Genomic DNA, 56814 nt, shown 5'->3' with positions numbered 1-56814 from the left:
CACCAGGACGTCAGTCCGGGGTTTATGCGATCGAATTCGCCATTGTTTTCCCGATCTTCTTTTTGCTGTTCTACGGCGTGTTGACGTTCGGCCTGATTTTTACCGCCCAACAATCGCTGACGCTCGCAGCCGAAGATGGCGCGCGTGCGACATTGCGCTATCGCCTGGTGACCGCGCCGAGCACGCCATCAGTCATGATGTCCCAACTGAATGAACGCTTGAAGCTAGCCTGCCAGGTTGCCGCCGATCGCGTCAGCTGGCTACAGAACGCCGGCGCCGCGCCCACATGCCAGGCCGTCGTCAACGGCCGCTGCGCCAACGCGGACGGAACCGCGGGCGCTTCGATGTGCGTTGCCCGCTTCACCGGCGGCGTGCCCAGCGCCCGTGTCTTCTGCGGCTACGAAGCAAGCGATCAATGCCAGGCCACCCTGACCGTGGCCTACAACTACCGCGCCAATCCGCTGGTCCCGACCGTACTCGGCCTGGGCCTCGTCGTGCCCAGCAACCTGCAGGGTGTGGCCACCGTCACGCTAGACCCGGCCTTGCTGCAACGCATGGGCACGGGAGCCTGATCATGCGCGCCCATTTCCTGATTGCCGCCCGACGTAACCGCGCCGCACGCCCGCGCCGCCAACGCGGGGTCGCCGCGCTCGAGTTCTCGCTCGTGTGCCTGCTGTTCCTGTTGATCTTCTTTGGCATCGCCAGCTACGGCGCCTTGCTGGTCGTGCAGCAGACCCTGTCGCGCGCCGCGCAGGAAGGCGCGCGCGCCATGCTGCAGGCGTCCATCGCGCCGTCGCAGACCACCACCGCCAGCGCGATGGGCTGTTCCGCGGCCAATGCGTCCATGGCCTGGCTGAACCAGTTCCGCGAAACGCTCGGCCAGGGGCCGGTGGTCTGTGCGCCATCGATCCAGCCGTGCACCTACAGCTCGGTGCTGACGTGCGGCACGGTCGAAGTCACCTACGCCAACTATCGCAACTACCCGCTGATTCCTGAACTGGTCCCGCTGGGCGCATGGCTCGAAACGATCTTCGGGCCGGGCAGCAACTGGATTCCCCTCAACCTGACGTCCCGCGGCACCGTGCAGATCGGCGCGACCGCGAGCTGAATCGTTTTCCTTAGCCATGCTGACCTATAAGGCCCTGAGTCGATGAACAATGTGACCAAGATCGTTGCGGCGCTGCTGGTCCTGGTGGCCCTGCTGCTGGGCGTCTATGCCCTGATGCTCGTCCAGACCCCGGACGCCCCGCCGCCGACGCAGGCCAGCAATCCCGTGTCGCCGACCCAGTTCCAGGTGGTCGTGGCCGACAAGCTGCTGCCCGCCGGCACGGTCATCGACCCGGCCTCGCTGAAGGTCGTGCCGCTGCCCATCAACCCCGCCGGCAGCTTCACGACAGTGGGTGCCCTGACCGGCAAGATTCCCAGGATCGACATCGGTCCGGGCACGCCCGTGGTCGACGCGACGCTGGCCAAAGGCCTGACGCTGCAACTCAAGGAAGGCGAGCGCGCGGTGGCGGTGTCGGTGGACGAAGTGGTCGGCAGCGGCAATCGTGTCACGCCGGGCGACATGGTCGATGTGTTCTTCACGCTCAAACAATCGCAGGACATCAGCAAGACCCAGTCGCGCCTGCTGCTGTCCAGGCTGCGCGTGCTGACCTATGGCCAGGACTCGGTCGATGGCCCGCCGGCTTCTGAAGAAACGCTGCGCAACAATGGTCCCGTCGTACCGCGCACGGCGGTGCTGGCCGTGCCCACGGCGGACGTGAACCGCCTGTTGCTGGCGACCCAGAACGGGCGTCTGCAACTGGCGCTGCGTCACCCCACCGATCCCACCGTGCCTGATGTGGCCTTGTTCCCCGATGTGCCGACGGTCCTGGCGGCCAAGGGGACCCTGACGCCGGAGCAGCGCGAGGCGCTCAAGAACGCCGACAACCTGGCCTATGCCGGCAACGAGCTGAGCGGCCTGGCCGGTGAGGGCCGCACCGCGCCACCGCCGCGCGCGGTGTCGCAGGTGGTGGCCCCGCGTCCGGCCGCGCCGCGGCCGGTGGCGACGCCGACGTTGCCGCGTGTCCAGCCGAACACGGTGGAAGTGGTGCGCGGCACGCAGCGCGAAACGGTCGGTTTTTAAGTGGGCAGAGCTTCAATGACGACAGGACCTTCCAGGATGGATCTCCGCAAATGGCCGCTCGCGGCAGCGCTTGCCCTGTGTTTCATCGTGCCCGCCGGTGCGGCCGATGACGGCCCGCGGCAGGTGTCGGTCGCGGTGCGCGATCAGTATCAGCTGTCGATTCCGGGCGCGCTCGAACGCGTGGCCGTGGTCGATCCGGAAGTGGCGGATGTCGTGCTGGAAAAGGCCACGGAAACGCGCCGCGGCAGTGTGGCGGTGGTGGGCAAGAAGCCTGGCACGACCATGGTGTCGGTGTGGCTGCGCGGCGTGGAAGCCCCGCAGATCTATCTGGTCCGCGTGACGGGCGATCTGGCCACCTTGCTGCCCGATGAAGGCGTCAAGACCCAGATCTACGGCGACACGGCCGTGATGAGTGGCCGTGCCGATTCCCTGCTGGCGCATCGCCGCGCGGCGGCGGCAGCCGACAACGCCGTGGGCGCGCAGCAGGTCTTCGACAACTCGTTGGTCGAAGCGGGCGGCGTGGTCCAGGTCGAGGTGAAAGTTGTCGAATTCAACAAACAGACCTTGAAGGAAGCCGGCTTCAACTTCTCGGCCAGCAACACGCGCGGTTCCTTCAACTTCGGGCTGGCCAGCCAGATCGCGCCCACCGGCGCCATGTTCGACCTGGCCTTGGGACTGACGCGCGGCAACTTCCTGCTCGATACCAATCTGCGTCTGCTCGAATCGAATGGGCTGGCGCGGGTGCTGGCCGAACCGACACTGGTCGCCTTGTCGGGGCAGAGCGCCAAGTTCCTGGCGGGCGGCGAACTGCCGGTGCCCCAGGCAGGTGGCCTGGGCACCACGACCGTGGTCTACAAGCCCTTCGGTATCGGCCTGACGGTCACGCCCACCGTGCTGTCCAAGGATCGCATCGCGCTGAAGGTGGCGCCCGAAGCCAGCGATCTGGACTACACGAACGGCGTCAACATCAACGGCACGCAGATCCCCGCGATCATCACGCGGCGCGCCGATACGACGGTGGAATTGGGCGACGGCGAAAGCTACGTGATCGGCGGGCTGGTCTCGCGGACGACGTCGTCGAACCTGTCGAAGATGCCCCTGCTTGGCGACCTGCCGATCATTGGCGCCTTCTTCAGAAGCATGAACTATCAGCAGCGCGAAAAAGAGCTGCTGATCGTGGTCACGCCGCGCCTGGTGCGGCCGATCATGAAAGGTGTGGCGCTACCCCTGCCGGGCGCGTCGCAGGACAAGCGCGATACCCCGGCCAATGCCTGGGGCAGTTATGTGTTGGGGATTGCCAGCGGCGACGAGCTGCCGGGCTTTTCCAAATAGGGCTACGAGGTCGCCCAGGAGCAAGAGTTATGAACGCGCGAACCAAGGAGTTAGCCAGTTTGCACGATGCCCGCCGTTTCCTGTTCTTCACGACAGACAACACCGCCGCCCAACACCTGGCCGCTGCATTGGCCGATGACGGGATGATGGTGCAGGAAGACGCGGCATCGGATCGCCTGTCGGTCAGGCTGGCTGAACTCATTCCGCAGATGGTGTTCCTGGATTTCGGGATCGATGAATCGCAACCCGGCAAGATGGCGCAGGCCACCGAGCTGGCTCGCCAGCTTGCACGCGTCGCGCCGACGCTGCCAGTGGTCGCGGTCGGATCGATCACCCGGCCCGAAGGCGCGATTGCCGCGCTGCGTGCCGGTGTCCGGGACTTCATCGACCTCGCCAACGAGAACGAAGTCCAGGACGTCGTGCGGCGGGTGCTGCAGTCCAATGGCGGCGGCCGTTCGCGCCGGCCCGGCCGCGGGCAACTGATCGTCATCCTGGGCGTGCGCGCCGGGGTGGGGGCAAGCACCTTGGGGGCGCATCTGTCCACCCTGGTTCACATGCAGATGAGCGCGCCGCCGGCCGCGCCGGAAGCGGGCCGCAAGGCGCCTGCCGCCACCGGCTCGCAAAAGGCCGCGCTGCTCGACCTGGGCTGGCCGATCGCCGATGGGCAGCTCTACCTGAACGTATCGGGCACCTTCCACTTTGCCGAGGCCGTGCGCAACCTGCGCCGCTTCGACGAGACGCTGGTCAACACGGCGCTGTCGCGCAGCGCAAGCGGCGTGACCGTGATCCCGCTGCCAAGGGACCTGAGCGAAATGCGCACGGTGTCCCATGCGGACTCGCTGGGCCTGCTCGAAAAGTTGCGCGAACACTTTGGCGTGTTGCTGGCCGATCTTGGCGGCTTCACCAATCCCGAATTTGTCGCGAGCCTGGTGCGCGCGGCCGACCAGACCTGGCTGGTGACCGATCAGGGCGTGGGATCGCTGGTGTCGCTGGCCGACATCCTGCGCGATCTGGATAGCCGCGATGTGGACCGATCGCGTCTGCGCCTGGTGGTCAATCGCTACGACGAACGGTACGGCATGACGTCCGATCAGATTTCCGAGCGTTTTGGTGTCGAGCTGCTGGCGGCCTTGCCGGATCGCACCCTGGCTTTGATGAGCAGCACCAACCAGGGCCGCCTGCTGCACGAGGTGTCCGATCGCGACCCCTATGTGCGCGCGGTGCAGAACCTGGCCGATGCCTTGTCGGAACGGACCGAAAAGGCAGGCACGAACAAGTGGTTGTCGCGCTGGTTGCCCGGCGTGCAGAAGCATCTGGCCTAGCCATGCATCTGCACATGCACCGGGCGTTTGAGTTCACTGGGATAGAACAGGAATCATGGACATGACGGCTTCTATCGAATTTGCCGATGATGGCGTGGCCTTCGTCAATACGCAGCGCTTCCACGACGTGAAGGCGGCTGCGCACGAGCACCTTCTGAGCCGCATCGAAGAACTGGGCGCGGAATTTGGCCGGTGGTCCCGCGCGGCCATCCAGCAGTTTGTCGACCTGGAAGTGGACAGCTTCGTGCGCCTGCGCCGGGTGCCGATCAACGAAAGCGAACTGCGTCAGGTGTCCGCCGCGTTGACCAAGGAACTGGCGGGCCTGGGCCCCCTGGAAGACCTGCTGGCCGATGCCGCGGTCGAAGACGTGCTGATCAACGGCTACGACAATGTGTTCGTGTCCCGCCGCGGCATCCTGGCCAAGGAAAGCCTGCGCTTCAGCGACAACAATCATCTGCTGCGTATCGTGCGCCGCATTCTTGCGCCGCTGGGCCGGCGGCTTGATGAATCAAGCCCGATGGTCGACGCGCGCCTGCCTGATGGCGGCCGCCTGAACGTGGTGATCGAGCCCCTGGCCGTCGATGGCCCGATGGTCTCGATCCGGAAATTTCGCAAGGATCCGCTCAAGCCGGCCGACCTGCTGACCCTTGGCACATTCAACGAAGAGATCCACCGCCTGTTGAGCGTCGCGGTGCGCGAGCGCTGCAACATCCTGGTGTCAGGCGGCACCAGCTCGGGTAAGACGTCGCTGCTGAATGCACTGGCGTTTTTCGTGCCCGAAACCGAACGGGTCGTGACGGTGGAAGACACCGCTGAACTGTCGTTGAACCATCCGCACGTGGTGCGGCTGGAATCGCGTCAGGGCGGCTTTGAAGGCGCCGGCGCGGTCACCATTCGCGACCTGATCCGCAACAGCTTGCGGATGCGGCCTGACCGCGTGGTGGTGGGCGAAGTTCGCGGCCCCGAAGTGATGGACATGCTGCAGGCGATGAACACGGGTCACGAAGGGTCGATGGCGACCATCCACGCCAACTCGCCCCGTGAATGCCTGTACCGGATCGAAATGCTGGCCGGCTTTGCCGGCTTCCAGGGGAGCGAAGACAGCCTGCGCCGGCAGATCGCCAGTGCGCTCGACTTCGTGGTGCAGATTGGCCGGCTGTCGAATGGCCGCCGGCGCATCACCTCGATTTCCGAGGTGACCGGGATGGGCGACAACGTCATCGCGACCCAGGAATTGTTCCGCTACGAAAGCTTCATCGCACCCGATGGGGAAGAGAAGGATCGCTGGATTTCGCTCGGCATCCATCCGCACACGCCGAAGCTGGCCAAGTATCGCGACCAGTTGCGGATGCCGACGCCCGATGCGCCGCCGCCTGCTGCCGGTGGCAACGGCGGCTTCTGGTCGCGGGGCCGCTGATGAGCGTCGCGGTCCTGGGCATTCTCTGCATGGCGCTGCTGCTGATCGCGGCGGCGCTGTGGCTGTGGCAGTCGTCGTCGGCGCGCACGCGTCGCAATGCCGCGAGTGCGTTCGTCGAACAGCAACTGGGCCGGTCGGTGGCGTCGGTGGCGGCCGTGGCCGCGCCTGCGCCCGAGGTCAGCCCAGGGCGCGCGCCCATGCGTGTGTCGGGCATAGGCGGACACTGGGACAACCTGCTGCTGCGCGCGGGCATGACCGGGGACACCCGGTTCTACGCCCCCATGATCGGATTGATGGTGATCCTGCCGCTGGTGGCGCTGCTGTTCAGCGGTGTGCTGGCCGCGGTCATCATGGCCGGATTGGTTGTCGTTGGCACCTATTTCCGCCTGTGGTACGCAGCCAGCAAACGCAACGCCGTCATGGTGCGGCAGCTGCCCGGGCTGATCGATGGCCTGGTGCGCCTGATCACGATCGGCAACAGCCTGGGCTCGGCGTTCCATACGGCGGTGCCTGGCGTGGATCGCCCCTTGTTCGATGTGCTGGAGCGCGCCAATCAGTTGAACCGCGCGGGCATGGAACTGGATGCATCCCTGTTCTATGTGGCCCGCCTGTATCGCTTTCGCGAGCTGGAACTGGTGGCGGCCGTGATCGGTGTCGCGCTGCGTTTTGGTGGACGCAGCGACATGGTGCTTGAACGGATGGCGGGCTTCATGCGCGACCTGCAACAGGCGCGTGAAGAACTGCATGCCTTGTCGGCCGAGGTGCGCCTGTCGGCCTGGATCCTGGCGCTGCTGCCGATCTTCGTGGCCGGGTTCATTGTCATTTTCAACAATGCCATGTTCATGGGCATGTGGGATGACGCGTCGGGCAAGAAGATGCTGCTTGGTGCGGTGTTCCTGCAGGTTGCCGGTTCCTTCTGGCTGTATCGCATGGCGAAGTCGGTATGACGATGACCCCCCAACTCCTGACCGCGGCCGCCTTGGTCGCCCTTGCCGCCGCCTTGCTGCTGGCCGGCCTGTCGCTGCTGTCGCGTTCGTCGCGCCAGACGCGCAGCCAGCGCACCGTCAATTCCGCGATCACCGCGCGGGAACAACCCGAACTGGCCGACGCCATGGCCCGTGCCGCGGCGCCAGGCTCGCGCGACCGGATGCGCGCCATGTTCGACAGCACGGCCGAGCTGGGCCGCAAGTGGGGCGAAGGCCGGATCGGCGCGCAACTGCTGGCGGCTGAAGACCGGCTGCTGGTCGACCGCTGCGGCTTCAAGGACCTGGTGCGCGCGCGGTCGCAATTCATCTTTGCACGCGCGGTGCTCGGCCTGGGTTTGCCGCTGGTCATCTGGCTGTACCTGAAGGGGTCGCACTCCTTCCAGGTGGTTGCCTTTGGCCTGTTCATCGGCTTCGGCATCGGCTACATGCTGCCCAAGTGGGTGCTGCAGAAAGTGGCGAGCGCCCGCGTGAAACGCGCCGCCGACGAACTGCCGCTGCTGATCGACCTGCTGCGCTTGCTGCAAGGGGTGGGCCTGTCGATCGACCAGAGCCTGCATGTGATCGTGACCGAGTTCGGCCGCGTGATCCCCGTGCTGGCGGGCGAACTTGAAATTGCCATCAACCAGCACGCCCGCGGGCTGGGGCGCGAACAGTCGCTGCAGCGTCTGGCGACCGGCTTCGACAACGACGACCTGGGCGCCGTGGCGCGGCTGATCGTGCAGGTGGACAAGCATGGCGGCGCGGTGCAGGAACCGCTCAAACAATTCAGCGAGCGGGTGCGCGAGCAGCGCCGCATGCTGCTCAAAGAACGGGTCGGCAAGCTGACGGTCAAGATGACCGGCGTGATGGTGCTGACCTTGTTGCCTGCGCTGATCATCGTGACGGCGGGCGCGGGCTTCCTGGCCGTGTTCCGCGGCCTGGCTCGATTGGGAACCTGATGACACACGACACCACCTCGCATTGCCGGAAGGGCGTCGCCACCTTGATCGCGATGGGCGGCCTGCTGCTTGCCGCCGGCTGCACGACGCCGAATGGCTATGGCATGAGCCAGCAGCAGATCAACGAAGAAGCGGTCATGCGCCAGCAGGTCGCCAACCAGGATCCGGTCGCGGACAACCGCGGCATGTATCTGTCGATGATCCGCGAGATGCAGGGCAAGGGACTGTACTTCGCGTCGCTCGCGCATGTGGATGCGTTCGAGCAGAAGTACGGCGTGGCGCCCGACGTCGAACTGCTGCGCGCGCACGGCTTGCGCGAATCCGGGCAGGCGGCGCAGGCCGAAGCCGTGTATCGCAAGCTGCAGGATTCGTCGGTGGCTGCGGCGGCGTCGCAAGGCCTGGGGCTGGTGGCGGGCGGACGCGGGGACTTTGCAGGCGCGGTGACGGCCCTGCGTGAGGCGGCCCGGCGCGATCCGACCAATGCCCTGATTGTCAGTGACCTGGGCTACGCCTTGCTGCGCCAGGGCGACATGGCGTCGGCACGATTGTCGATCGCGCAGGCTGCCGAGCTTGCGCCAACCAATCAGAAGATCGTCGGCAACCTGGCGCTCTATCTGCTGGTGGCCGGAGAAGAGGGCAGGGCGGATGCCGTGATGGACAAGGCAGAGATGCCCGTAAACACGCGCGCCGCGGTGCGCCGCCTGGCAACGAGCCTGCGCGCGCCCGAGCAGGCGCGGGCGATGCCGGCGGTGGCGATGACGGCGGCGGCGCCACCCGTGGCGCGAACGGTGAGTGTGCCGATGGCAACCGCGCCGGCGCCCGCCGCGGCGTCCGCGCCGGTGATGGCGCAAGCCGCCCCGGTCGCGCCCGCGCCCGATATGGCGGCGCCCGGCCCGTCAATGTCGCAGACGCCGGGTGTGGTCCGTGATCGTGGTGCGGCGGCTGCGTATGGGGCGAATGCGATGCCACGCGTGGCTGCGCCGGCGCCTGCCACGCCCGACCGGTCCTTGCCGCCCGAAGCGCCGATGCAATCCCTGCTTGACCGGTTTTCCACCCCTTAGCCGCCCGTGCCGACCCTGGACTGACGCACGCCTTACCTAGCCTTGATGACGAACGGAAATACGGCCATGACCTTGACCCGCAGCACACTGATGAATCGACTGGCGCATGCGCTGCCGCTGATGTTCGCGTTTGCCGCGCCGCTGGCGGCGCACGCCCAGAACGTACCCGTCACCGGGACCATGATGCAGGTCGATGGGCAGCCCGAAGCGGATGCCGCGGCGGCCCGCCAGCAGTCCGACGCCGTTGCCGGCCGCGAACGCGCGCTGCAGGAACAGGCCGTGCAACGGCAGGCCGCGGAACAGGCCGCGCGGCAACGCGCCCAGCAACCGGCGGCACCGTCCGCGGCACCGTCCGTCGTTCGCCAACTGCCCAACCCCGCCGCGCCGCAAGCCGCCGCGCCTGCGCCCGCCCAGCCCGCGCCCGCCGCGAACGCCATGGGCGTCACCACCGTGTCCACCCCGGCCCAGCGCGCCGCCGCCCCCGCGCCGCTCCCGCAGCCCGCCATCACCGGCAAACCCAACGTGGGCGACGTCAGCCGCAGCGCCTTGGCCCTTCAGGCCGAAGGCCGCTACGCCGGCCCGTCAGTCCCCACGCTTGGCGCGACCACCCGCGCCAGCTGGGACCGCTACGTCCAGAGCTTCCGGAATCCCATCCCCGAGTTCTACCCGACGAACTCGTCGCCCAAGAATTGAGATCGCCATGACCACGACGCGCGCCTTCCTCAAGCTACATGCACAGCCTCAGCAGGCCGGGGGCCGCCACCGCCAGCGCGGCTCGGTGCTGGTGGCAACCGCGGGCGCGCTGCTGGTGTCGGTGACGCTGCTGGCGTCGGCCGACCTGGGCTACCTGTTCTACATGAAACGCGAAATGCAGAAGGTCGCGGACCTGTCTGCCCTGGCCGGCGCGCAGCGCATCGACAAGCGCAACTGCAGCCCCGCGATCGCCGCCGCCACCGGCAATGCAAACGTGAATATGAGCCGGTATGCGATGACGCTGCCGGCGGCCCAGAATCCGGTCACGTGTGGCCGCTGGGATCCAGCCGCGCCTGCCGCCACGACAACCGTTGCGACCGAAGCCACGCCCACCGAAAAGTATGAAGGCAACCTGATCCGCAGCTATTTCGGCACGCCGGTCACGGGCGCCGACTTCAACGCCGTGAAGGTCGCCTTCACGCAGGAAGTGCCCATGTTCTTTTCCTTCATGGGCAAGCGGACCGTCAGTGTGCAGGCCATCGCCATCCGCGACGCGCCGCTCGCCACGTTCTCGGTTGGCTCCAAGATCTCGACCATCAACCCGGCGCAAACGCCGCTGGGCGCCGTGTTGCGTCTGGTCGGCGCGAACGTCAATGCCTCCGAGCTGCTCAGCTATAACGGCCTGGCCCAGGTCAAGGTCACGCCCAGCGGCCTGTTGCAGGCGCTGGGTATTCCGGTCAGCGCCGATCTGGGGGTAGCCGAACTGAACACCTTGCTGGCCGGCCGCCAGGTGCAGCTCGGCACCTTGCTCAATGCCATCACGACCGTGGGCGGGCAAAACGGCCTGGCAAGCGCCAACGTGGCGGTCACCAACGCCTTGCAGACGGCGTTGTCGGTGCCGTCGTTGATGGTTCAGCTGGGATCCACCGACGCAGTGGGCGGTCTGTTCGCCAAGATCGTTGCGCCGGGCGCCACCGTGGCGTCGGCGCTCAATGCGCAGGTCAGCGCGCTTGACCTGATCACGTCCGCCGTTGGCGTGGCGTCGTCGCAGCGCGGCGTGGATACGGCCATCAATGTCGGCAGCATTGCGGGCATCACGGCAACGGCCAAACTGGGCATCATCGAGCCGCCCTCGATCGGTATCGGCGGCCTGGGCACCAAGGCCTACACGTCGCAAGTGCGTCTCTACACCCACATCACGAGCAATGGCACGGGACTGGCCAGCAGCCTGCTCAGCCTGCTCGGCACGACCATTGACCTGCCCATCGTGATCGATGTGGTGAGCTCGCTGGGCACCCTGACCGACATGAACTGCGGCGCATCGCCACCGGCTGCGACCATCGCCGTCGATTCCACGTTGATGAAAGCCTGCGTCGGCAAGGTCAACGAGTCCACCTTGTTCTCGACCAGAGAAGTCTGTGACACCGGCCTGCAGGACCAGACGATTGCCAAGGTGTTGAACCTGAATCTGCTGTCGGGACAAGTGCATGTGAACGCACTGTCGACGCCGACGACACCGGTGACCTTGTCGGTGGGCCAGACCAAGTCGACGGGGCAGAACCCGCTGGCCATCGGCGATACCGTGTCGTCCCTGGTGAACCAGGTGCTGGGCCTGATCCTGGCGCAGCCGTCTCAGGCCGGCACGGGCGGGTCGATCGCGGGCATGACCCCGGCGACCGCGGCCGATGTCGCCGACAAATACCTGACCAAGTACGGCTACAACGCCACCACCATTGCATCGCGCATGATTGCCGATGGCGTGACGTGGGGCCGCCCGTGCCTGATCGGCGTGCTGACCTGCGCCATGCCGGACGTGTGGAAGGGGCAGGTCACGCCCCTGATCGGCACGTGCGACAACACCTGCAAACGTAATGCCCTGATTGCCAGCCTGCAGACCACTGCGAGCAATGGCGTCATCCCTGGCCTGCTGACCGGCGCGGGTGACCTGGTGTCCGGACTGCTGGGCGGCACGGGAAGCACGACGCAGCAGAACCTGCTGCAGTCGCTGCTCAAACCGGTGATCGAACTGCTCAAGCCGACGCTCAACGCGGTGGGCAGTGCACTGTCGAATGTATTGCTCAACGTGCTCGGCATCGACCTGGGCGTCACGGATGTCAAGCTGATGTCGTTGAGCTGCAGCAACGCCCGGCTGGTCTATTGATGACCACCGGTGCATGTACCAGGAGAACCAGCGCAGCATCATGAAAAACCAACGAGCGCAACAGGACGACCTGGACGTCTATGTATGGGAAGGCAGATCGGACATTGCCGAGCGTGTCGCGCGCGCGCTGGCCACGCTGAACGTCGATGTGATCCGCGCCGATGCGATTGCCGTGTCGAGCGACATGCTGCAGGCCCGCACGTCCATTGCCGTGATTTCAGTCACGGTGATCGAGCGGCCGAGTTTCAACGCGCGCGATTGGCAGGCGCGTCACGGCATGCCCGTGATCTGGGTCGCGGCCGAGGCGCGCGGCAATGATCCGAGCGTCTATCCTCCGGAGTACTCCAACATTCTGACGCCCGACTTCACGCCCGCGGAGCTGCGTGCCCTGGTTTTCAAGCTCGCCGGCGTCGTTCGGGAAAGCGCGCGTCCGGCGCCCGCCGCCGACCCGTTGATCGCATCGTCTGCCTGCATGCAATTGTTCCTGGCGGAAGTCGATGCCTTTGCCGACTGTGATTCGAACGTGCTGGTTCGCGGCGAGACCGGGACCGGCAAGGAACGCGTCGCCCGCCTCCTGCATGAACGCCACCGCCGCTATGGCCGCGGCCCGTTCGTCGCGGTCAATTGCGGAGCCATTCCGGATGGCCTGTTCGAGTCGCATTTCTTTGGGCATGCCAAAGGGGCCTTTACCGGCGCGGCGTTTGCGCACAAGGGCTACTTTGAACAGGCGCGTGAAGGCACCCTGTTCCTGGATGAAATCGGGGACCTGCCGCTGTATCAGCAGGTCAAGCTGCTGCGTGTGCTGGAACAGAACACGGTGACGCGGCTGGGGTCCACCAATGAGATCCCCGTCAACTTCCGGCTGGTGGCAGCCACCAACCGGCCCCTGCGCGACCTGGTTCGGCAGGATCTGTTCCGCGCCGATCTGTACTACCGGCTGGCCGTGATCGAGCTGATGGTGCCCAGCCTGGAAGAGCGGGGCGCCATCGACAAGATCGCGATCTTCAAGGCCTTCCTTGGCCAGATCCTGCCCGATCAGGATGTGGAGGTGCCGGACTGGCTGGCCACGATGATTGCGCAGACCCGGTTCACCGGAAATATCCGCGAACTGCGGAACATTGCCGAGCGCGTGGGTATTACGGTGCGGCAGTTCCGCGCCTGGGACCGCGCGCGCATTGGCCGCATCTTTTCGTCTCTGGAAGACCGCGCGGATCGGATGGCCCCGGCCAGCGAACGCAATCCGCAAGACATTGCCGAGCGCAACCGCATCGTGGTGGCCCTGGACGCCAACGGCTGGCGCCGGCAGGACACGGCGTCGTTCCTGGGCATCAGCCGCAAGGTGCTGTGGGAAAAAATGCGCAAGTATCAGATCGTCGGGCAGGAAGCCGAGGTCGCCGGAGAATTCGATTAAACGCAAACTATCGCGCCGCCACGAGGCGCCTTCCATTAAAATGTATCCAACGATGATCGCAAGCCTCAGACAATCACAAGCAAGGAAGGCTGGAATGAAATTGAAGAGCCGCAGCATGATCCAACGCGTGGGGATCGCCGTGCTGGTGTCGGGAATGTCGGCAGGGGTCGCGGCGCAGGGCATCATGTCCTCCGGATCCACCGTCCGGCCCGTGGTCACGCAAGGCGCTCCGGTGGCGCAAAGCGCGCCTACGCAACCCGACAACAGCCCGGCTGCCAACAGCACCATCGCCGAACTGCAGGGCCTGATCCAGGCGCGTGGCCTGAACGAACTGCGCACCACCTACAACGGCAACTATGGCGCGAGCCTGTTGTTCCGTGCCGAAGACCTGGTGTATTACGTGGCCATGTTCCAGCAGAAGAATTTCTGGCGCGTGGTCAAGACCACGTCCGAGCAGCAGGCCGAGCAGCTGTATCGCAACTTCGTGGACCAGACCGTGCAGCTGGCCGATGTCGACATCCGCCGCATCAAGCTCGATGCTGAACGTGCCAGCACCGAAAAGCTGATTTCCGTCAATGAAAGCCGCCTGACCGCGTTGCAGAATGATCTGAGCGTGCAGCGTCAGCAGGAACAGCAGGTGGCTGCCCGCCAGGATCAGGCCCGCGCCGAAGCGGCTGCGCTCGCCAACGATCGTCAGCAGGCGCGCGAACAGTTGACGACCCTGCAGCGGCAGATTCGTGCGCTGGAAGAGCAGCAGGCCAAGCTCGACGCGATCGGCACGCAGGCCCCCGGGGATACGGCACGCCGCGGCAGGTAAGCCACTGGCAGCAAGTGCTCGCATTCGGATCGTTCAAAAAACGCACCGATTTGCGCGACAGCAGATTTTGTTGCTATACTTTCGTTTCTTTGCAGCGCCCGTAGCTCAGTTGGATAGAGTACTTGGCTACGAACCAAGGGGTCGTGGGTTCGAATCCTGCCGGGCGCACCAGAATAAAGTCGATGTGCAAACATCGGCTTGAAACGGTCTGAAAGCCAACGCTTTCAGGCCGTTTTGATTTAACGCCCTGACCCAGTCGGGCGTAGCGGTTGAAATTGCAGTACCCGTAACACCGTATGCATGGCGCGGTTTACAGCAGGAAGCCCGGCTGGCTTGGTTGATTTGAAGCCGCCGCAATTTCCATGTTATAAACACGCCTCGCTACACAGCGCCCGTAGCTCAGTTGGATAGAGTACTTGGCTACGAACCAAGGGGTCGTGGGTTCGAATCCTGCCGGGCGCACCAGAATTTGTTGATTGCAGTACAAGCGTTGCGCCAGTCGCGGCAATGCTGACCGAGACGGGCGCCACTAAGGCGCCCGTTTTGTTTTGCCCGCAGCAGCCTGCATGACCCATCACCCGGGAACGCCATGAGCATCGATATCAAGACCAAAGCCCAGATCGAAAAGATGCGCCTGTCGGGCCGGCTGGCGGCCGAAGTGCTCGAGATGCTGCGTCCCTTGGTCGTGCCGGGCGTGACCACGGCCGAACTGGACGAGCGCGCCTACGATTACATCGTCACCCGGCTCAATGCCTTGCCCGGCAAGGCCGGCTATCGCGGCTTCGAACACACCCTGGGCACGTCCATCAATGGCGTGGTCTGGAACGGGGTGCCCAGCGACAAGGACGTGCTTCGGGACGGCGATATCGTCGGCATCGAAGTCGCCCTGATCAAGAACAGCTGGTTCGGCGCCACGACCCGCACCTTCCTTGTCGGTAAGCCCGACGCCGCCGCCAGACGCCTGGTCACCGCGACCGAAGCCGCGCTGGCGGCCGCCATTGCCATCGTGCGGGAAGGGTCGCGGCTGGGGGACATCGGCCACGCCATCGAACGGGTGGCCAAGGCCTCGGGCTTTTCGGTGGTGCGTGAATACTGCGGCCATGGCATTGGCCGCGGGTATCACGAAGAACCGGAAGTCGCGCATACCGGCCGGATGGGCTCGGGCCTGTGGCTCAAGAAAGGCATGGTCTTCACGATCGAACCCATGCTGAACGCCGGCGGCCCCGATGTGGAAAATCTGGGTGACACGGTCGAAGTGGTGACGTCCGACGGCGAGCTGTCGGCACAGGCCCAGCACACGGTCCTGGTGACCGAGACTGGCGCCGAGATTTTGACAGCATGGGCTGATCGCGAACGCGGCGCGCCACGCACCGCGCGCTAGGAAGGTGTTGAGGGCTCAGTCATCCCCGCCCTCATCCTTCACCGATGCGGTCTGTCGGATGAATGACACACGAAGTCAAGTCAGCGCGCGCGGGCATACGTAGAATATCTGTCGTACTGCCTTAGCCAGGAAGCGACGGTGCCCCCCGACAATCTCAAGACCCTGCTGGAACGCGCGGTGATCGACGCCGATCTGCGCGAACGTGTGACCGTGATTCTGTCCGCCTCGTCGGCCCATGTGGCCGACCGGATGGCCATGCTCGCGACGGATCACGGACTGCCTTTGACGGCGGACGAATATCGCGTCGCCATCTCGTCGGTGGCGCGGGTCGTCATCGTGCCCGACAACGGGCAGTGGGTGCATTGACGCTGGCGCCTGACACGCTGCGCCTGGCGCGCAGCCAGCCTGCACCCACCCTGGCGCGCCGGCGCTCCGCTTGCCTTCAGCGCCCAGGCACCAGTTCATAGCCACGATTGCGCATGCACGTCATGCTCTGGTCCGACCGGCGCATGGCCGCATCGACGCCAGGGCCCACCTGCCCGCGATTCGACGCTTCGAAAGATCCCCGCGACATGTTCGATGCCTGCTGGCAGGCCGCACGATCGGCGTCGACGCGGCTTTCGCTCGCACCTTCCTTGCGCCACACATAGTTGTCCGACGCGCATCCGGCCAGCACGAGCAGCACGCCCGCCAGCATCATTCCTGACTTCATCATTCCAGCCTTGATCGTTTGAACGATTGCGGCCGCATGCCGCAATCTTTTGCTGCCGCCATTATCGGCGGAACGGGCCGGCGCACGAAACGCGAGGCAGGCAACGGCCTGTCATGACGCCGGCCAACCGTATTCCCAACCCGCGGATCAACCGGCCGCCTTTCGATTCCTGGCGCGTGTTTCCGCCGCCTTCTTGGCCGCTGCCGACCGGCCTGCCGCACCTTTGGTCTCGGCCGCTTTTTTCGCCGCGGCCGACCGGTCGCCCGACGACCGCTTGCTGGCTGCCTTTTTCGCTTGCGTTGACAGTGCCTTGGTCGATGCGCCGTCCGTCGATTCCCGCTTCAGCGCGGTCTTGGCGGCTTTCGATCGTGTCTTGGAGGGCGCTTTGTTGGGCGCCTTGCCGGCTTGCAGGTCCTTCTCGGCATGCTTGCGCGTGGACGTCTTCGACGCCTTCTTGGCAGGAGGGTCGAGCTTGACCCCGGCGCGGCGCGCTTCCGACAGGCCGATCGCCACCGCCTGCTTGCTCGAGCGCACGCCGTGCTTGCCGGCGCGGACCTTGTCGATCTGTTCCTTCACGAATTCGCCGGCCTGGGTCGAGGCGGACTTGCCGGCGCGTTTGTCTTCCTTGGCTTTCTTGAGGGGGCGGGCTTCAGGCATGTGGGGGCTCCAGTCAGAACTTGCGATCACACCGTGATGCGCAGTGCCCTGGGTACAGCAACTTCTGTGCCCCTGTGCCCCGGTTCTATAATCGCGGCTTCCTTCTGCTGGAGCGCCCCATGGCCCTCTCTTTGCACACCGCATCCGTTCCGGTGTTTGTCCAGATGCTCGACAGCCTGGCCGCCATTCTTGGCAAGGCCGAGACCTACGCGACGAGCCGCAATATCGAACCGCCGGCGCTGCTGCAGGCGCGCCTGTTTCCCGACATGCTCCCGCTGGTCCGCCAGGTCCAGATCGCGTGTGACTTCGCGCGCGGCGTGTGTGCCCGGCTTGCTGGCGTTGAAGTGCCTGCCGTGCCCGATACCCATGCGTCGTTTGCCGAGTTGCGCGGCCTGCTGGCATCGACCCGCGATTTCATCCAGTCGCTTGACGTGGCGGCCATCGACGCGGGCGCGGATCGCGAGATCGTGCTGCGGCCCAATACCCCCAAGGCCAGGCAATTCCAGGGCACGGCCTATCTGCTCAGCTACGGACTGCCGCAGTTCTTTTTCCACGTGACCACCGCCTACGACATCCTGCGCCACAACGGGCTGGACGTCGGCAAGCGCGACTTCATGGGCACCTATTGAAATGACGTCGCCACCGATCGACGAGTCCGCCGTCAACATGATCGTCCAGCGCACCATGGCGCTGGCCACGCGCATCCAGACCGGCGCGATCCAGGGCACGGCGATCAAGCGCGACACCGACAAGGTGGTGCAGGATGCGTTGGCCCACTTCCGCAGCTGGAAGCATGCGGATCCGGAAGACACCCGCGCGCTGCTGGTCGACATCCTGCGCACCATGAGCCAACGGGTGCCCGTATCGCAGCCGCAGTTTGCCGAGGTGATGGTGACCGTGGCGGACCTGATTGCAGTCGGGAAGATCGCGCCTGACGATCACACGGACCCCGGCCAATAGGAAGGCCACGGGCTTTATCGACCCGGTTCACAGGGTATCGCACCCAGGGGACTTGCTAAAATCGGCAGGCACGTGTCCTTCAGTGACGCGTGCGATGCGTGCCACATGCCCATCCGTAGGCCTGTGTTTTTTATCATTGCGCGGGCCTTTGCGGAGACACCTGCCATGCCCAGTTTGCCCTTTCGTTTCCTGGCTGCCGCCATCTTGGGCGCGAGTCTGTTCGGCGTATCGACCCCGTCGATCGCTGCCGACCCGCAGCAGGTCTATCCCCCCGACAGCATGGGCGCCCGGCTTGCCGCCTGTACCGCGTGCCACGGCGCGCAGGGCAAGGCGGGTCCCGATGGATACTATCCGCGCATCGCCGGCAAGCCCGCCGACTACCTCTATAACCAGCTACGGCATTTTCGCGATGGACGGCGGCAGTACCCGCCCATGCAAGGCCTGCTGGAAAACCTGTCCGATGATTACTTGAAGACGATCGCCAGCTGGTTTGCCGACCAGCATCCGCCTTACGAAGCCTCGGCGCGCAGCCGGGCGTCGGCGGCGACGCTGGAACGCGGCAAGACGCTGGCGATGACGGGGGACCCTTCGCGCAAGGTGCCTGCCTGTGCCGCCTGCCATGGCAGCGCGCTGACCGGCGTGCTGCCCGCGATCCCCGGGTTGCTGGGTGTGCCGCACGACTACATCAGTTCGCAATTCGGCGCGTGGACCAATGGGCTGCGCAAGGCGTCGGCGCCGGACTGCATGGCCGACATTGCCCGGCGCATGACGCCCGATGACATCAGCGCCGTTGCCGCGTGGCTATCGCAGCAGCCACCGGGCGAGGGCCTGCCGGCCGCGTCCTTGCCAGCGCCGTTGCCGTTGGAATGCGGCAGCCAGGCGACCACCGGGGGGGCGTCATGATCGGCCGCAACCAAGACAAAGGCGTGTCCGCCGGACGCGTGGCGCCTGCCAGCAACCGGCTGCGGCTGGCCTGGATAGCGGTGGGGCTGGCGATCGCGGCGGGCGTCGCCGTCGCCGTGCTGATGTCGGTGGGACATCGCGAAGATGACCGCGACGCCACACGACCGGCCGCAAGCAATCTGTCCGATGCCGCCCGTATCGAGCAGGGCCGCTATCTGGCCCTGGTCGGCAACTGCATGGGCTGCCATACGGCCGTCGGGGGCACGCCCTACGCAGGCGGCCGCGCCTTGCCCACGCCGTTCGGCACCTTCTATGGTCCGAATCTGACGTCCGACGCCGAGACCGGGTTGGGCAAATGGTCGGCCGACGATTTCTGGCGTGCGTTGCACAACGGCAAGGGCCCCGACGGGCAATTGCTGTATCCGGCGTTTCCGTACGCCACGTACACCCAGGTCAGCCGCGACGATGCCGATGCGCTGTTCGCGTATCTGCGATCGCTGGAGCCGGTCAAGCAGGCCAATCGCGACCACGAACTGGCGTTTCCGTATGACCAGCGCGAACTGGTTGCAGTCTGGCGCGCCCTGTATTTCCGGCCGGGAGGCGATGCGGCCAAGGCAGAGCGGGGCGAGGGCGCTGCCGGAACGGCGGCGGGGGCGGCTGCCGGGGATGCCCAGTTGGTGCGCGGGCGCTATCTGGTTGACGGCATTGGCCACTGCGCCGAATGCCACACGCCGCGCAATCGTCTGGGAGCGTTGCAACGCAATGCCAGCCTGTCCGGCGCCGTCATTCCTGGCCAGAGCTGGTATGCGCCGCCCTTGTCAGGCGACCCGGTAACGGGGTTGGGCAAGTGGTCGGCTGAAGACATTGCCGAATTGCTGCAGACCGGCATCTCGCGCCGGGGGGCGGCTGCCGGTCCGATGGCAGAAGCCGTTCATGTCGGCCTGCAGTATGTGCGCGACGACGACGCCAAGGCCATGGCGGCCTACCTGAAATCCCTGCCCGCGCAGGGGTTGGATGCGCGCGCAGTCGGCACGGCGCCGTCTGCCACGGTAATGGAAACCGGCCGCGGGCTGTACGAAGCCCAATGCACGCAGTGTCACAAGTCGTCGGGTGAAGGCGTTTACCCGGCGTGGCCCCCGCTGGCAGGCAATCTGTCGGTGACGGCGCCGGACGCGGTCAACGCGATCAAGCTGGTGCTGCGCGGTGGGTTTTCGCCGTCTACCGCCGGGCATCCGCAGCCTCACGGCATGCCGCCTTTCGGCCAGGCGATGAAAGACCAGGACGTTGCCGCAGTGGTGTCCTACATCCGGAATAGCTGGGGGAATAGCGCGGGGGGCGTGTCGCTGAGCGACGTGCGCCGGGTGCGCGAAGCGCGTTGAGCGGCGGCGTGCCGGGTAAAGCGTAGCGATCGAGGCGCACCGGACAGCGCCGGCGCGCCTGCCGTCTTACATCTGCGGTGCCGGACCGTCCCAGTAGGGTTCGGCCTGCTCCAGCGCTTCGGTGGCGCTGAGGGGCTCATACACGAAGAATTCAAGCCGCTTGGCTTCGCCCGATTCCTCGGTCTTTTCAAGCTCGCGACGCACATACACCGTGCCGTCATTAATGGCGACGATACGGTCTTCGTCCGAATCAGGAACCGGTTCGCCGTGCCGGGTACCACCGATAAAAGTCTTGCGCACAGGAAGCTCCTTGAAAGTCATTGCTGCAGTGTAGCAATCCTGGATTTCAGGTTTGCGGCATTGCGCATCCCCTGGTCCTCGAAATTGGTATTGAGCACCACGTGGGTGTCGCGGATGGTTCGGGATAGCCTGGCAATACGGCGGGCCAGTTCGTCCAGTTCTTCAGGGCTGTATTCGTACATGAACCTGCCTGACGACGCCGAGGTCTGCGCGTTCCAGGCTTCGGCGTTGCGGCCATGCAGGCGCACCACGGCCAGGTCCGGATGCGTGGTTTCCCAGACGGCCGGCGCGGTGTTGGGCACGCCGACCGGGCTGTCCACCACGACGTGCACCGCGCCAAGCTTGCGTTCCCAGGCCAGCGTCTGCGCCGCCGCATCCCCCTCAAACCAGCTGGCGTCGCGAAACTCCACCGCCAGCGTGTGTTCCTGCGCCAGATAGGCGCAGCGTTCGACATGCCGGATGCTGCGGGGACTGCGGCGCACCCACGGTGGAAACTGGAAGTGCAGGGCGCCCAGCTTGCCCGCCATGCGCAAGGGTTCGACCGCGATGGTGAAGCGGCGCCACAGCTCGGCCCGGATGTCTTCGGGCACGTCGCGGTAGTACACGGCGGGCTTATCCGTGTCTGGCAGGGCCCGGCGCAGATCGCTGGGGAAGGCGTCTCGCGGCGTCGGGTGCCCGGTGAACAGCCGGAACGCCTTCACGTTGAACACGAAATCGTCGGGCGTGCGCTGCGTCCACCGGTGCGTCGTGGCCGGGTCGGGAAGACGGTAGTAGCTCGCGTCGACTTCCACGAACGAAAACCGCGACGCGTAATGGCGAAGCCGTCGTTCTGGCGTGGTGGCATCGGGCGGATAGAATCGACCGCACGCCAGCAGGGTCGGATCGGTCCACGATGCGGTTCCTACGTGGATGTCACAGGGCATGATGGGATGTTTTTGGCCAATAAGACTGTATGAATATACAGTATCATGCCCTTCATGAACTGAAGATGAGTGCCATGGAAGCTTCTGCCGCCACCCCCGCCAACCTGCCCACGTCGGCATCCGACTATCTGTCCGACCTCAATGCGCAGCAGCGCGAAGCCGTCGAATATGGCGTTGGCACGCCGGCGGCGTCGCCTGCCTTGCTGGTGATCGCGGGCGCAGGGTCGGGCAAGACCAACACCCTGGCGCACCGCGTGGCACATCTGGTGCTGAATGGCGCGGATCCGCATCGCATCCTGCTGCTGACGTTCTCGCGCCGGGCAGCGGTCGAAATGGAACGGCGGGTAGGCCGGGTATTGCAGAAGGTGCTCAAGCTGCGCAGCGGCGTGGCGCCGTCCCTGCAGTGGGCCGGCACCTTTCACGGCGTCGGCGCGCGCCTGCTGCGCGAATACGCCGGCCGCATCGGGCTGGCCGAATCGTTCACCATCCATGATCGGGGCGACTCCGAAGACATGATCGGCATCGTGCGCCACGAACTGGGCTTTTCGTCCGCGCAAACCCGGTTTCCGCTCAAGGGCACCTGCCTGGCCATCTATTCCCGCGTGGTGAACAGCCAGGCCCCGCTGTCCCACGTGCTGCAAACCGCGTTTCCCTGGTGTTCGGCCTGGGAAGCGCAGCTCAAGCAGCTCTTTGACGCCTACGTGCAGGCCAAGCAGGACCAGCACGTGCTCGACTACGACGACCTGCTGCTCTATTGGGCCGAAATGATGACCGATCCCGGCCTGGCTGCCGAGGTGGGCGGATCGTTCGACCATGTGCTGGTCGACGAATACCAGGACACCAACCGGCTGCAGGCGGCCATCCTGCTGGCCATGAAACCGACCGGGCAGGGGCTGACGGTCGTGGGTGACGACGCGCAGTCCATCTACTCGTTCCGGGCCGCCACCATCCGGAATATCCTGGATTTTCCGGGTCAGTTTGCGGAACCGGCGCACGTGGTCACCCTGGAACGCAATTACCGGTCGACGCAGCCCATCCTGGATGCGTCCAACGCTGTCATCCAGCAGTCCACCGAACGGTACGCCAAGCAGCTCTGGACCGACCGCGCCTCGTCGCAGCGTCCGCTGCTGGTCACCGTGACCGACGACGCGGGACAGGCCCGGTGGATTGCCGACAAGGTGCTGGAAAACCGCGAAGCGGGCGTCAAGCTCACCTCGCAGGCCGTGCTGTTTCGCACCTCCAGCCACAGCGCCATGCTGGAACTGGAACTGACCCGGCGCAACATTCCCTTCGTGAAGTTCGGCGGGCTCAAGTTCCTGGAAGCGTCCCACATCAAGGACGTGCTGTCCGTGCTTCGCTGGGCGCAGAACCCGCGTGGCCGTCTGTCCGGCTTCCGGGTGGCGCAACTGATCCCCGGCATCGGGCCGGTATCCGCGGGCAGGGTGCTCGACGCCATGGCCAGCGCGCCGGATCCCCTGGCAGCCATGCAGGCGTTCCAGCCCGGGTCCGCCGCGCAAGAAGACTGGCGGGCCTTCAGCCAGACCTACGAAATGATCGCCGGCGCCGGCGCCAGTTGGCCCGCCGACCTGGAACTGGCCATCCAGTGGTACACCCCGCACCTGGAACGGCTGCATGAAGACGCGGCGGTCCGCCGGGGCGACCTGGACCAGCTGGCGCGGATTGCCGCCACTTACCCGTCGCGTGAAAAATTCCTGACGGAACTGACCCTGGATCCGCCGGACGCCACCAGTGCCGAATCCGGTGCGCCGCTGCAAGACGAGGACTACATGATCCTGTCCACCATCCATTCCGCAAAGGGACAGGAGTGGAAGGTCGTGTACGTGCTGAACGTGGTGGACGGCTGCATTCCGTCCGACATGAGCACGGGCACCAAGGAAGACATCGAAGAAGAACGCCGGCTGCTGTATGTCGCCATGACCCGCGCCAAGGAACAGCTGCAGCTCATCGTGCCGCAGCGCTTCTATGTCACGCAGCAGACCGGCATGGGCGATCGCCACATTTACGGGTCGCGCACCCGTTTCATTCCCGATTCGCTGCTCAAGCTGTTCGAACGCATGCCCAAGCCGCCGCAGCCGGCTGGCCTGGCCGAACGGGGGTTGACGCCCGAGGCGGCAAAGATCGACATCGCCAGCCGGCTGCGGGGTGCGTGGAAGTAGGGTGGGGAAGTACGGGGCGTGGAGGTAGGGTGGGGAAGTACGGGGTGTGGAGGTACGGGGTGTGGAGGTACGGGGCGGGGAAGTTGGGGACGCCACGCTGGCGCTGCGGGCCCCTGGCAGGCGCATCGGCCCGCTGATACAGGGGTTGACGGCAAATTACTTTAAGTGTCAAATAGTTTTGTCGGCGCGGGTCAGCCGACGTTCTGTCCGAGGTTAGGACGCGGCGCAACGGAGGCACGATGAATATCGTATGTATCGGTGGTGGCCCGGCAGGCTTGTACTTCGCCTTGCTGATGAAGCAGCGCAATCCCGGTCATCAAGTGGTCGTGATCGAGCGCAATCGTCCTTACGATACCTTCGGGTGGGGCGTCGTGTTTTCCGACCAGACGCTGGGCAACCTCGTCAACGCCGATGAGACCACGGCGCGCAGCATCCTGCAGTCCTTCAATCATTGGGACGACATCGATGTCCACTTCAAGGGCGATACGATCACGTCGGGTGGCCACGGCTTTTGCGGCATCGGCCGCAAACGCCTGCTGAACATCCTGCAGGCCCGCTGCGAAGCGCTGGGCGTGCAGCTTGTGTTCGAGACCGACGTGCTGGACGACCAGGAAATCGCGGCGCGCTACGACGCCGACCTGGTGGTCGCCAGTGATGGCCTGAACAGCCGGGTGCGCACGCGTTACCAGGACACCTTCCAGCCCGACATCGAAAGCCGCTATTGCCGCTTCGTGTGGCTCGGCACGAAAAAGCTGTTCCCGGCCTTCACGTTCGCGTTCGAAGAAACCGAACATGGCTGGTTCCAGGCGCATGCCTACCAGTACGACGGCGACACCTCGACATTCATTATCGAAACGCCCGACGACGTGTGGCAGCGCGCCGGCCTCGACACCATGAGCCAGGCCGAGGCCATCGCCTTCTGCGAAAAACTGTTTGCCAAATACCTGGACGGCCAGCCGCTGCTCAGCAACTCGCCGCACCTGCGTGGCTCGGCCAACTGGATCCGCTTCCCGCGCATCGTGTGCGGATCGTGGGTGCACTGGAATACCTTTGGCGACAAGAAGGTGCCGGTCGTGCTGATGGGCGACGCCGCGCACACCGCGCACTTTTCCATTGGTTCGGGCACCAAGCTTGCATTGGAAGACGCCATTGAACTGGCGCAATGTTTCGATCGGCAGGGCGACGGCAACCTCGAAAATATCCTGGCCAACTACGAAGCCAGCCGGTCTATCGAAGTGCTCAAGATCCAGAGCGCGGCGCGCAATTCCATGGAGTGGTTCGAACACGTCGACCGGTATGTGGGCCTGGATCCCGAACAGTTCGCGTATTCGATGTTGACCCGCAGCCAGCGGCTGTCCCATGACAACCTGCGCGTGCGGGACCCGGCCTACGTGGCCCGCTACGAGCAGTGGATTGCCGATCGCGCCTATCGCCAGGCGGGGCTGCCCAAGCCGGCGGGCGACGTTGCCCCGCCACCCATGCTGACACCGTTCAAGCTGCGCGACACCGTGCTGGCGAACCGCATCGTCGTGTCACCGATGGCGCAGTACTCGGCCAAAGACGGCGTGCCCGGCGACTACCACCTGGTGCACCTGGGCAGCCGCGCCATGGGCGGCGCTGGGCTGGTGTTCGCCGAAATGACCTGCGTGTCGGCCGACGCGCGCATCACCCCCGGGTGCCCGGGGCTCTACACCCCCGAACACACCGCCGCCTGGAAACGCATTGTCGATTTCGTGCACGCCAACACCCAGGCCAAGATCGCCGTGCAGCTGGGGCACGCCGGCGCGAAGGGCTCGACACGGGTCGCCTGGGAAGGCACCGACAAGCCTTTGGTGACCGGCAACTGGCCGCTGGTGTCGGCATCGGAAACCCAATATCTGGAAGGCGTGTCCCAGGTGGCGTTTGCCGCCAACCGGGGCGACATGGCGCGCATCAAGGCCGACTTTGTCCGGTCTACGATCGCCGCGGCCGAAGCCGGGTTCGACTGGCTCGAACTGCACTGCGCGCACGGCTATCTGCTGTCCAGCTTCATCTCGCCTTTAACCAATCAGCGTGACGACGACTACGGCGGCTCGCTGGAAAACCGCTGCCGCTACCCGCTCGAAGTGTTCGCCGCCATTCGCGAGGTCTGGCCAGCCGACAAACCGATCAGCGTGCGCATTTCGGCGCATGACTGGGCCGACGGCGGCATCACGCCAGACGACGCGGTCGCGATCGCCCGTCTGTTCAAGGAAGCCGGGGCCGACATGCTCGATTGCTCGTCGGGCCAGGTCACCAAGCTTGAAAAGCCGGTGTACGGCCGGATGTTCCAGACGCCGTTCTCGGACCGCATCCGCAATGAAGTCGGCATTCCGACCATTGCGGTGGGCGCGATCTTCGAGGCCGACCACGTCAACAGCATCATCGCCGCCGGGCGCGCCGACCTGTGCGCGCTGGCCCGGCCGCACCTGGCCGACCCGGCCTGGACGCAGCACGAAGCGGCCAAGCTCGGTCACTTCGACAACGTCGGCTGGCCCAAGCAGTACTACGCCGGCAAGCAGCAGCTCGAACGCAATCTGGAACGCGAAAAACAAGTCGCCGCGCAAAGCGCCGGCCTGACGCCGCAACAGATCGCCGCACGGCTGCTGGCCGAGTGACCGCAGCGATGAGCGCGTCATCTTTGTCGGCAGGGTCGGTGGTTTCGGCGGCTTCGGCTGCGGCTTCGGCTTCGTCCGCGGTTTCAGCCGCGGCTCCGGCTGCGGCTTCGGCTTCATCCAGGGCTGGCATCGCAGCGGCGCCGGCCGGTTCGGCCACGGCGTCGGCGCTTCCGCTCAGCGGCCGTCATGCGCTTGTGACAGGTGGCGCGCGCGGGATTGGCGCGGCCATCGCGCGCACCCTGGTTACGCAGGGCGCATCGGTCACGATCGCTGGCCGGCATGCCGACGCACTGCAGGCGGCGGTGAACGACCTGGAGGCAGCTTTGCCGCCGGGCGCGGTGTCTGCAGCAGCGTGCCCATCGAACGACGTGGGGCTCAGCGCGGGCGCGCCCAGTGGTGTTCCGGCGGAGCGCTCGGGCGCGGCATCGAGCGCCACAAACATCGGCTATGTCGTCATGGATGTGGCCGATTCCGAATCCGTGCGTGCTGCGTTTGCGCAAGCCCGTCGCCGCGCGGGTGTCATCGACATCCTGGTGAACAACGCCGGGCAAGCCGAATCGGCGCCCCTGGCCCGGACCGATGACGCCTTGTGGCGCCAGATGATGGACGTCAATCTGTCCGGCTCGTTCTTCTGCATGCGCGCGGCCTTGCCCGACATGGTCGATGCTGGCTGGGGGCGCATCGTGAATATCGCCAGCACGGCGGGGCTCATTGGCTACGGCTACACGGCGGCCTACTGCGCGTCGAAGCACGGTGTGATCGGCCTGACGCGGTCGGTGGCGCTGGAAGTCGCGACCAAGGGCGTGACGGTCAACGCCGTCTGCCCGGGCTTTACCGAAACCGATCTGTTGACAGACGCTGTCGACAACATCGTCGCCAAGACCGGTCGGGATGCGGCCCAGGTGCAGCGCGACCTGGCCTCGCTCAATCCGCAGAAGCGGCTGGTGAAACCCGACGAAGTGGCCAACGCCGTGCTGTGGTTGTGCATGCCCGGTTCGGACGCCATGAATGGACAGTCGCTGGCCGTTGCCGGCGGCGAAGTCATGTAGGAATGACAAGATGACGCGCAAACCCGATGACTCCACGCTGACCGGCGCCGCCAGCTCGGCGATCAAAGCCACCTCTGCTGCCGATGCTTCGGCCAAGAGCACCGCTCTGCGCGACCCTGCCGTGGTTGGCTCGTCTGCCAAGGGTGCGTCCTCGCGCGACGCGGCCGCTACCGGTTCGTCCGCCAAGGACGCATCGCCGACCCCAACGGGCGGTGGCCAGGCCGTCTCAGCCGACGCGGCCCCTGTGCTCGATCTCGAAACGCGGATCACCGGGGGTCACCATGAATCGCTCGTGCTGTGGCTGCGCATGCTCTCGTGCACGAACCGCGTGGAAAACGAAATCCGGTCGCGCTTGCGCGCGGAGTTCGGCATCACCTTGCCGCGGTTCGATCTGATGGCGCAGCTCGAGCGTCAGCCTGAAGGGCTGCGGATGGGCGAGCTGTCGAAACGCATGATGGTGACGGGCGGCAACGTGACCGGCATCACCGATCAACTGGTGGCCGAGAACCTGGTGGTGCGCGAGCCCGCGCCCGATGACCGCCGCGCTTTCATCGTCAAGTTGACGCCGGCCGGCCGCCGCGCGTTTGCGCGCATGGCGCAGGTACATGAGCAGTGGATTGCGGAGTTGTTTTCGGGCCTGCCGTCTGACGCCAAGACGCAATTGATTGATCTGCTGTCGACGCTGAAGGGCAGCCTGACCGCGCCGCCATCGGCGTGAACGAAGCATACGGTGAATGCATCGCCGTATCACCGCATGACGTCGCCCCGTCGGCGTGGCCGGCACATTCGTCGAACGCATGGTCGCATCGCCGTAGCACTGCATCACTGCATCACTGCATCACTGCATAACCGCATCACTGCATAACCGCATCACCGCATCACCGCATCACTGCATGACCGCATCACCGCCATACCTGTTTCCTGTATTCCGACTCTCTGATCCACCGACTTTTTTGCGCGCCGCGAGCCGGCGAGCGCACGGAGCTGACCATGCGTTACCTACCGGGTGAAAACCGCCGGCTGCACGGCGCGCCAACGACGTTGGCTGACTACGAGGCGCGGCACGTGCTGTTCGAGGTGGCTGATGGCATTGCCACGCTGACGTTGAATCGTCCGGACCGCAAGAATCCGCTGACGTTCGATTCCTACGCCGAGCTGCGGGATCTGTTCCTGGCGCTGGCCTATGCCGAAGACGTGCATGCCGTGGTGATCCATGGCGCGGGCGACAACTTCTGCTCGGGCGGTGACGTGCACGAAATCATCGGGCCGCTGACGAAACTCGACATGCCGTCCTTGCTCGCCTTTACCCGCATGACGGGGGACGTGGTCAAGGCGATGCGTGCCTGCCCGCAGCCGATCATCGCGGCCGTCGATGGCGTGTGCGCGGGCGCGGGCGCGATCCTGGCGCTGGCGTCCGATATGCGGCTGGCCACGGCGCGCAGCAAGACGGCGTTCCTGTTCACCCGGGTGGGGTTGGCCGGTTGCGACATGGGCGCGTGCGCCTTGTTGCCGCGGGTGATCGGGCAGGGCCGTGCCTCGGAACTGCTGTACACGGGCCGCTCGTTCACGGGTGACGAGGGCGAACGCTGGGGCTTCTTCAATCGCCTGTGCGAACCGGACGTGCTGCGCGATGACGCGCTGCGGCTGGCCAAGGACCTGGTGGCCGGACCGACCTTTGCGCATGGCATGACCAAGCGCATGCTGCAGCAGGAATGGAATATGGGTGTGTCGGAAGCCATCGAGGCAGAAGCGCAGGCCCAGGCGATCTGCATGGCCACCAACGATTTCCATCGCGCCTACCACGCCTTTGTGGGCAAGCAGCGTCCGGTGTTCGAGGGCGATTGACCATGGCCGATACCACCTATCTCGATTGGCCGTTCTTTGAAGACCGGCACCGTGCGTTGGCAACGCAGCTGGATGCGTGGGCCACCGAACACATTGCCGAGGTCCATGGCCGCGATGTTGACGCGGCCTGCCGTGCGCTGGTGCGTCAGTTGGGGGATGCCGGCTGGCTGGGGCACGCGATCGGCGGAACCGCGCATGGCGGCCATCAGGACGTGATCGACACCCGCGCGATTTGCCTGATCCGCGAGACGCTTGCGCGCCACGCAGGTCTGGCCGACTTTGCCTTTGCCATGCAGGGCCTGGGCTCGGGCGCCATCAGCCTGTTCGGCACCGACGCGCAAAAGGCCGAGTGGCTGACCCGGGTGGCCAGTGGCGACGCCATTGCAGCGTTCGCCTTGTCGGAACCCGATGCTGGGTCCGACGTAGCGGCGATGTCGTGCGCGGCCACGCTGGACGGCGATCACTATGTGCTGAATGGCGAGAAGACGTGGATTTCGAATGGCGGCATCGCTGACTTCTACGTGGTGTTTGCCCGCACGGGCGACGCACCGGGGTCTCGTGGCCTGTCGGCCTTTCTGGTGCCGGCCGCTACGCCCGGGCTGACCATTGCCGAACGCATCGAGGTCATCGCGCCCCATCCGCTGGCCCGGCTGCGGTTCGAGCAGTGCCGTGTCCCGGTGTCGCACCGCATTGGCGAATCGGGGCAGGGCTTCAAGATCGCGATGTCGACGCTGGACGTGTTCCGCACGTCGGTGGCGGCCGCGGCGCTGGGCTTTGCGCGGCGCGCGCTGGACGAAGGTCTGCAGCGCGCGACCCAGCGCCGCATGTTCAACCAGACCCTGGCGGACTTCCAGTTGACGCAGGCCAAGCTGGCCGAGATGGCGACTGGCATCGACGCAGCGGCCTTGCTGACCTACCGCGCCGCATGGATGCGGGATCGCGGACAGAAGGTGACGAAGGAAGCGGCCATGGCCAAGATGACCGCCACCGAAACGGCACAGCGTGTGATTGATGGCGCGGTGCAATTGTTCGGCGGCATGGGGGTGGTGAGCGACCATCCGGTCGAGCGGCTGTATCGCGAGATCCGGGCCTTGCGTATCTACGAAGGCGCGACCGAGGTCCAGCAGTTGATTATCGCGCGGGAGTTGCTGCGCGCCTTGCCCGCACCGGCAGCGTAAGCGCGTCCGCAACCGCACCTGCAACCGCAACCTCAGCCTTTTCGCCACCCGCAAACGAATGCACCCACGGTGTGGCCTGATCGAATGTACCTGCGGTATGGCCTGATCCGGCCACGCCGCAGCCGAACCCTCATTTCACCAGGATTCCCATGAGCACCCCATCCAGCAGCTTCATCGACGTTCTCCAGCCTGAAGGCTGGCCGCGCCCCAAGGGGTATTCCAACGGCATGACTGCGTCGGGCCGCATGGTGTTTGTCAGCGGCATGATCGGTTGGGACGCCGATGGCGTGTTCCAGACGGATGACTTTGTTGGTCAGGTGGCGCAGGCGCTGCGCAACATCGTCGCCACGCTGGCCGAGGCCAAGGCGGGCCCGGAACATATGGTCCGGATGACCTGGTATGTGAAGGACAAGAAGACGTACGTGGCGGCGTACCCGGAAATCGGCAAGGCCTATCGCGAGATCATCGGCCGACACTTTCCGACCATGACGGCCGTGCAGGTGGCCGACCTGATCGAGGACCGCGCGCAGGTGGAAATCGAAGTCACCGCGATGGTGCCCGACGAGGCATAAGCATCCGGGCGCCGTGCAGGCTGGAAAGGTGACGGGGCGCCGTTCAGGTCGGAAGGTGGCAGGCGCCGCGAAGGTGGTGAAGAAGCGGGGCTTTGACCTGTTTCCGACGGCTTTGCGCATCAAGGCGTAACGGACGGCTGAGGTGTTCGCAGTTGGATACAGGCTGGGTGCCTGCGTCGGCAGACCAGAGCAGGCCAGCCGGTATAGTCGAGTGAACGCCACGACGGGACCACCAAGACCGGACCACCACGACTGGACCGCTACGAGTGGACCACCGCGACAGGAACGACCACGACTGGCCAACCACGACTGGCCACACCACGACCGGACACCTCAACGAGGAGACTGCCATGACCCGGGACCGCATCGTAATGCACGGCGACTATGACCTTGCTCCCAGCGCCGAGCTGTTGCCCGATAACACCTATGGCGCGCAATTGCTGCTGTCGCGCTATCGCGGCGTGGACGAAACGCGCACCCAGCGCTTCGCCTCGTTCGGCGCGTTTCCGACGGAACGCGAAGCGATCGACCACGCCATCGCGTATGGTGTGGACATGATCGACGGCCGCAAGGGCGGCCTGGAGATCTGACCGCGCACGTTGCCAACGCACGCGCCAGCACAGCGACCGCGATACTCACCCCACGGCGCCACGACAAGGAATGACCATGACCACGCCCGCGCACGACCTGAAGCCAGGCTACTACTGGTACTACATCGAATCCGATCCGCCATCCATCATCCATATCCGCGACACGGGCGAAGCCAGCCTGATGGGCTCGGACTATGACGTGCCCGCCGAAGATGTCGCGAGCATGATCCGGCGCGGCGAACAGTTCGTCTGGATCGAACCGCCGCTGGGCCGATAAGGCGTCACGCCCGCCGGCCCATAACCAAAGCCTGCACCTGGGTGCACAGCCTAGCCTGGGTGCACAGCCGGCCCCTTCCTCCCCCGGCCGGCCCCGTCCTCCCCAGCCTGCCCCTGCGCTTCACACCCGGGCCGGCTGTTCGTCCCGTTGCTCCACCACAGTCGCGCGCGCCATCTCGCGCAACTTCACCTTCGAGATCTTGCCGACGCTGATGCGCGGGAAGTCCTCGACGAAGTACACCGCGCGCGGCACCTTGAACTTGGCCAGATCCTGGCGGCACGTATCGGTAATGCGCGCTTCCAGGCCCGCAGGCACGGCATCCCCCGAGCGCGGGATCACATAGGCCACGGCCACTTCTCCCAATGACGCGTCCGGCCGGCTGACCACGGCCACCTGCGCCACGCCGTCCACGCCCGCGATCACCCGCTCCACCTCGGCCGCCGACACGCCCTCGCCACCGACCTTGATCAGGTCCTTGTTGCGGTCGCTGAACTGGATGCTGCCGTCGTCATGCAGGATCACGCTGTCGCCGGTGCGAAAGTAGCCTTCTTCGTCGAAGGCGTCACGGGTGGCCTGGGGGTTGCGGAAGTATTCCGCAAAGATAGAGACGCCTGGCACGCCTTTGACCAGCAAGGATCCCGTCTCGCCAGGGCGGCAGGCGTCGCCCCGGTCATTTTCGATCCGGATGCCGTAGCCCACCGACGGGCGTCCGATGGACCCCGGCCGCTGTGGCGCCCACAGGTCGCCGACGATGCCTTGGGCCACCATTTCCGTCATGCCCCAGGCGCCTTGCACCTTTACGCCAAAGATCGCTTCGTGTTGCGGCAGCGACAGGGCGTTGCACCACTGCCGGAAGGCATGGCCGGCGGGCACCGGTTGCCCGGCCAACACGTTACCGCTGAAGATGACGTGCGAGCCCACGCTAGACCGGTACTGCAGGGCCGTCGGCCAGTAGTGCGTGACGGAGAACTTGGGTTGCAGCACCACCGTGGCCCCGGCCCACAGCGTCGGCAACACCGACCATGACAGGCCCACCACATGAAATAGCGGCAGGAAGACCTGCACGATGTCGTCGGCGCGAAAGCCTTGTTGCGTCGCGCCCAGCCGGGCAGCCCACAGGGCGTTCGCATGGGTCCACAACACGCCCTTGGGCCGGGACGTGGTGCCGCTGGTGAACAGGATGGACAAAGGCTGCGACGCATCGGGCGCACGCAAGGGCGCGGGCTCGTGCACACGCAAGCCGTCAAAGCTGTCGGAGGCCGCGGGCGCCGTCCCGGGTTCGCAGGGCACGCCGGCATCGGTGGACGTGACGGCCAGCCAGGTCAGGTCCGGGCAATGGATGGCAAGCTTTGCGGCAAAACGCGGTTGCGTGACGGCGCCGACTGCCTCGGTCAGCTCGGCCATGTAAGTGAGCTCCGGCCCGGCGGCCATGGCGTTGGTTGGCACGCAAATGGCGCCGATATGCGCGCACGCAAAATAGGTGATCAGCAGTTCGGGGCAGTTTTCCAGATGCATGAGCACCCGCTGTCCGGGCTGCACGCCGCGCGCGCGCAGGCCTGCGCCGACCCGGGCGACCTCATCGGCAAACTGCGCATAGGTCCAGGTGCGGGCATCGGCCGTATCAAACGGCGCCCAATGCAGGAAGGGATGCGCGCCGCGTTGCAGGGCGCGCTGTTGCAGCAGGGTCGGGGCATCGAGCCGGGCGAATTGCAGAAGGGCATCGGAAAGCGTCATCGTGTTCGGTCCTAGGAATCAGGGTGTCCGGGGGCAGCGGGCCACGTCGTCCCGGGGGTGTCGGCAGCATCCGTACCGCGCGGCGTCCACGCGCCCACCGTCAGCCAGTGCTCCAGCATCCACAGCCGGTCCACGCCCCAGATCACCTGGTCGTCGACACGAAAGGTCGGCACGCCAAAGACCCCCAACGCCACGGCATCGTCGACGGCGGCGCGCAAGGACGCCTTGACCGCCTCGTCATGCAGCGCGTCGTGCACGTCCGCGGCGGCGACGCCGACGGACTCGGCCACGCGGATCAGCACACCCACGTCCCCGATGTCCTGGCCTTCGGCCCAGTGCGCCGCACACAGCCGCCGCGCGTACCTTGCGGCCAGGCTCGCATCCCGCGCCTTCAGGGCCATGAACAGGCGCAGGGACTTGATCGGCGACACCGAGCCTCCCAGCCCATGTTCCAACAACGGCACACCCAGGAGCGAGGCCAGCCGATGCTTGTCGTCACGCGAGTAATCGCCTTTTAGCGGAGTGAGCGGCACGGGCTTCAAGCCCATGATCTGCAGCACGGTCACACTCAGCAGCACCGGCCGCCAGTCGACGGTCCGGCCATGCCGCGCGGCCAACGCCTCGATCTGCGTGGACGCCAGATAGCCGTAGGGCGAGATGGGATCAAAGAAAAAGTCGATGGGGGAACCGGTCATGCGCCGCGTCACATTTCCAGCTTGACGTTGGCGGCCTTGGCAATGCCGCTCCAGCGCGCCAGGTCGGTCACGATCTGCTGGGAAAACTCGGCCGACGTGTTGCTGACCGGCTCCAGGCCGAAGGACACGAACTTGGTGCGGACCTCGGGCAAGGCCACGACGCGCGCGACTTCATCCTGCAGGCGCTTGACGATGGCGGGCGGTGTACCGGCGGGCAGCAGCAGTCCCTGCCACAGGCGCATGTCCATGTTCTGCATGCCCAGTTGCTGGAAGGTCGGCACGCCGGGCAACGACGGATCTTCCTTGGCCGACGTGACGGCCAGCGCGCGCAGCTTGCCGCTTTGCAGACCGGCCGTGATGGCGACGGGATCCGCAAAGGTGGCCAGCACGTCGTTGCCCATCACGGCGTTGACGGCGTCGGTGCTGCCCTTGTACGAGATGTTCTGGAAGGCCGTGCCGGCCTGCAGGTTCAGCTGTTCGGCAGCCAGCTGGAAAGGCGCCGCGGCCGACGAATAATTGGCCTTGCCGGGATTGGCCTTGGCATAGTTGATCAGTTCGGGCACGGTGCGCGCCGGGCCGTTCGCGTTCACGGCCAGTACCAGGGGCAGGGTGCCGATCAGCGACACCGGAACAAAGTCCTTCACGGTGTCGTAGCGCATGGACGAATACACGGCCGGATTGACGACCATGGACCCGGTCGCACCCAGCAGCACGGTGTAGCCGTCGGGCGCGGACTTGGCCACGTGTTCACTGGCGATCATCGACAGCGCGCCGGGGCGGTTCTCGACCACCACGCGCTGGTTCAGCCCTTCGGACATCTTGGCGGCCACCAGGCGCGCGATGATGTCGCTGCCGCCGCCGGCGGTAAAGCCGACGACCAGACGGATGGGTTTGCTGGGGTAGTCGTCCGCGCTGGCGCCAAAGGCAACAGCGGACAAGGCAACGGTGGCGAATGCGGCGGCAAGGCGCGTCAGTGTCATGCGAGTCTCCGATCAGGGTCATGTCATGGCATGACTTCGTCACGAATAGTAGGGGAGGCCCCCGCACAACTGAAGCGCGAAAAAACGATCGCTTCACAACGGGAATCGATCAATCACCGATCGCCGTTCATATTTGAGCGCGCTCATGAAAAAGGCGCAGTCCGGATGCTACTCCGAACCGCGCCGGTTTTGAAGCACGACGCCAACCCGTGCTCAGCCCATCATGCAGCCACCGTCATTCCGTGATCAGGCCGCTTCCTTGGCGGCCGGATGCGCCTGCTTGCGATACAGGAATTCCACCACGGCCGCCTTGCACGCGTGGTAGTCCGGTTCATTGGCCAGCGCCACGCGATCACGCGGACGGGCCAGCTTCACTTCCTGAATTTCGCCAATGGTGGCGGCCGGGCCGTTGGTCAGCATGACGATGCGGTCCGACAGCAGCACGGCTTCATCCACATCGTGCGTCACCATGATCACGGTGCTTTGCGTCTTGGCCACGATCTTCAGCAGCTCATCTTGCAGGTGCGCCCGTGTCAGTGCATCCAGCGCGCCGAAGGGCTCGTCCATCAGCAGCACTTTCGGTTCGATGGCCAGCGCCCGGGCAATGCCCACGCGCTGCTTCATGCCGCCGGAAATTTCATGCGGGTGTTTGTGTTCCGCGTGGGTCAGGCCGACCAGCTCCAGCGCGGCGCGCACCCGCTCGCGGATCTGCACGCGATTTTCCTTGTCACCAAACACGCGCTCCACGCCCAGTTCCACGTTCTGCGCGCAGGTCAGCCAGGGCAGCAGCGAATGGTTCTGGAACACGACGCCGCGATCCGGACCGGGGCCGTTGATCTCGCGTTCGGCGCACAGCAGCACGCCGGACGTGGGGAGTGTCAGGCCGGCGATCAGGTTGAGCAAGGTCGACTTGCCGCAGCCCGAATGGCCGATCAGGGTAATGAACTCGCCGCGCGCCACCGTCAGGTTGACTTCACGCAGTGCCACGAACGGACCCTTCTTGGTCTTGAAGACCTGGCCGACGTTTTCGATACGAACGAACTTTTCCATGTCGATTCCTTGCTCAGTCAGCCGAATAGGTGAAACGTTTGGCGAGCTGCATCAGTGCGACTTCCAGCAGCAGGCCGACAATGCCGATCACGAAGATTGCGATGATGATGTGTTCGACTTTCAGGTTGTTCCACTCGTCCCACACCCAGAAGCCGATGCCCGTACCACCGGTCAGCATTTCCGCGGCGACGATCACGAGCCAGGCGGTGCTGATCGACAGGCGCACGCCCGTCAGCATGTAGGGCAGGACGGCAGGCAGCAGCACCTTCTTGATGATTTTCCATTCCGACAGGTTCAACACACGGGCCACGTTCATATAGTCCTGCGGCACCCGCGACACGCCAACGGCCGTGTTGATGATCATGGGCCAGATCGAGCAGATGAAGATCGCCCAGATCGCGGCCAGGTTGGCCGCCTTGAACAGCAGCAGGCCAAGCGGCAGCCAGGCCAGCGGCGACACCGGACGCAGCAGGCTGATGACCGGCGAGAACATGGCGTTCAGCGTCTTGAAGCGGCCGATGGCAAAGCCGACCGGAATGCCGACCACGGCCGCCAGGCCAAAGCCGATCGCCACGCGCTGCAAGGACGCCAGCACATTCCAGCCAATACCCATGTCGTTCGGGCCGGCCACGTAGAAGGGATCCGAGAACAGCACCACGGCCGCTTTCCAGGTCACGGCGGGCGTGGGGATCTCGGTCACGAAGGTCGTGATGACCTGCCAGACCAGGATGAACATCACGAAGCCCGCGACCGGACCGGCCAGCGCCTTGACGACGGCCTGGAAGCGGTCCGCGAACACGCTGCTGCCTGCCGCCGCAGCCGACACGGGCGCGGCAGCAACGGGCTTTTTCGCGACCGAAGCCGCCGAGACCGCAACGGGCGCCTCGGCCGACCGAGATGCGAGATCCGGATGCAGATCGATGACGGTGGCGGGACCCGCCTTCGAAGTGGCCGGCGTGGCGGCCGGCGGAACCGGCAGGGGTTTGGCAATGGCTGTCATGGAATTCTCCTGGGTGACCGGGGGTGGCGCTTACGCCTTGACTTTGAAGCTGTCCGCATACGCGGCGGGATTGGTGCCATCCCAGGTCACGCCGTCGATCAGCTTGGAAGACCGCATGTCGCCCTTGGGCAGCGGCGTGCCCGTGGCGGCCGCGGCCTGCTTGTAGATGTCGATGCGGTTGATCTGCTTGGCAACGGCGAGGTAATCCGGGTGGTCCTTCAACAGGCCCCAGCGCTTGTGCTGCGTCAGGAACCACATGCCGTCCGACAGGTAGGGATAATTGGCGGCGCCATCGGCAAAGAATTTCATGGCGTCGGGATCGTCCCAGGTCTTGCCCAGGCCGTTGGTGTAGCGGCCCAGCATGCGATCCAGGATCACGTCGGTGTCGGTATTGACATACGACCGCGCGGCAATCGTTTCGGCCGTCTTGCGGCGGTTCGATACCGAGGCGTCAATGTACTTGCCGGCTTCGAGCACTGCGGCCGTCACGGCGCGGGCGGTGTTCGGATACTTGGCGACGAATTCGGCGGTGCAGCCCAGCACTTTTTCGGGATGGCCTTTCCAGATGTTCTGTGTGGTCTCGGCGGTGTAGCCGATCTTGTCCATGATGGCGCGCGCATTCCACGGTTCGCCGACACAGAAACCGTCCATGGCGCCGACGCGCATGTTGGCCACCATCTGGGGCGGCGGCACGGTAATGACCTTGGCATCCTTCATCGGGTTGATGCCATAGGTGGCCAGCCAGTAGTACAGCCACATCGCATGCGTGCCGGTCGGAAACGTCTGCGCGAAGGTGTACTCGCGCTTTTCGGTCTGCATCAGCTTGGCCAGCGACGGGCCGTCTTTCGCGCCTTTTTCCAGCAGCTTGTTCGAGAGCGTGATGGCCTGGCCGTTCTGGTTCAGGTTCATCAGCACGGCCATGTCTTTCTTGGGGCCGCCGGCGCCCAGGTGCATGCCGTAGACCAGGCCATACAGCACGTGCGCCAGGTCCAGTTCGTTGTTGACCAGCTTGTCGCGCACGCCAGGCCACGACGCTTCTTTCGACGGCGTGATCTTGATGCCGTATTTCTTGTCGATGCCCAGCACCGACGCCATCACCACGGAAGCGCAGTCGGTCAGCGGAATGAAGCCGATCTTGACCTCGGCCTTTTCAGGCGCGTCCGACCCCGCAGCCCAGGCGCCGGCACGCACCAGCGGATCGACGAGGCTCATGATGCTCACGCCCGCGGCGGCCTTGAAGGTCGTCGTGATCAGCTTGCGGCGCTGCACATCGGATACCGCGGGGCCTTCGGAAGAGGCAACGACAGGCATCGACGGCTTCGAGGTAAAGGGCTTCATCCATTGCTCCAGGCAAAAAAAAACGTCCCGCACGAAAGCGATGCAAAGCATCGTTTCGTTGCGGAACGTCATTGTTCCTACCGCCATGCCGCGGCAAGCAACGACCGTCATTGGCCGTCATTTACCACTAAGCAAAGCCTGTGCCATGTGTGAAACACGGCCTCGGAGCTGCAAAAAACCCTGTTAAATCAACGCCTTGATGAAGGTCATGGGGTCAGCGACCACCAAGCCCTTCGGCACGATCCAAGGGCATGACCCCACCCCAATCTTGTGCGCTGCACTAGAAGCGTGCGGCTAGCCCCGGCCGTGCGGCGCCATGAAATCCAGCAGCGGACCTGCCGGCACCACGGCGCTGGGATTCACGTTCGCGTGGCTCATGTAGTAGTGCCGCTTGATGTGATCGAAGTTTACCGTGCCGGCCACGCCCGGCAGCTGATACAGCTCGCGCGCATAGCCCCACAGGTTCGGATAATCGATCAGCCGGCGCAGGTTGCACTTGAAGTGACCCACATACACGGCGTCGAAGCGCACCAGCGTCGTGAACAGCCGCCAGTCGGCTTCGGTCAGCCGATCGCCCATCAGATAGCGCCGCGTGCCCAGGCGATCCTCCAGCCAGTCCAGCGTGTCGAACAACGGGAACACGGCGTCTTCATAGGCGGCCTGCGTGGTTGCAAAGCCCGCCTTGTAGACGCCATTGTTCAAGGTGTCGTAGACCCGCGCATTGACCGCGTCGATGTCAATGCGCAGGTCGGCCGGGTAGTAGTCGCCGGGCAGGGCGCCCAGTCCGTCGAACGCCGAGTTGAACATGCGGATGATGTCGGCCGACTCATTGCTGACGATGCTCTTGGTAAAGGTGTCCCACAGCACAGGCACCGTGGCCCGCGTCGTCACATCCAGGTCAGCCAGGGCATACAGGTCGTGTACGAAGCTCGCCTGGTTGACGTGGTCGGGCACCACGCCGGGCGCAGGCTCGAACGACCAGCCTTGCTTGCCCATCAGCCAGTGCGTGACCGACACCGGAATCATTGACTGCAGGCCCTTCAGCTCGCGAAAGATCAGCGTGCGGTGCGCCCAGGGGCAGGCCAGGCTCACGTACAGGTGATAACGGCCAGCCTCGGCAGCAAAGCCGCCGTTGCCGGTCGGGCCGGGGGCGCCATCGGCCGTGACCCAGTTGCGAAAGACCGCGTCCTTGCGCAAGAAGCGCCCACCCGCATCGGCGGGCGGCTCGTTTTCCTGCCAGACCCCGTTGATCAGAAGACCCATTGTTTTTCCGCCTGCGCAGGTTCGTCGACCGGGCCGTGGACGAAGTGCCGCGGCAAGTGGATGGTGAAGACCGTGTGGCCCGTGGTGTCGCTGCACACGCTCATTTCACCGTGGTGGCTGCGGACCAGTTCCTTGGCAATGTAGAGACCCAGGCCCAGCCCCTTGCCGCCGTCGCGACGGAACTTGGTGAAGTTGAAGGGCTGGAAGATATTGGCCTGGACCTCGGCCGGAATGGTGCCGGCATTGCGGATCGCGATCTTGACGCTGTCGGCGTCGGTGCCGTCCACCTTGACCGAGATGCCTTCGTCGGCGGTTCCATGCTGCAGGGCATTGCCCACCAGGTTGGACACTACCTGCGACAGGCGGTCGGCATCCCATTCGCCAAAGGTGTCGCCCGTGTAGGCCAGTTCGACGCGGCGTTCACCTTCGGGCAGCTCGAATTCTTCGACGATGTGTTCGCACAGCACGGTTAGGTCGATGCGTTCCGGGCTCAGTTCCAAGCGGCCGGACCGCACCCGCGCAATGTCCAGCAACTGGTCGACCATGCGCGACATGCGGCCGCCGCTGTTGCGGATGCGGGCCGCAGCCGTCTTGACGCGCGGCTCGGCCGACACCTGCAGCAGGACTTCGGCCGTGTTCACGATGGCCGACAGCGGATTGCGCAGATCATGGCCCAGCACGGCCACGAACATTTCGTTGGTGCGCAGCAATTGCGTCATGGTGTCGAGCTGTTCGGCCAGCTGCAGCTTCTGGTGCTGCAATTGGACGAACACTTCGATCTTGCTGCGCAGAATGTGCGGGTCGAACGGCTTGTACAGAAAGTCCACCGCGCCTGCTTCGTAGCCGCGGAAGGTGCGGTGCGTATTGCGGTCGGTGGCGGTCAGGAAGATGATCGGGACATGCCGGGTGCGCGGGCTGCCGCGCATGAACTCGGCCAGCTCGAACCCGTCCATGCCGGGCATCTGCACATCCACCAGCGCCAGCGCGACGTCGTTGTCGAGCAGCAGTTCGAGCGCTTCGGCGCCGGAATAGGCACGCAGCAGTTCCAGATCGGGGCGCGCAACAAGGGCTTCAAGCGCGACGATATTCTGTTCAATATCGTCGACGACCAGAATCTTGACGGTGCGGGACATCGTTTTCTCCATTAGCTCGCGGTCTGGCTGTCGACCGTTTCGGTCGAACGCCAGCCGCCCAGCCGGCGCGCCATGGCCGGCAACGTCAAGATTTCGTCAGCCGCGTTGCGCTCGATGGCGCTGCGCGGCATGGCTTCGGCAAAGGCCGTTGCCGGATCCTGCACCCAGGTCACTCCACCGGCCGAACGGATCGCGGCCAGTCCGGCCGCGCCGTCGGCGTTGGCGCCGGTCAGCAGCAGTCCCAGGGCCCGGTCACCTACGCTCCAGGCTACCGACTCGAACAGCACGTCGATGGATGGGCGCGAATAATTGACAGGGTCATCCATGGACAACGAGAACGCGCCATCGGTTTCCACCTGGAGATGATAATCCGGGGGCGCGAAATAAATGTGGCCACTACGTACCGGTTCCTTGTCGACCGCTTCGCTCACCGGCAGCGCGCACCGTTCGCTGAAAATCTGCGTCAGCAGGCTTTCGCGATCGGCCACGATGTGCAGGACAACGATCACCGCGGGGGCAAAGTCCGGGGGCAGGGCGGGCAGCAGCAGGCCCAGCGCTTCGACCCCGCCGGCCGACGCGCCGATCACCACTGTCGTGACGCGCGAAGGAATGCCGCTTTCAATAGGCGTCATGGCTCATCTTTTCTGAAATATCCGGTCGTGGGGCACGAAGTCTTCGAAGTCTTCCGCACAGGCGCCAAACCGCAGGCTTTCCTTGCTGCCCAGCCCCAGGAAGCCGCGGCGGATCAGCGCGTCCTTGAACAGCGTCACGGCGCGGTCCTGCAGATCGTGGTTGAAGTAGATCAGCACGTTGCGGCACGACACCATGTGCACTTCCGAAAACACGCTGTCGGTGGCCAGGCTGTGGTTGGCGAAGACCATCTGCGACTTCAGGCCGCGCGCGAACGACGCCGCGCCATAGGCCGCGTGGTAGTAGTCCGACAGCGACCGTTTGCCGCCCGCCGCCAGGTAGTTCTTGCTGAAGCCGGCGATCCGGTCGGTCGGGTAGATGCCCGCCTCGGCCAGGCGCAGGGCTTCGGGATTGATGTCGGTGGCATAGAACAAGGTGCGGTTGGCCAGGCCTTCTTCTTCCATCAGGATCGCCAGCGACCACAGTTCCTCGCCCGAGCTGCAGCCCGCCACCCAGATCTTGACCGACGGATAGGTGTGCAGGATGGGCACCACCTTGTCGCGGATCGCCTTGAAGTAGCTGGGATCGCGAAACATCTCGCTGACCTGCACCGTCAGGAACTGCAGCATCTGCGGAAACACATCGGGATCGTGCAGCACCCGGTCCTGCAGCTGCGACAGCGACCGGCACCGGAAGTAGGTCAGTGCCTGGGCCATGCGCCGGCGCAGCGACGACGCCGAATAATTCCGGAAGTCGTGCTGGTACTTGTGATAGATCGCCTCCAGCAGCAGCCTGAGCTCAAGGTCGAAATCGGCGTGGTTGATCGGCATGGGATCGGCAGGCCCGAGGTTTATTGCGGCAGCCAGACGCGGCACAACGACAACAGCTTGTCGACGTCCAGCGGCTTGGAAATGTAGTCGTTCGCGCCCGCATCCAGGCAGCGCTGGCGGTCCGCCGGCATCGCTTTGGCGGTCAGCGCAATGATCGGCAGCTTCTTGAATTCGCTGCGCTTGCGGATCTCCTGCATGGCGGCAATACCGTCCATCTCGGGCATCATGATGTCCATCAGCACCAGGTCGATGTGCTGATGGCGGGCCAGCACGTTCAGGGCCTCGCGGCCATTGCGCGCGATTTCCAGATGCGCGCCCAGCGGCTCGATCACCTGCGACAGTGCAAAGATATTGCGCACGTCGTCTTCGGCCAACAAAATCCGGCGCCCTTCGAATGCCGAGTCGCGCTTGCGCGCTTCCTTCAGCATGCGCTGCTGTTCGACCGGCAGGTCCGATTCCACGCTGTGCAGGAACAGGGTGACTTCATCCAGCAGCCGTTCCGGCGACCGCGCGCCCTTGATGATGATGGACTTGGAATAGCGGCGCAGGCGCTGTTCCTCGTCTGACGTCAATGAACGGCCCGTGTAGACGATGACCGGCGGGAAGCTGTGCTCGGGGTTGTCGCCCACCTGTTCCAGCAGGTCGTAACCCGACCCGTCGGGCAGCACCAGGTCCATCACCATGCAATCGTAGGTCTTGCTGCGCAGGCGTTCCAGCGCATCGGCCACGGTGCCCACGCCTTCCAGTTCCACGTCCTGGGTCTGCAGCAGCAGCTGGATGTTCTCGCGCAGCGCCGGGTCATCCTCGACCACCAGAATGCGGCGCATGCGCTGGCGCAGCTTGGCTTCCAGCGACAGGATGGCCTGGGCCAGTTCGTCGCGTGCCGACGGCTTGAAGGTGTAGCCGATGGCGCCCAGCAGCAGGGCGGTTTCGGTATGGTCGGCCACCGACACCACATGGATGGGCAGGTGACGCGTGGCCGGGTCCCGCTTCAGGCGTTCCAGCACCAGCAGGCCGGAATTGTCGGGCAGGCCCATATCGAGCAGGATGCCGCTGGGGCGCATGGTCTGCGCCAGTCGGATGCCTTCGGCCGCCGTGTTGGCGTGGACGCAGTCAAAATCCAGTTCGTGCGCCAGGTCATACAGGATCCGCGCAAAGTCGGGATCGTCTTCAATGACCAAAATCAGGCGCGATCCGCGCGTCAGGTTGTTGCGGTCATCGGCAATGTCGTCGGGCGCCACCACGACCGGCAGCGGGTCTGACGCCGTCGTAAGAGGGCGCGGCTGCGACGCGGGGGCGTGCACACCCACCGACGACGTGGTCGTGGCGCGGGGGCGGGCAGACGGCGCCGGTGTGCTGGCCGGTGCGGCATGCGTGGCGGGAGCTGCCTTGAGCTCCGCCGGGTTCGATGCCTCGGCGCGAATCGCCACCGTCAACGAGAAGGTGCTGCCCTGGCCCGGCGCGCTGGTCACCGTGATTTCGCCGCCCAGCAGGTGAGCGAATTCGCGCGAAATCGACAGCCCCAGGCCACTGCCGCCGTACTTGCGGCTGGTCGTGCCATCGGCCTGGCGGAAGGCTTCGAAGATCACGTCCTGCTGCGCCGCCGGAATGCCGATGCCGGAGTCGATCACGTCGAAGCGTACGTTATCGGCGTCCACGGCCGACGCACGCAGCACCACTTCGCCCGTGTCGGTGAACTTGAACGCGTTGGACAGCAAGTTCTTCAGGATCTGCTGCAGGCGCTGATTGTCCGTCACCAGCACTTCCGGCGCGTTGTCGGTTTTTTCGATCCGCAGCCCAAGCTTCTTTTGCGTGGCCACTGGCTGGAAGGATTGCTGCAGCGATGACAGCACCGTGCTCAACGCGATCGGTTCCGGCGTGATCTCGATGTGGCCGGCCTCGACCTTGGACAGGTCCAGAATGTCGTTGATCAACACCAGCAGGTCGGTATTGGACGAATAGATGGTGCTGGCGTAGCGCACCTGCTCGCTCGTCAGGTTGCCGTCCTTGTTGTCGGCCAGCAGCTTGGACAGGATCAGCGAACTGTTCAGCGGCGTTCGCAATTCGTGCGACATGTTCGCCAGGAATTCCGACTTGTACTGATTCGCCCGTTCCAGCGTGTCGGCGTTTTCGGCCAGCCGCTTTTGCGCTTCGATCAGGTGCCGCTTCTGGCGCTCCAGGCTTTGCGTGTGTTCTTCCAGCTGCACATTGGTCTGTTCCAGCTCGGCCTGCTGCGTTTCCAGGCGGGCTTGCGAATCCATCAGCGCGCGGCTGCGTTCTTCCAGTTCCTCGTTCGACACACGCAGTTCTTCCTGCTGGACCTGCAGCTCCTCGCTCTGGCGCTGCGTTTCTTCCAGCAGTTCTTCCTGACGGGTGCGGTACACCGCCGACCGCAAGGCCGCGCCGATGCTTTCGGCCGACGACTCCACGACTTCCAGTTCATCCTTCAGGTCGGCCTTGGCGGTCATGAAGCCCAGTTCGACGGCGCCCACCACGCGGCCATCGGCCGTCAACGGTGCGATCAGCACGCGCGCGGGCGTTGCTTCGCCCAGCGCGCTGCCCACCTTCAGGTAGCCGGCCGGCAGGTTGTCCACCACCGCCGCCTTGCGGTCGGCCACCACCTGGCCCAACAGGCCTTCCCCCACACGCACGTTGGCGGGGGCGGCATCGTCGTCAGGCAAGGCCCACGCACCCGCGCGGCGCAGCACCTGGCCTTCCAGCACATACAGCGCACCGACCTTGGCATCCAGGTATTTGGACATGGTGCCGAGCACCTTGCCGGCGATGTCCTTGGCCGTCAGCTCCCCCTGCATGTCCTGGCTGAACAGCATGCGGCCTTGCTGGATCCACGCAAGCCGGCGCAGCGTCGCGCTCGACGTGATGTACAGATGGGCCACGAACGCCAGCGACCAGGCCGTCAGGGCACCCATGACGCGATTGATGGCGGGATTCCAGGCGTTGCTCAACGTCACGTTGGGCGAGATGAAATAGCCGATCAGCAGCAGCAGGCTGGCCGACGCGGCCACGTAAAACGGCGTGTAGCGGTCCGACGACAGCAGGCAGACGATCACCGGCGCCAGATAGAAGATCCAGACCGCGATCCCCAGCGGCGTGGCCGCATCGGCGGCGAATACCGCGCCCAGCATGGCCAGGATGATGAAATACAGGTGCAGCGGCTTCAGGTGACGCGAGGGATTCATAGTCAGGGACGACGCAGCGGGAAGGACAGCAGCAATGGATACGCCGCGCGCGCGAGAACCCTGTAGCAACTCTAGAGCAGTTGCCCAGGCCGGCAGCGCGGTTACGGGACGCTACGCATTGTATCGGCCGAATCCTCACGTGGGGCGCTGCCGGCCCAGGAGCAGGTAACCGAACGCAATTACTGTTTCTGCGGCGGCTACATCTGCCGGTTACGTGTCAGTGGGCTTCGCCGGCCTCGGTAAAGATGTGTCGGCTGGCCGCAAGCAGGTCCGCGCGGGGCGCGCCCAGCTGGATCGCCAGGCTCACCTGGAGCGGCACATATTTGGTCGCCGAGACCAGTACCGGCTGATCGCTGGATTGGCCGGGCCAGACAATCGCCAGACAGTGTGCATGATGCGGCGCGCTGCCGTTGTATTTGCTGACCACGGCGCCGGTTCGCATTTCCACCGCGGTCCCGGCCCGGTGATCGATTTCAAACTGCGGCAGGCCGCCGAGAAACTGGATATAAGGATGCAGCTCGGCCATGGTATCCCCCTGTGATTTCGATAATCCATGCTACTACTGCCTAGCCACTGATATCTATTGCATGGCCGTGCGATGTGTGTCGGAATACGGCGCAGTTGCCATCCCTTGTCGCGCAGCGGCATTAACGTTATCCGCAGGAATGTGTTGGCATGAATTTGCGCCAGATGGAAGTGTTCAGAGCCGTGATGCTGACCGGTGCAGTCGGCCGCGCGGCCGAGTTTCTGCACGTCTCGCAGCCTGCCGTCAGCAAGGTGTTGGCCAGCGCCGAAGAACGCACCGGCCTGCGCCTGTTCGACCGGGTCAAGGGCCGCCTGATTCCGACCGAAGATGCCAAGCGTCTGTACGCCGAAGTCGCGCACCTGTGGGAGAAGGTCGAAAAGATCCGCATGCTGTCGCATGATCTGGCCAATCCGGTCAGCCGCCGCCTGTCGGTCGTGACGTCACCCAGCCTGGGCGTGAGCCTGTTGCCCCGACTGATCGCCGACCTGCAGGCGCAGGAACCCGACCTCATGACCCGTGTCGATTTCCACGTGGGCGGAGACCTCGACCAAAGCGTGCTGGACCAGAACGCGGACCTGGCCGTCACGTCGCTGCCGATCGACCATCCGAATGTCTCGACGCTGGCGCGTTATGAATGCGCGCTGGTTTGCGTGATGCATCCGGACCATCCGCTGGCGGCCAAGCGGGTGATCGTGCCGGCCGACCTGATCGGCCACAAGCTGATCGAATTTCCGCACACGCTGTTCTATGGGCTGAGCCAGGCGCAGGTGTACGAAAAGGCATTGGACCGGCTGGACGTCAGCGTCGAAGTGCACGCCAGCCACAGCGCCTGCTGGTTTGCGTCCGCTGGGACGGGGGTGGCGGTGGTGGATGCCCTGACAGTGGCGGGCGATGCCTTTCCGGGCCTCGTCGTGAAGCCCTACAAGGTTGCGGCCAAGGTCAAGGTGCAGATCGTCCACAGCATGTTCTGTCCGCCCTCGCGGGCCGGCATGAGCTTTGTGTCCGCCTTCGACAAGCGGTGGAAGACCATGGTCAAGGGCGCCAAGGCCGCCTGACCGGTGTCAGGTCGCCGCGTGCTGCCCGGGGGGCGTGCGCTGGTCGGGCGGATGTTCCGGCGCTTCGTGCTGTTTGCTGCCGAAGGTCAGCGCATATTGGCGGGTAAATGCGGCGCCGAAAAAGAAAATCTGGGCGGAATAATAGATCCACAAAATCAGCGCAATGACCGACCCCGCCGCGCCATATGACGACGCGATCGATCCCTGACCCAGATAGATACCGATCAGCACCTTGCCGACGGTAAACAGCGCGGCTGTGACCAACGCGCCGGAAATCACATCGGACCAGGCAATACGGGTACTCGGCAGCATTTTGAATACCACCGAAAACAGCGTCACCACGACCCCGAACGCAAAGACATTCGAAATCACGCGCGCCGTCACGGCGTAGGCCGACCCCAGCCACATATCGCCCCAGTAATTCTGCAAGGCCGCCAGGCCCGCATCCACCACCAGCGACATCAACAGGAACAGCGCCAGCACGAGCACCAGGCCGAACGACAGCACGCGGGTGCGCATCAGTCCCCAGGCGCCTGATTTGCGGCCCGGTTCCACATCCCACAGTTCATCCAGGCTTTCCTTCAATTCATTGAAGGCGGTCGTTGAAGAAAATATCAGCAGGCCAGCCGAGATCATCGCGGCGATCAGGCCGTTGTCCGAATGCTTGGCGCTGGCCAGTACCGTCTGGATGACTTCGGCTCCCTCCGTGCCCAGCAATCCCCGCATTTCGTTGACCAGCTGCGAGCGCACCGCCTCGTCGCCAAAAAAGAAACCGGCCACCGCAATCACCAGCAGCAGGGTGGGCGCCAGGGAAAAGACCATATACAGCGCCAACGCGGCGCCCTTGCTGGAAGCGCGGTGGGACGACCACCGTTCCGCGGCATCCAGGAACAATTTGACGGCGACGTTCTGGCGGATCTTGTCGATCCAGGGGGGCAGGTTCATTGGGCAGTGGAAAGCGTGGGGGTGTTGTTATTTTCAGCGTAGCGGGGGGATGCGTCAGCAGCAAAAACAATCCGACGCAATTGGCGATTGCCAGCAGCGGGGGTTTTTGATTCAATCGATTCACCAGTCCTTACCCCGGATTGGGTGGACCGTCCTACCCGGACTGCGCGCCACAGCCCCCGACGCCCCACCCCTGGAGTCCCCCGCCATGACGTTCCCGCCCTCGGCCACGCCGCCCGTCACGCTGCTCGTCACCCGCACGATCCTTCCCGAACGCTACGACCAGTTCCGCACCTGGATGCAGGAAGGCGAAGACCTGGCCGCGTCGTTTCCGGGGTATCTGGGTTCGGGCGTGCTGGCGCCGCCCCCGGGGGGCAACGAATTCCAGATGGTCTACCGGTTTGCCGACGAACGGCAGCTTGCTGCCTGGGCCAATTCGCCGGAACGCCAGGCCTGGCTGCGGCGCGGCGAAGGCCTGGTGCGGACCAGCCGCGTGCGCCGCGCCATGGGACTGGAAACCTGGTTCGGCGCCGGCCAGCGGCCACCGCGCTGGAAGCAGGCAATCACGATCTGGATTGGCTACTTTCCAGTGTCGCTGATCTTCGCCATTTTCCTGGCCGAACCGCTGGGCGCCTTGCCGCTCTTCTGGCGCGTCCTGGTCAGTACCGCGCTGCTGACGCCGGTCATGGTCTTCGGGCTGATCCCGCTCGTTTCCAAGGTGCTGCGTAACTGGCTCGACCCGGAAGCGTCAAGGGCCGATTCCTCGGAAAACAACGGCATACGCGCAAGCTGAGGTTAGTAAGGGATCGCACTAGTCCTTGTTTAAGCCATTTGGAGTAAAACGGTCCTACGAGCTTCGTGGTACGACCTGTCCTGGCGTGTCCGAAGTCGCCATCTTCGTGATCAAGGACCACCATGAAAGTACTGACTGGGATAATGGGCGCGGCAATGATGCTGGCGGGGGCGTCGGCATATGCAGATCAGGCCGGATCCATTGTTTTGGGGGCAGGTTGGTACAGGCTCAGCCCGCAGGAAAAAGGCGAGCCGCTGCGTATCACGTCACCTTCGGCAATCGCGGGCGAAGTCCCGAATACCGGGTCCAGCGTCGGCAATGCCAACACGCTGGGTCTGACGGTCGAATACTTCATCACCAATCAGGTCGCGGTCGAAGCCGTGTTCGGCATTCCGCCGCGCTATCACTTGCAAGGCGCCAAGGCGCTCGAGCCAGTGGGCGAATTGGGGTCGGCCAAGCAATACAGTCCGTCGGTGCTGCTGCGTTATCACTTCGGTGAACCATCGCAACGCCTGCGGCCATTCGTTGGCCTGGGCATCAGCCGCGTCTGGTACGGCAACGTGACCCTGACGGACCGTTTCCAGGGCGTGCTGTCCAGCCGCTATACAGGCGGCGCCACCACGGCGGGCCGCACCGAAGCCGACATCGACAGCAAGTTCGTTCCGGTCTTCAACATCGGTGCCGGCTACAAGATCACCGACCGCTGGGGCGTGGGTGTGTCGATGTCCTATCTGCCGCTGCGGACCACGATCAACCTCAAGACCACGCTGCCGACCGGCGCCGTGATCGCGAGCGAAACCAAGACCCGGCTCAACCCGATCGTGACCGTGGTCGGCGTGACCTACTCGTTCTGAGGCAAACAGCCGCGTCATCGGCCCGGATTTTGCTATTCTTCCCCTCAGCTCACACGGGGAGAGGGTCGATGCGCTTGACGCGCGCTTGTGGTGCAACAACGAACGCTCGTGGGGCGTGGTCCGGCATACGACGCCTTGTCCTGGTGGCTAGCCTGGCTGCTGTCGCTGTCGCCGGGGTGGCCTGTTCATCGGGCGACCCCGACGAGCGAACCCCGCTCAACAGCCCCTACACCGCCGACGCCCAGCGCGAGAATGCGATGTACACCGCATTCACGCAGCGCTCTCCCAAGTACCTCGATCCCACCAGTTCGTATTCGGTCGACGAGACGCCCTATACCTACAACATCTACGAAACGCTTTACGGCTACCACTACCTGAAGCGGCCGTACCAGCTGACCCCGCGCGCCGCGCGCGAGGTCGTCGAGCCCACCTACCTCGATGCCCAGGGCAAGCCGCTGCCGGCCGACGTGCCCGGCGATCAGGTCGCGCAAAGCGTGTATGACATTCCGATCAAGCCGGGCATCCGCTTCCAGCCGCATCCGGCCTTTGCCGTCGACGCGCAGGGCAAGGATGTCTATCGGCATCTGACCGCCGCCGACCTCGAAGACAAGTACGGCGTCCCGGACTTTCCCCAGACCGGCACGCGCGAAATGACAGCGGACGATTATGTCTATGCCATCCGGCGGCTGGCCACGACCCGCGTCACGTCGCCGATCTATGCGCACATGACCGACTACATCGTCGGCCTGAAAGAGTATGGCGATCGCCTGCGCGTGATCGACAAGGAGATGCGCAAGGGCCTGGACCCCACCAACCGCGACCTGCCGTGGCTGGACCTGCGCCAGTACGCGTTCGAAGGCGCCGAGGCGCTGGACCCGCATACCCTGCGCATCCGCATCAAGGGCAAGTATCCGCAGTTCAAGTACTGGCTGGCGATGACCTTCTTTTCGCCGATCCCCTGGGAAGCGGACCAGTTCTACAACCAGCCCGGCATGGCGGCCAAGAACCTGACGTTGAATTACTGGCCGGTTGGCACCGGCCCGTACATGCTGACGGAATACAAGGAAAACCGGCGGCACGTGCTGTCTCGCAATCCCAATTACCGGGGCGAGCCGTATCCCTGCGACGGGTCGGACGAAGACCGCGCGCAAGGGCTGCTGGCCGATTGCGGCAAGCCCACGCCGTTCATCGACCGCATTGTCTTCAACATCGAAAAGGAAGGGGTGCCGCTGCAGGGCAAGTTCATGCAGGGCTACTACGATGTGCCGCAAGCGGATCGCGGCGAATACGGCGTGGCCTATCTGGTGGCGATCGGCGATTCCAAGGAAAAGGCGGCGCTGTTCGCGGACCGCGCTATCCGGCTGCCGACCACGGTCGAAACCCAGAACTGGTATATGGGCTTCAACTGGAAAGATCCGGTGGTGGGGAAGGGCGAGACGCCCGAGCAGCAGGAACGCAACCGCAAGCTGCGCCAGGCCATCAGCATTGCCGTGGACTGGGAAGAGTACGTTACCATCTTTGAAAACAGCCAGGCGCAGGTCGCGCATGGCCCGTTGCCGCCGGGGCTGCTCGGCTATCGCGACGTGCCCGCGGGCGCCAATCCTGTCGTGTATGACATCGACGGCAGCAGCGTCAAGCGCAAATCGCTGGATGTGGCCAAACAGCTGCTTGCCGAGGCAGGCTATCCGGCCGGCCGCAATGCCGTCACCGGGCAGCCCCTGGTCCTGAACTATGACGCGATGGGCGGTGTGTCGCCGGCCGCGCGATCGCAGTTCGACTGGATGGTGCGCCAATACGCCAAGCTGGGCATCCAGCTCGAAATCCGCACCACCGACTACAACCGTTTCCAGGACAAGATGCTGCGCGGGGTGGCCCAGATCTACCTGTGGGGCTGGAACGCGGACTATCCCGATGCCGAAAACTTCCTGTTCCTGCTCTATGGGCCCAATGGCAAGGCCACGTCGGGCGGCGAAAACGCGTCCAACTACGCCAACCCCGAATTCGACAAGCTTTTCGAGCAGATGAAGTTCCTGGACGATGGTCCGGAAAAGGAGAAGATCATCGAACGCATGACCGCCATCGTGCAGCAGGACGCACCCTGGATGTTCGGCTACTTTCCGAAGTCGGGCGGCGCCTACCACCAGTGGGTGGGGAACGGGAAGCCGACCCAGATGATCCGCAACAACCTTCAATACATGAAGCTCGATCCGGTGCTGCGTGCGCGCAAGATCGACGAATGGAACCGGCCGGTATGGTGGCCGCTGATCCTGGTGGTGGCCGTGCTGGCCCTGATGATCGTGCCAGCCGTGCGCATGCTGCGGCGGCGTGAAGGCGCCACCGCGCTGCACACGGGCGAGGAGGGCCAGCCATGACCGCGTACATCATTCGCCGTGTGCTGTACGGGGCGCTGATCCTGGTCGGCGTCAACCTGTTCACCTTTCTTTTGTTCTTTGCGGTGAACACACCCGATGACATGGCGCGGCTGTCGATCGGCGGTCGCCGGGTCAGCGCCGATGCCATCGAAAAGTGGAAGGTCGAGCGCGGCTACGACAAGCCGATGCTGATCAACCGCCAGGCCGACGGCGTCAAGAAGGTGACCGACACCATCTTTTTCGAACGGTCGGTCAAGCTGTTCGCGCTGGACTTTGGCGCGTCCGATGCCGGGCGCGATATCGGCCACGAAGTCCGGCAACGCGCCGGGCCCAGCCTGGCGCTGGCCTTGCCGACCTTCATATTGGGCTTGATCGCCAGCGTGGCGTTTTCCTTGATGCTGGTGTTCTTCAGGGGGACCTATCTGGACTTCTGGGGCGTGGTGCTGTGCGTGGCCATGCTGTCCATCTCGTCATTGTTCTACATCATTGCGGGGCAGTTCCTGTTTTCCAAAACGCTGCGGCTGGTGCCCCTGTCGGGCTATGCGGCGGGGCTGGACGCCTTGCGCTTTTTGGCCTTGCCCGTGCTGGTCGCCTTGATCGCACGGCTGGGACCGGAAGCCCGCTTCTATCGCGCCTTGTTCCTTGAAGAAGTCGGCAAGGACTACGTGCGCACGGCGCGCGCCAAGGGCCTGTCGGAACGGCTGGTGCTGTTCCACCATGTGCTGCGCAACGCCATGCTGCCCATCCTGACCAGCACTATCGCGACCATCCCGCTGCTGTTCATGGGCAGCCTGATCGCCGAGTCTTTCTTCGGCATTCCGGGCCTGGGCAGCTTCACGATGGACGCGATCAACGCACAGGACTTTGCCATCGTCCGGGCCATGGTGTTCATCGGTTCGGTCCTTTACATCATCGGCCTGATCCTTGCCGATATTTCCTACACGCTCGCGGACCCCCGCGTGCGGTTCGAGTAAACGGCATGCCCAAGATCGTTCTGCTGTGGACCGACATCGCCCTGTTCCTGCTGCTGGTGGCAGTGGCCTTTTACGCGTGGCGCGCCTATCGGTCGCCCAATCTGCGCGCCACGTGGGGCAGGGTGGCGCAAGATACGCCCGCCATGTGCGCGGCGGTTGTGCTGGGCGCGTTCGTGCTGATCGGCGTGCTGGACTCGCTGCACTATCGCCCGCTGCTTGAAGCCGTCAAGGTGGAAGGCGCCAAGGGCGGCACGTCGGCGCGCGCCTATGCGCCGGTGACCAAGTCCGTGCTCGACGCGCTGCTTGAAAAACCGGTGGCCGGACGCGAAAAGACCTACTCCGCGCCGCTGGCCGTGCGCCAGTTCAACAAGGAATCGGTGCTGGTCAACGGCCAGCCGGTGCGCGACTTTCCGCGGCTTCGTTTTGGCGGCGCGCACCTGAAAGATCCGGACGCGCAGTGGCTGGGCGACGTGCTCCGGCGTGGCCTGACGGGGCTCGTCGGCGGCGCGTTGGTGGCCTTTGTGGCGTGCCTGCTGGTCGGCGCGGCCATCTCGCATGTGCGGGGCCTGACGCCGCGGGCCACGTGGGACGCCATCGCCGAACGCCGCACGCCGGTGCCGTGGCGCGCCATGATGATCACCTTCGGGGTCCTGTGTCTGCTGACCGGCGTGGCGGCGTCGCTGTCCACCGGCTATCACGTCATGGGCACCGACAGCACCGGGAACGACGTGCTGGTGCAGACCATCAAGAGCTTCCGGACGGCACTGATCATCGGCAGCCTGACCACCCTGGCAACCCTGCCGCTGGCCCTGTCGCTGGGCATCATGGCGGGCTACTTCAAGGGCTGGGTCGACGACCTGATCCAGTACGTCTACACCACGCTCACCTCCATTCCCGGCGTGCTGCTGATCGCGGCCTGCGTGCTGATGGTGCAGGTCTTCATCGACAACAATCCCGAGATGTTCGCCACCGGGGCCGAACGCGCCGACCTGCGTCTGTTTCTGCTCTGCATTATCCTGGGCGTGACGGGCTGGGCAGGGCTGTGCCGGCTGCTGCGGGCCGAGACACTCAAGCTGCGCGAGCTGGATTATGTGCAGGCCGCGCGGGCCTTTGGCGTATCCAACGCGCGCATCATGATCCGGCACCTGCTGCCCAACGTGATGCACATCGTGCTGATTACCGTCGTCCTGGAATTTTCCACCCTGGTGCTGTACGAGGCCGTCCTGTCCTACCTGGGGGTGGGTGTCGATCCGTCCATGAATTCGTTCGGGTCGATGATCAACCTCGCGCGGCTGGAAATGTCGCGTGACCCCATGATCTGGTGGAACCTGCTGTCCGCCTTCGTCTTCATGCTGGCACTTGTGCTGTCGGCCAACCTGTTTGCGGATGCCGTCCGGGAAGCCTTCGATCCCCGCGCGCGCGCCTTCCGCCCCTCGTGGGCTCGCAAGCGCGTCACCCGGACGGTCCGCCCATGAACGCCATGATCCAAGATTCCCCCTTGCTGGATGTGAACGACCTGAGCGTGGTGCTCGATAGCGACCATGGCCTGGTTCACGCCGTCGACGCCTTGCGGTTGACGATTGCCGAAGGCAAGACCTTCGCGCTGGTGGGCGAGTCCGGCTGTGGCAAGAGCATGACCGCGCTGGCCCTGCTGCGCCTGTTGCCCGACGCCGGCCGCATCGTGGGCGGCCAGACCCGCCTGCGCGATGTCGACGTCAACCGCCTGCCCGAATACGAGATGCGCAAGGTGCGCGGCGGCAAGATCGGCATCATCTTCCAGGAACCCGCCACCAGCCTGAACCCCGTCATGCGGGTGGGCGACCAGATCGTCGAAACCATCCATACGCATACCGCACTTCGCGGTTCCGCGGCGCGCGAAAAGGCCATCGACTGGCTGCGCCGCGTCGGCATTCCCGAACCCGAACGGCGGATCGACGACTACCCCTTCCAGCTGTCAGGCGGGCAGAAACAGCGCGTCATGATCGCCATTGCGCTGGCTGCCGAACCCGACGTCCTGATCGCCGACGAACCCACTACCGCGCTCGATGTCACCATCCAGGCGCAGGTGCTCAACCTGCTGGGCGACCTGCAGCGCGAACTGGGCATGGCGATGCTGCTCATCACCCACGACCTGGGCGTCGTGCGCAACATGGCCCACCACGTCGCGCTGATGTATGCCGGCCAGATCGTTGAAACCGCGCCGGCTGACACCTTCTTCAACCACCCGCGTCACCCGTATGCGCGCCTGTTGTTCGCCGCCTTGCCCGGCATGGACCGCCGCGGCGAAAAGCTCGCCGCCATTCCCGGCACCGTTCCGCCGTTGAACCAGATCTTTACCGGCTGCCGCTTTGCCGACCGATGCCCCGCGCACCAGAGCATCTGCGACGCCGCGCCGCCGCCCCTGATCTGGACCGACGCGCAGCACGGCGTGCGGTGCGTACGCATCGACGCCATCGAAGCCTCCGCCGCGCAGGACGCTTCCGGCAAGGAAATCGTTGACGCCGTCCACGTTCCCGAACCCGCACCCCTGGTCATGCCAGCCTCGGCCAGCATGCCCCTGCTGGTGGTTCGCGACCTGAAGGTCTACTTCCCGATCCGCAAAGGCCTGCTGCGCCGGACCGTCGGCGTCGTCAAAGCCGTTGACGGCATCAACTTCTCGCTTGCCGCAGGCCGCACCCTGGCCCTGGTAGGCGAGTCAGGCTGTGGCAAGACCACCACCGGCAAGGCATTGCTGCGCCTGCTCGATGGCAATGCCGACATCACCGGGCAGGCCACCTGGGAAGGCCGCGACCTGCTGAGCGCCCGGCCCGCCGCACTGCGCACCTTGCGGCGCGACATCCAGATCATCTTCCAGGATCCCTTTGCGTCCCTGAATCCGCGCATGCGCGTCGGCGACATCCTCGACGAAGGCCTTGCGTCATTGCATCCCGAACAGGATTTGCCTGAGCGCCAGACCCGCGTCGCCCGCCTGCTCGACCAGGTCGGCCTGCGCAAAGACGCCGTCAACCGGTATCCGCATGAATTTTCAGGCGGCCAGCGCCAGCGGATCGCCATCGCCCGCGCCCTGGCCGTTGAGCCCAGATTGATGGTGTGCGACGAACCCACCTCGGCGCTGGACGTGTCGGTCCAGGCCCAGATCCTGAATCTGCTGCACGATCTGCAGGCCGAACTGGGCATGGCCTACCTGTTCATCACGCATAACTTTGGCGTGGTCGAATACCTGGCCGACGACATCGCCGTGATGCAGGGCGGCCGCATCGTCGAAGCCGGCTCCGCCGAGCAGGTCCTGCGCGACGCCCGCCACGACTACACCCGCAAATTGCTCTCCGCCGTCCCGCGCTTCGAGGCAAGCGTCGCCTGAAATCGGCTATCATTACGCGCTCGGCGCCCCAGTGCGCCGACGTGAAATGGGTGTGTGGCCGAGTGGTTGAAGGCACCAGTCTTGAAAACTGGCGAACGGCAACGTTTCGTGAGTTCGAATCTCACCGCACCCGCCAATATTCCCGTTGTAAATCAAGTACTTGAAGCCGCTGCCCCCAGCGGCTTTTTTACTTCCAGGGTTGGTAGGTCCACAGCTTGTGCCGTAAACGTGACGTTGTTTGCGTGCGCGGCTAAGTGGCTGCGACCCAGGTGTCGG

52 protein-coding genes and 3 tRNA genes (1 of these 55 cut by a window edge) are annotated in these 56814 nt (G+C 64.9%); 38 read left to right on the top strand and 17 right to left on the bottom strand.

The features are described from left to right. The 17 genes from HD883_RS07380 to HD883_RS07300 all read left to right on the top strand — a co-directional run. Nucleotides 1-572: the 3' portion of a TadE/TadG family type IV pilus assembly protein gene (locus tag HD883_RS07380; protein WP_257022027.1), read on the top strand. 115 nt of this gene lie to the left of the window's left edge; the window shows 572 of its 687 coding nt (coding positions 116-687); its start codon lies off the left edge, out of view; its stop codon occupies nt 570-572. 2 nt (nt 573-574) lie between these two features. After that, entirely contained in the window at nt 575-1108 is a 534-nt protein-coding gene (locus tag HD883_RS07375) for a TadE/TadG family type IV pilus assembly protein (RefSeq protein WP_179586854.1), read from the top strand. Between the two features lie 42 nt (nt 1109-1150). Beyond that, nucleotides 1151-2128 (top strand): Flp pilus assembly protein CpaB, encoded by a 978-nt coding sequence (cpaB, locus tag HD883_RS07370; RefSeq protein ID WP_179586856.1) that lies wholly within the window; start codon nt 1151-1153, stop codon nt 2126-2128. A 36-nt stretch (nt 2129-2164) separates the two neighbouring features. Continuing rightward, on the top strand, nt 2165-3460 hold the full coding sequence (locus HD883_RS07365) for a type II and III secretion system protein family protein (protein WP_179586858.1): 1296 nt from the start codon (nt 2165-2167) through the stop codon (nt 3458-3460). 29 nt (nt 3461-3489) lie between these two features. After that, the gene (locus HD883_RS07360; protein ID WP_179586860.1) at nt 3490-4782 is read left to right on the top strand and encodes a pilus assembly protein CpaE; all 1293 of its coding nucleotides are present in this window, start codon (nt 3490-3492) and stop codon (nt 4780-4782) included. A gap of 55 nt (nt 4783-4837) precedes the next feature. Then, nucleotides 4838-6199 (top strand): CpaF family protein, encoded by a 1362-nt coding sequence (locus tag HD883_RS07355; protein ID WP_179586862.1) that lies wholly within the window; start codon nt 4838-4840, stop codon nt 6197-6199. Continuing rightward, entirely contained in the window at nt 6199-7146 is a 948-nt protein-coding gene (locus HD883_RS07350) for a type II secretion system F family protein (RefSeq protein ID WP_179586864.1), read from the top strand. The genes HD883_RS07355 and HD883_RS07350 overlap by 1 nt, the downstream gene beginning before the upstream one ends. A 2-nt stretch (nt 7147-7148) precedes the next feature. After that, a complete protein-coding gene (locus tag HD883_RS07345) occupies nt 7149-8123 on the top strand; it encodes a type II secretion system F family protein (RefSeq protein ID WP_179586866.1) in 975 nt (324 codons plus the stop codon). Further along, nucleotides 8123-9184 (top strand): tetratricopeptide repeat protein, encoded by a 1062-nt coding sequence (locus HD883_RS07340; protein ID WP_179582109.1) that lies wholly within the window; start codon nt 8123-8125, stop codon nt 9182-9184. The genes HD883_RS07345 and HD883_RS07340 overlap by 1 nt, the downstream gene beginning before the upstream one ends. A gap of 66 nt (nt 9185-9250) precedes the next feature. Beyond that, nucleotides 9251-9877, top strand: coding sequence for a DUF3613 domain-containing protein (locus HD883_RS07335; protein WP_179586868.1), 627 nt, complete (start codon nt 9251-9253; stop codon nt 9875-9877). 7 nt (nt 9878-9884) lie between these two features. Beyond that, complete coding sequence (locus HD883_RS07330; protein ID WP_179586870.1) at nt 9885-12038, top strand: TadG family pilus assembly protein; 2154 nt, start codon at nt 9885-9887, stop codon at nt 12036-12038. Between the two features lie 40 nt (nt 12039-12078). Next, complete coding sequence (locus HD883_RS07325) at nt 12079-13449, top strand: sigma 54-interacting transcriptional regulator (protein ID WP_179586872.1); 1371 nt, start codon at nt 12079-12081, stop codon at nt 13447-13449. 94 nt (nt 13450-13543) lie between these two features. Then, complete coding sequence (locus tag HD883_RS07320) at nt 13544-14266, top strand: DUF2968 domain-containing protein (RefSeq protein ID WP_179586874.1); 723 nt, start codon at nt 13544-13546, stop codon at nt 14264-14266. A 94-nt stretch (nt 14267-14360) separates the two neighbouring features. Then, nucleotides 14361-14437: transfer RNA gene (locus tag HD883_RS07315), tRNA-Arg, on the top strand. A gap of 217 nt (nt 14438-14654) precedes the next feature. Continuing rightward, a tRNA-Arg gene (locus HD883_RS07310) sits at nt 14655-14731 on the top strand. Between the two features lie 124 nt (nt 14732-14855). After that, nucleotides 14856-15647, top strand: coding sequence for a type I methionyl aminopeptidase (map, locus tag HD883_RS07305; protein WP_179586876.1), 792 nt, complete (start codon nt 14856-14858; stop codon nt 15645-15647). 138 nt (nt 15648-15785) lie between these two features. After that, nucleotides 15786-16013 (top strand): Nif11-like leader peptide family natural product precursor, encoded by a 228-nt coding sequence (locus HD883_RS07300; RefSeq protein ID WP_179586878.1) that lies wholly within the window; start codon nt 15786-15788, stop codon nt 16011-16013. Between the two features lie 76 nt (nt 16014-16089). On the opposite strand, the gene HD883_RS07295 is transcribed toward HD883_RS07300, so the two are convergent. Further along, on the bottom strand, nt 16090-16362 hold the full coding sequence (locus HD883_RS07295) for a hypothetical protein (RefSeq protein ID WP_179586880.1): 273 nt from the start codon (nt 16360-16362) through the stop codon (nt 16090-16092). Between the two features lie 144 nt (nt 16363-16506). Then, on the bottom strand, nt 16507-17016 hold the full coding sequence (locus HD883_RS07290; RefSeq protein WP_179586881.1) for a DUF6496 domain-containing protein: 510 nt from the start codon (nt 17014-17016) through the stop codon (nt 16507-16509). Nucleotides 17017-17135: 119 nt separating this feature from the next. Between HD883_RS07290 and HD883_RS07285 the strand changes: the two genes are divergently transcribed. The 4 genes from HD883_RS07285 (at nt 17136) to HD883_RS07270 (ending at nt 20258) form a co-directional block, all read left to right on the top strand. Next, nucleotides 17136-17645, top strand: coding sequence for a DUF1993 domain-containing protein (locus HD883_RS07285; protein WP_179586883.1), 510 nt, complete (start codon nt 17136-17138; stop codon nt 17643-17645). A gap of 1 nt (nt 17646) precedes the next feature. After that, complete coding sequence (locus HD883_RS07280; RefSeq protein WP_179586885.1) at nt 17647-17976, top strand: hypothetical protein; 330 nt, start codon at nt 17647-17649, stop codon at nt 17974-17976. A 165-nt stretch (nt 17977-18141) separates the two neighbouring features. Then, entirely contained in the window at nt 18142-18879 is a 738-nt protein-coding gene (locus HD883_RS07275) for a c-type cytochrome (RefSeq protein ID WP_179586887.1), read from the top strand. Then, nucleotides 18876-20258: a cytochrome c gene (locus HD883_RS07270; RefSeq protein ID WP_179586889.1), complete on the top strand. Its 1383-nt coding sequence runs from the start codon at nt 18876-18878 to the stop codon at nt 20256-20258. The genes HD883_RS07275 and HD883_RS07270 overlap by 4 nt, the downstream gene beginning before the upstream one ends. Nucleotides 20259-20324: 66 nt before the next feature. Here HD883_RS07270 and HD883_RS07265 read toward each other — a convergent pair whose 3' ends face one another. Together HD883_RS07265 and HD883_RS07260 are read right to left on the bottom strand one after the other, a co-directional pair. Then, nucleotides 20325-20558, bottom strand: a complete 234-nt coding sequence (locus tag HD883_RS07265) for a hypothetical protein (RefSeq protein WP_179586891.1) — start codon at nt 20556-20558, stop codon at nt 20325-20327. Nucleotides 20559-20575: 17 nt separating this feature from the next. After that, nucleotides 20576-21481, bottom strand: coding sequence for a DUF72 domain-containing protein (locus HD883_RS07260; RefSeq protein WP_179586893.1), 906 nt, complete (start codon nt 21479-21481; stop codon nt 20576-20578). Between the two features lie 74 nt (nt 21482-21555). On the opposite strand from HD883_RS07260, the gene HD883_RS07255 reads away from it, so the two are divergent. The 9 genes from HD883_RS07255 to HD883_RS07215 all read left to right on the top strand — a co-directional run bounded on the left by HD883_RS07255 (nt 21556) and on the right by HD883_RS07215 (nt 31805). Beyond that, on the top strand, nt 21556-23658 hold the full coding sequence (locus HD883_RS07255; protein ID WP_179586895.1) for an ATP-dependent helicase: 2103 nt from the start codon (nt 21556-21558) through the stop codon (nt 23656-23658). Nucleotides 23659-23897: 239 nt separating this feature from the next. Then, entirely contained in the window at nt 23898-26294 is a 2397-nt protein-coding gene (locus HD883_RS07250) for a bifunctional salicylyl-CoA 5-hydroxylase/oxidoreductase (protein ID WP_179586897.1), read from the top strand. 194 nt (nt 26295-26488) lie between these two features. Next, on the top strand, nt 26489-27343 hold the full coding sequence (locus tag HD883_RS07245; protein ID WP_373563321.1) for an SDR family NAD(P)-dependent oxidoreductase: 855 nt from the start codon (nt 26489-26491) through the stop codon (nt 27341-27343). 244 nt (nt 27344-27587) lie between these two features. Then, nucleotides 27588-28061 carry a MarR family winged helix-turn-helix transcriptional regulator gene (locus tag HD883_RS27635; RefSeq protein WP_373563425.1) on the top strand — a complete coding sequence of 158 codons (474 nt, stop codon included), beginning with the start codon at nt 27588-27590 and terminating at the stop codon, nt 28059-28061. Nucleotides 28062-28333: 272 nt separating this feature from the next. Further along, entirely contained in the window at nt 28334-29188 is an 855-nt protein-coding gene (locus HD883_RS07235) for an enoyl-CoA hydratase family protein (RefSeq protein ID WP_179586899.1), read from the top strand. Between the two features lie 2 nt (nt 29189-29190). Continuing rightward, nucleotides 29191-30366 (top strand): acyl-CoA dehydrogenase family protein, encoded by a 1176-nt coding sequence (locus HD883_RS07230; RefSeq protein WP_179586901.1) that lies wholly within the window; start codon nt 29191-29193, stop codon nt 30364-30366. 173 nt (nt 30367-30539) lie between these two features. Further along, nucleotides 30540-30938 carry a RidA family protein gene (locus tag HD883_RS07225; RefSeq protein WP_179588694.1) on the top strand — a complete coding sequence of 133 codons (399 nt, stop codon included), beginning with the start codon at nt 30540-30542 and terminating at the stop codon, nt 30936-30938. A gap of 350 nt (nt 30939-31288) precedes the next feature. Then, a complete protein-coding gene (locus HD883_RS07220) occupies nt 31289-31528 on the top strand; it encodes a hypothetical protein (RefSeq protein WP_179586903.1) in 240 nt (79 codons plus the stop codon). Between the two features lie 76 nt (nt 31529-31604). Beyond that, a complete protein-coding gene (locus HD883_RS07215; protein WP_179582111.1) occupies nt 31605-31805 on the top strand; it encodes a hypothetical protein in 201 nt (66 codons plus the stop codon). 120 nt (nt 31806-31925) lie between these two features. On the opposite strand, the gene HD883_RS07210 is transcribed toward HD883_RS07215, so the two are convergent. From HD883_RS07210 to HD883_RS07155, 12 genes are all read right to left on the bottom strand, one after another. Next, nucleotides 31926-33539, bottom strand: coding sequence for a class I adenylate-forming enzyme family protein (locus HD883_RS07210; protein WP_179586905.1), 1614 nt, complete (start codon nt 33537-33539; stop codon nt 31926-31928). Nucleotides 33540-33550: 11 nt separating this feature from the next. Beyond that, nucleotides 33551-34234 (bottom strand): 2-hydroxychromene-2-carboxylate isomerase, encoded by a 684-nt coding sequence (locus tag HD883_RS07205; RefSeq protein ID WP_179586907.1) that lies wholly within the window; start codon nt 34232-34234, stop codon nt 33551-33553. Nucleotides 34235-34242: 8 nt separating this feature from the next. Continuing rightward, nucleotides 34243-35214 (bottom strand): Bug family tripartite tricarboxylate transporter substrate binding protein, encoded by a 972-nt coding sequence (locus HD883_RS07200; protein ID WP_179586909.1) that lies wholly within the window; start codon nt 35212-35214, stop codon nt 34243-34245. A gap of 246 nt (nt 35215-35460) precedes the next feature. Further along, on the bottom strand, nt 35461-36264 hold the full coding sequence (locus HD883_RS07195; RefSeq protein WP_179586911.1) for an ABC transporter ATP-binding protein: 804 nt from the start codon (nt 36262-36264) through the stop codon (nt 35461-35463). A 13-nt stretch (nt 36265-36277) separates the two neighbouring features. Continuing rightward, nucleotides 36278-37264, bottom strand: coding sequence for a nitrate ABC transporter permease (ntrB, locus tag HD883_RS07190; RefSeq protein ID WP_257022024.1), 987 nt, complete (start codon nt 37262-37264; stop codon nt 36278-36280). A 30-nt stretch (nt 37265-37294) separates the two neighbouring features. Further along, nucleotides 37295-38602, bottom strand: coding sequence for a CmpA/NrtA family ABC transporter substrate-binding protein (locus HD883_RS07185; RefSeq protein ID WP_257022023.1), 1308 nt, complete (start codon nt 38600-38602; stop codon nt 37295-37297). Nucleotides 38603-38896: 294 nt separating this feature from the next. Beyond that, entirely contained in the window at nt 38897-39865 is a 969-nt protein-coding gene (locus HD883_RS07180; RefSeq protein ID WP_179586913.1) for a glutathione S-transferase family protein, read from the bottom strand. After that, a complete protein-coding gene (locus HD883_RS07175) occupies nt 39853-40998 on the bottom strand; it encodes an ATP-binding response regulator (protein WP_179586916.1) in 1146 nt (381 codons plus the stop codon). Before HD883_RS07175 ends, HD883_RS07180 begins: the two co-directional genes overlap by 13 nt. 11 nt (nt 40999-41009) lie before the next feature. After that, a complete protein-coding gene (locus tag HD883_RS07170) occupies nt 41010-41630 on the bottom strand; it encodes a chemotaxis protein CheB (RefSeq protein ID WP_179586918.1) in 621 nt (206 codons plus the stop codon). Between the two features lie 3 nt (nt 41631-41633). After that, nucleotides 41634-42458, bottom strand: coding sequence for a CheR family methyltransferase (locus HD883_RS07165; RefSeq protein WP_179586920.1), 825 nt, complete (start codon nt 42456-42458; stop codon nt 41634-41636). A gap of 20 nt (nt 42459-42478) precedes the next feature. Continuing rightward, nucleotides 42479-45658: a response regulator gene (locus HD883_RS07160; protein ID WP_179586922.1), complete on the bottom strand. Its 3180-nt coding sequence runs from the start codon at nt 45656-45658 to the stop codon at nt 42479-42481. A gap of 217 nt (nt 45659-45875) precedes the next feature. Further along, nucleotides 45876-46184 carry a hypothetical protein gene (locus HD883_RS07155; RefSeq protein WP_179586924.1) on the bottom strand — a complete coding sequence of 103 codons (309 nt, stop codon included), beginning with the start codon at nt 46182-46184 and terminating at the stop codon, nt 45876-45878. Between the two features lie 149 nt (nt 46185-46333). Here HD883_RS07155 and HD883_RS07150 point away from each other — a divergent pair, with 149 nt between their 5' ends. Then, nucleotides 46334-47239: a LysR family transcriptional regulator gene (locus HD883_RS07150; protein ID WP_179586926.1), complete on the top strand. Its 906-nt coding sequence runs from the start codon at nt 46334-46336 to the stop codon at nt 47237-47239. A gap of 6 nt (nt 47240-47245) precedes the next feature. Here HD883_RS07150 and HD883_RS07145 read toward each other — a convergent pair whose 3' ends face one another. Then, a complete protein-coding gene (locus HD883_RS07145; protein WP_179586928.1) occupies nt 47246-48184 on the bottom strand; it encodes a YihY/virulence factor BrkB family protein in 939 nt (312 codons plus the stop codon). Nucleotides 48185-48392: 208 nt separating this feature from the next. On the opposite strand from HD883_RS07145, the gene HD883_RS07140 reads away from it, so the two are divergent. The 7 genes from HD883_RS07140 (at nt 48393) to HD883_RS07110 (ending at nt 56674) form a co-directional block, all read left to right on the top strand. After that, complete coding sequence (locus HD883_RS07140) at nt 48393-48977, top strand: antibiotic biosynthesis monooxygenase (RefSeq protein ID WP_179586930.1); 585 nt, start codon at nt 48393-48395, stop codon at nt 48975-48977. Between the two features lie 122 nt (nt 48978-49099). Next, the gene (locus tag HD883_RS07135; protein WP_179586932.1) at nt 49100-49831 is read left to right on the top strand and encodes an OmpW/AlkL family protein; all 732 of its coding nucleotides are present in this window, start codon (nt 49100-49102) and stop codon (nt 49829-49831) included. Between the two features lie 68 nt (nt 49832-49899). Next, a complete protein-coding gene (locus HD883_RS07130) occupies nt 49900-52203 on the top strand; it encodes an ABC transporter substrate-binding protein (protein WP_179586934.1) in 2304 nt (767 codons plus the stop codon). Further along, nucleotides 52200-53177, top strand: coding sequence for an ABC transporter permease (locus HD883_RS07125; RefSeq protein ID WP_179586936.1), 978 nt, complete (start codon nt 52200-52202; stop codon nt 53175-53177). Before HD883_RS07130 ends, HD883_RS07125 begins: the two co-directional genes overlap by 4 nt. Nucleotides 53178-53182: 5 nt before the next feature. Next, nucleotides 53183-54652: an ABC transporter permease gene (locus HD883_RS07120; protein WP_179586938.1), complete on the top strand. Its 1470-nt coding sequence runs from the start codon at nt 53183-53185 to the stop codon at nt 54650-54652. Nucleotides 54653-54657: 5 nt separating this feature from the next. After that, nucleotides 54658-56538: an ABC transporter ATP-binding protein gene (locus tag HD883_RS07115; protein WP_218863452.1), complete on the top strand. Its 1881-nt coding sequence runs from the start codon at nt 54658-54660 to the stop codon at nt 56536-56538. A gap of 48 nt (nt 56539-56586) precedes the next feature. After that, nucleotides 56587-56674 (top strand) — tRNA-Ser (locus HD883_RS07110). Nucleotides 56675-56814 lie beyond the last annotated feature (140 nt).

Source organism: Pigmentiphaga litoralis (assembly GCF_013408655.1).
GTDB classification, from domain to species: domain Bacteria; phylum Pseudomonadota; class Gammaproteobacteria; order Burkholderiales; family Burkholderiaceae_B; genus Pigmentiphaga; species Pigmentiphaga litoralis_A.
This window is presented reverse-complemented; position numbering and strand designations above follow the sequence as displayed.

Coding starts and splice junctions, on each gene's coding strand:
- HD883_RS07375 (WP_179586854.1), top strand. CDS start 575: ATGCGCGCCCATTTCCTGATTGCCGCCCGACGTAACCGCGCCGCACGC.
- cpaB (WP_179586856.1), top strand. CDS start 1,151: ATGAACAATGTGACCAAGATCGTTGCGGCGCTGCTGGTCCTGGTGGCC.
- HD883_RS07365 (WP_179586858.1), top strand. CDS start 2,165: ATGGATCTCCGCAAATGGCCGCTCGCGGCAGCGCTTGCCCTGTGTTTC.
- HD883_RS07360 (WP_179586860.1), top strand. CDS start 3,490: ATGAACGCGCGAACCAAGGAGTTAGCCAGTTTGCACGATGCCCGCCGT.
- HD883_RS07355 (WP_179586862.1), top strand. CDS start 4,838: ATGGACATGACGGCTTCTATCGAATTTGCCGATGATGGCGTGGCCTTC.
- HD883_RS07350 (WP_179586864.1), top strand. CDS start 6,199: ATGAGCGTCGCGGTCCTGGGCATTCTCTGCATGGCGCTGCTGCTGATC.
- HD883_RS07345 (WP_179586866.1), top strand. CDS start 7,149: ATGACCCCCCAACTCCTGACCGCGGCCGCCTTGGTCGCCCTTGCCGCC.
- HD883_RS07340 (WP_179582109.1), top strand. CDS start 8,123: ATGACACACGACACCACCTCGCATTGCCGGAAGGGCGTCGCCACCTTG.
- HD883_RS07335 (WP_179586868.1), top strand. CDS start 9,251: ATGACCTTGACCCGCAGCACACTGATGAATCGACTGGCGCATGCGCTG.
- HD883_RS07330 (WP_179586870.1), top strand. CDS start 9,885: ATGACCACGACGCGCGCCTTCCTCAAGCTACATGCACAGCCTCAGCAG.
- HD883_RS07325 (WP_179586872.1), top strand. CDS start 12,079: ATGAAAAACCAACGAGCGCAACAGGACGACCTGGACGTCTATGTATGG.
- HD883_RS07320 (WP_179586874.1), top strand. CDS start 13,544: ATGAAATTGAAGAGCCGCAGCATGATCCAACGCGTGGGGATCGCCGTG.
- map (WP_179586876.1), top strand. CDS start 14,856: ATGAGCATCGATATCAAGACCAAAGCCCAGATCGAAAAGATGCGCCTG.
- HD883_RS07295 (WP_179586880.1), bottom strand. CDS start 16,362: ATGATGAAGTCAGGAATGATGCTGGCGGGCGTGCTGCTCGTGCTGGCC.
- HD883_RS07290 (WP_179586881.1), bottom strand. CDS start 17,016: ATGCCTGAAGCCCGCCCCCTCAAGAAAGCCAAGGAAGACAAACGCGCC.
- HD883_RS07285 (WP_179586883.1), top strand. CDS start 17,136: ATGGCCCTCTCTTTGCACACCGCATCCGTTCCGGTGTTTGTCCAGATG.
- HD883_RS07280 (WP_179586885.1), top strand. CDS start 17,647: ATGACGTCGCCACCGATCGACGAGTCCGCCGTCAACATGATCGTCCAG.
- HD883_RS07275 (WP_179586887.1), top strand. CDS start 18,142: ATGCCCAGTTTGCCCTTTCGTTTCCTGGCTGCCGCCATCTTGGGCGCG.
- HD883_RS07270 (WP_179586889.1), top strand. CDS start 18,876: ATGATCGGCCGCAACCAAGACAAAGGCGTGTCCGCCGGACGCGTGGCG.
- HD883_RS07260 (WP_179586893.1), bottom strand. CDS start 21,481: ATGCCCTGTGACATCCACGTAGGAACCGCATCGTGGACCGATCCGACC.
- HD883_RS07255 (WP_179586895.1), top strand. CDS start 21,556: ATGGAAGCTTCTGCCGCCACCCCCGCCAACCTGCCCACGTCGGCATCC.
- HD883_RS07250 (WP_179586897.1), top strand. CDS start 23,898: ATGAATATCGTATGTATCGGTGGTGGCCCGGCAGGCTTGTACTTCGCC.
- HD883_RS07235 (WP_179586899.1), top strand. CDS start 28,334: ATGCGTTACCTACCGGGTGAAAACCGCCGGCTGCACGGCGCGCCAACG.
- HD883_RS07230 (WP_179586901.1), top strand. CDS start 29,191: ATGGCCGATACCACCTATCTCGATTGGCCGTTCTTTGAAGACCGGCAC.
- HD883_RS07220 (WP_179586903.1), top strand. CDS start 31,289: ATGACCCGGGACCGCATCGTAATGCACGGCGACTATGACCTTGCTCCC.
- HD883_RS07215 (WP_179582111.1), top strand. CDS start 31,605: ATGACCACGCCCGCGCACGACCTGAAGCCAGGCTACTACTGGTACTAC.
- HD883_RS07210 (WP_179586905.1), bottom strand. CDS start 33,539: ATGACGCTTTCCGATGCCCTTCTGCAATTCGCCCGGCTCGATGCCCCG.
- HD883_RS07205 (WP_179586907.1), bottom strand. CDS start 34,234: ATGACCGGTTCCCCCATCGACTTTTTCTTTGATCCCATCTCGCCCTAC.
- HD883_RS07200 (WP_179586909.1), bottom strand. CDS start 35,214: ATGACACTGACGCGCCTTGCCGCCGCATTCGCCACCGTTGCCTTGTCC.
- HD883_RS07195 (WP_179586911.1), bottom strand. CDS start 36,264: ATGGAAAAGTTCGTTCGTATCGAAAACGTCGGCCAGGTCTTCAAGACC.
- ntrB (WP_257022024.1), bottom strand. CDS start 37,264: ATGACAGCCATTGCCAAACCCCTGCCGGTTCCGCCGGCCGCCACGCCG.
- HD883_RS07185 (WP_257022023.1), bottom strand. CDS start 38,602: ATGAAGCCCTTTACCTCGAAGCCGTCGATGCCTGTCGTTGCCTCTTCC.
- HD883_RS07180 (WP_179586913.1), bottom strand. CDS start 39,865: ATGGGTCTTCTGATCAACGGGGTCTGGCAGGAAAACGAGCCGCCCGCC.
- HD883_RS07175 (WP_179586916.1), bottom strand. CDS start 40,998: ATGTCCCGCACCGTCAAGATTCTGGTCGTCGACGATATTGAACAGAAT.
- HD883_RS07170 (WP_179586918.1), bottom strand. CDS start 41,630: ATGACGCCTATTGAAAGCGGCATTCCTTCGCGCGTCACGACAGTGGTG.
- HD883_RS07165 (WP_179586920.1), bottom strand. CDS start 42,458: ATGCCGATCAACCACGCCGATTTCGACCTTGAGCTCAGGCTGCTGCTG.
- HD883_RS07160 (WP_179586922.1), bottom strand. CDS start 45,658: ATGAATCCCTCGCGTCACCTGAAGCCGCTGCACCTGTATTTCATCATC.
- HD883_RS07155 (WP_179586924.1), bottom strand. CDS start 46,184: ATGGCCGAGCTGCATCCTTATATCCAGTTTCTCGGCGGCCTGCCGCAG.
- HD883_RS07150 (WP_179586926.1), top strand. CDS start 46,334: ATGAATTTGCGCCAGATGGAAGTGTTCAGAGCCGTGATGCTGACCGGT.
- HD883_RS07145 (WP_179586928.1), bottom strand. CDS start 48,184: ATGAACCTGCCCCCCTGGATCGACAAGATCCGCCAGAACGTCGCCGTC.
- HD883_RS07140 (WP_179586930.1), top strand. CDS start 48,393: ATGACGTTCCCGCCCTCGGCCACGCCGCCCGTCACGCTGCTCGTCACC.
- HD883_RS07135 (WP_179586932.1), top strand. CDS start 49,100: ATGAAAGTACTGACTGGGATAATGGGCGCGGCAATGATGCTGGCGGGG.
- HD883_RS07130 (WP_179586934.1), top strand. CDS start 49,900: ATGCGCTTGACGCGCGCTTGTGGTGCAACAACGAACGCTCGTGGGGCG.
- HD883_RS07125 (WP_179586936.1), top strand. CDS start 52,200: ATGACCGCGTACATCATTCGCCGTGTGCTGTACGGGGCGCTGATCCTG.
- HD883_RS07120 (WP_179586938.1), top strand. CDS start 53,183: ATGCCCAAGATCGTTCTGCTGTGGACCGACATCGCCCTGTTCCTGCTG.
- HD883_RS07115 (WP_218863452.1), top strand. CDS start 54,658: ATGATCCAAGATTCCCCCTTGCTGGATGTGAACGACCTGAGCGTGGTG.